Source organism: Vicinamibacterales bacterium, assembly GCA_036504215.1.
GTDB lineage: Bacteria > Acidobacteriota > Vicinamibacteria > Vicinamibacterales > Fen-181 > FEN-299.
The window spans coordinates 1-57,671 of sequence record DASXVO010000021.1; the positions used below are offsets into that span (position 1 = coordinate 1).

The window sequence follows — 57,671 nt, forward strand, 5'->3', positions numbered from 1 at the left end:
GATGACAACCTGATCGGCAGCCCGACGCGCGCCAAGGACCTGCTGCGGGCGATGATCCCCTGGATGGAGCAGCGCGGCTACCCGTTCGAGCTGAATACCCAGGTCTCGGTGAATCTCGCAGCCGACGCGGAACTCCTCGACCTGATGATCCGAGCCGGGTTCCAGCGCGTGTTCGTCGGGATCGAGAGCACCGATGCGGCGTCGCTCGAATTGAGCGGCAAGCGGCAGAACCTGGCGATCGATCTGAACGACGCGTGCGGAATCCTCACGAGGGCGGGCCTGCAGGTCATCGCCGGATGCATCATCGGGTTCGACCACGAGGAGCCCGGCGTGGACCAGCGGCTGATCGACTTCGCCGCACGGAACCAGATCCCGGAGATGTTCGTCACGCCGCTGCAGGTCGGGCCGGGCACACGCCTGTGGGAGAGGCTCGAGCGGGAGGGGCGGTGGCTTCCCACCGCGTGGAGCGATGACTTGGGAAGCCAGACGGGGTCGATCAACTTCGAGACGACGAGACCGCTCGAAGAGATCAACGCCGAATTGGCTCACGTCTACGAAGCCCTGTACGAGCCCGGCGCGTACATCGAGCGTGCGTTCGGCCAGTTCGCCCGCATGCGCCCGCCGACGTTCCAGAGGGCGTTCCTCATGCCGACCGCCAGCGAACTCCGTGCGCTCGCGATCATGCTCTTCCGCCAGACGGTGTTGTACCGGTCGCGTTGGACGTTCCTGCGCCGGCTCGCTCAGGCGCTGGCGCGGTTCCCGGAACGGGTGCCGGCGTACCTCGCGGCGTGCGTGATTGGCGAACACTACTTCGAGTACCGGCACACCGTGTCCGGGCAGCTGGCCGGAGCCGCCAGCCGCTGGACGCACGAGCGTGGCCCGCGCGAAGCCAGCACACCCGCCGCTCCCTGACCTGCGCTGCCGGACCACTTCTCACGGCCGGATCCAGCTTTCTGCCGGCGATCCGCCCGGTCGTCGATCGGCGTGGACATCTGAGCGATGACCTCCGGCCGAGCGCGAGCCTCGCGTAGCAGGACCCGCTCCACAGGTTCACCGCCGTGCCGCTCAGATAGCCCTCGGCGCCAACCGGCAGGAACTCCGCCGACGGGCTCGTCTCCCGGGCGAACATGCCGACGGCCCCGCGGGGGCTGGCCATCAGGTAGCGATCGACGGTGACCTTCAGACCGTGTGTTGCGTGAGTGAAATCGACCGTCAGCAGTTCCTGGAAGTCGAATCCCAGGTAGGCCTCGGCGCCACCGTCGATGTACTCCCAGAGGTTGGCCAACCCGAAGTGGCGAGGTGTGGTGGTGCGCGTCCAGCCCGGCACAGCATTGTCCTCGGGCAGCTTTGGCTCACTGCGCGTGGAGCAGCCTCACACTTCTTCTGCCGTCGCGCACTCATGCTAGGATCGGACCGTTCCGAAAGAGGCTAGCCCTGAGCGAAGGCCAGGAGTGCTGTCGGCCGGCATGGGATCCGCGCGCGGGATCGAAAGGAACTGGCGTGCGCCTCGACGAGCTCTTCGTCAGAACCGCGAAGCGGTACGAGAAGAAGGTGGCGATCGTCGACCGCGCCACCAACCAGCGCGTGTCGTACAAGGCCGCCCTGCTTCGCTCGCTGATCCTCGCCGAGAAGCTCAAGTCGTTCGACGAGGGGTTCGTCGGCATCATGGTGCCGACCAGCGGCGGCTGCATCTACGCGATGCTGGCCGTGCTCCTGAGCGGCCGCACGCCGGTGATGATCAACTACTCGACCGGCGCCGCCGACAACTGCCTGGACGCCCAGCGTCGCCTCGCCTTCCGGACGATTCTCACGTCACGAACACTGCTGGATCGGATCAAGTGTCCGGTCGTGGACGGGATGGTGTGCCTGGAGGATCTGGCCCGGAACGTCTCGGTCCTCGACAAGGTGCGGGGCGCCCTCCGCGCGTCGGCGTCCGCCGACCGCATCGTCGCCCGGCTGCGCCGGCGCAGGGAGGACGAGAATGCGGTCATCCTGTTCACGAGCGGCAGCGAGAAGGAGCCAAAGGCCGTCCCGCTGACGCACGGCAACATCGCGGCCAACCTGACGGCAATCGCCCAGGTGCTCGATTTCGGCGCCGACGATGTGATGCTGGCGAACCTGCCGCTGTTCCACGTCTTCGGCCTCACCGTCAACCTGTGGCTGCCGGTCGAGCGGGGCATGACGATCGTCACGTGCCCCAACCCGCTCGAGTTCAAGTCCGTCTGCGGCGCCATCCGCGACGAGGCCGTGACCGTGATGGTCGGCACGCCGGCGTTCCTCGCGGGGTACCTCCAGAAGTCCGATCCCGGCGACTTCCGAACCGTCCGCCTCATGATAGCGGGCGCCGACAAGTGCCCCGAGCCGCTCCGACGCGGCTACTGGGACAAACACCGCATCATCCTGCTCGAGGGCTATGGGGCGACCGAGACGAGCCCGGTCATCTCGGTGAATACACCGCAGCACAACCGGCCCGGGTCGGTCGGCAAGCCGCTGCCCAACGTCGAGGTCCGGTTGGAACACTACGACACGGGCGAGACGTGCGCGGTCAATCAGATCGGCAAGGTGCTCGTCAAGGGCCCGAGCGTGATGAAGGGGTACTTCGACGACTTCGAGGCGACGGCCCTTCACATCCGCCACGGGTGGTACGACACGGGCGACATGGGCTACCAGGATGATGACGGCTACCTGTGGCACGTCGGGCGCCTGCGCCGCTTCCTGAAGGTGGCGGGCGAGATGGTGTCGCTCGTCAAGGTGGAGGACGTGCTGGAGAAGTTCCTGCCCGACGACTGCGCGTGCTGCGTCGTCGAGGTGCCAGACGCCCTTCGCGGCGCGCGGATCGTGGCGGCCGTGACGGCACAGGTGGACGAGCGGAGCGTCCTGTCCCAGATGACCGAATCGTTGCCCCGGATTGCCATTCCCAAGCAGTTCGTCATACTGCCCGAGTTGCCGAAGATGAGCAGCGGGAAGCTGGACTTCCGCAGGATCACGGAGATGGTGCGGGATCTCGTCCAAAAGCGCGAGCCTCACGCGAGCGCCTGACGCTCCGCCCCTCACCTCATCAGCGGGGCGCGCTCCGTACCCCGCGACAACGCCTCGATCGTCGCGCGGATGGCGCGCGGCGCCGCCGGAGCCGCCGCGACAGTGGGCATTCGTGGGCGGGAGTCGAGGGCGACCACAACTGGTGTATAACCTGAGGGCATGTTCCTGACCACAGCTGAAGCCGATGCCATCGACGCGGCGGTGGCCCGCGTCGAATCGCGGACCGGCGTGCAGGTCGTCACGGCCATCGTGGGCAAGTCGGACGCCTACGTCGAACTGCCCTGGAAAGCGTTCGCACTGGGCGCATCACTCGCCGCTTGCGCCGTGGTCATCGCCGACGCGACCTCCCCCGAGTGGATCACGGCCCGCACGGCGCTCCTCCATGCCGTGACGATCCTTGGCATCGCCGCCGCATGTGCGCTGCTGGCCGTGTTCGTCCCGCCGTTCGGGCGGCTCTTCCTGCGCAAGACGCGGCGGGACGTCGAGGTGCGCCAGTACGCGGAATCGCTGTTTCTGAAGCACGAGATGTTTGGCACGCGCCGACGCACCAGCGTGCTCGTCTTCATCAGCCTGTTCGAGCGCCGGATCGAGGTCCTGCCCGACGTCGGACTTCACGAGCGCGTGAGCGAGGCGGACTGGCGCGCCCTCGTCGGCCGCATAACCCCGCTCCTCCGGCGGGCCCGAACGTCTGACGCGCTGCAGGAAGGGCTGACCGCGCTCGAATCGCTGCTCGTCGAGAAGGGATGCTGCGCGACCGAGGCCGGCCCGAACGAACTGCCCAACCTGCCCATCGAGGAGGCCGGCGCATGAGGCAGACTCCGCGACACCCGGCGTGGTTGGCGCTGCTGCTCTTGTGCGCCACACCAACAGCAGCATGGGCCGCGATCGACGTCCCCTACCTGACGGGCCGTGTCGTCGACAACGCCAACATCATCGAGGCGTACACCCGCGGGCGGCTGTCGGAGCGCCTCAAGGCGCACGAGCAGGCGACCGGCAACCAGATCGTGGTCCTGACGGTGCCGACCATCCAGTCCGTCAGCATCGAAGAGTACGCGGTGAAGGTGTTCGAAGGCTGGAAGCTCGGGCAGCAGGGAAAGGACAACGGCGTGCTGGTCGTTGTCGTGCCTCAGGATCGGAAGATGCGCATCGAGGTCGGGTACGGCCTCGAGCCCACGTTGACCGATGGGATGTGCGGCCAGATCATCCGCAACGTGATGACGCCGCAGTTCAAGACGGGCAACTACGATCGCGGCATCGAAGAGGGCGTGGGTGTTCTCATCGCGCGGCTCGAGGGAACGGGCGAGGTCCCGAATGCGCCTCCATCCGAGGCGGCGGCGTCGAGTCGGGATCTGTTCAAGGGGCCGGACCTGCCCTGGACCCAGCGTCTCCTCATTGGCGCGTTCATCTTCGGGATCATCGGGCTGTTCACGGTGATCGGGGTGCTGACGCCGGGCGTCGGGTGGTTCCTGTACTTCTTCCTGATCCCGTTCTGGGCGATGTTCCCGATCGTGGTCGTCGGCGTCAACGGGACGGTCGGTCTGCTGGCTGCCTACCTCATCGGCTATCCGGCTACCAAGATCCTGCTGGCCCGAACGGAGTGGTACAAGAAGGCCGCCAAGGACCTGAAGAGCAAGGGGACCGCGAGCATCGGCGGCTTCACCATCAGCGGCTCGGGCGGATCGTCGGGCTTTTCATCGGGCGGCGGTTTCTCGGGCGGCGGTGGGAGCTCGGGGGGCGGTGGCAGTTCGGGAAGTTGGTGAAGGCGTCAGTCGGCTACTTCGTCACGGCACCGGCGTCGGCCAGAACGCCGATACGGCGCAGCCTCACGACCGGTCGCGCCGCGTCTCGCGACGCGGCCAGGTCCACGTCGAATTCGGCCACCCAGTCGTTCTCCATCTCCGGGTCCACGAGCATCTGCTGCACGCGCAAGGTCTGACCGCCGCCGGCGGGCTCGACGTAGGTGTGGCGGATGTTCCGCGCTTCCGGATCGAGGCGGAGCAACTGGTGCTCGGTCCGGTAGGCCTCGATCGCGGTACGCAGCCGCTCGGGCGTCCACGGCTCTCCCGCCGCGTCCTCCGGGCTCGCGAGTGCGTCCAGCGCCGCCTGGTGGCTCCCGATCGACCACGCACGCAGGAACGTGAACACCGAGGTTCGGATCGCCGCCGTGAACTGCTTGGTGTCGCGCGTGATGTCGCGATCCGCCTCCGCGGCGCCCGGCGGCCGGAGGTCCTGGCCGCGCGGCCCGGTCGGCTCGTACGGCCGGTAGTCCGGGTCGCGCATCTTCTCCCACTCGTCGGCCAGGCTCGAGTCGACCTGCTGGATCAGCGTGCGCAGGTACAGTTCCATCTCGAACACCTGGTCGGTCTTCACACCATCGGGCACCGTCTGGCTCAGCGCCTTGTAGACGCTGTTCAGGTGCCGCAGCAGCAGGCCCTCGGCGCGCTCGAGGTCGTAGTCGAGCACGTACTCCGCGAACGATCGGAACTGTTCGAACATCTCGCGTGCAATCGACTTGGGTCGGATGTTCTCCTCGCCCACCCACGGATGCCGGTCGGCGAACGCGTTGAACGTCGTGTAGACGAACTCGCGCAGCGGCTTGGGGTACTCGAGTTTCTCGAGTTCCTCCATGCGCTTGTCGTACTCGACGCCGTCGGCTTTCATCTGCGCGACCGCGCGGTCCTTGATCTTGTCCAGTTGCCGCCTGAGGATGAGTTCGGGATTCTCGAGGATCGATTCAACCAGCGTCACCAGGTCGAGCGCGTATTCCGGCGAGTCCGGGTCGAGCAGCGGGATGGTCTCGAGCAGGTAGAGTGACAGCGTCTGGTCCATCGAGAAGTCGTCCTGCAGATCGACGTTGACCTGCAAGGTCGATCCCTCGGGCGTTCTCGGAATGAACTCCACGATGTGGCGCGTGACCAGCGCACGGAACAACTGCCACGCCCGACGCGTGTGCGCCTTCTTCGCGGCGGCGGTCTCGTGACAGTCGCGGATCATGTGTCGCATCGCGCGGCAGCCGTCGCCGCGGCGGCTGAGCACGTTGAGCAGCATGCCGTGCGACACGTGGAACCGCGAGACGAGCTGCTCGGGTTGGGCGGCCATGAGCCGCTTGAAGGTCGCCAGGTCCCAGTTGACGAAGTTGTGGTCGGGCGGCCGGCGCTTGACGACCTTCTTGCCGTCCCGGGCCGCCTTCTCGCTGAGCTTGATGTTCTCGATCACGTGCTCCGGCGCCTGCACGACCACGAAGCCGCGCGTGTCGAAGCCCTTGCGTCCGGCCCGCCCCGCGATCTGGTGGAAGTCGCGAGCGCTGAGATGCGCGGTCTTCTGCCCGTCGAACTTGCACAGCCGCGTGAACAGCACCGTGCGGATGGGCACGTTGATGCCGACGCCGAGCGTGTCGGTGCCGCAGATGATCTTCAGAAATCCGCGCTGCGCGAGCTGTTCGACGAGCACCCGGTACTTGGGAAGCAGACCTGCGTGGTGCAGGCCGATGCCGTGCCTGAGCCACTTGCGAATCTCCGAACCGTACGGACTCGTGAAGGCGAAGTCCTTGATGATCTCGGCAATCGCCGCCTTCTCTTCCCGCGTGCAGATCTTCAGGCTCGTGAAGTCCTGCGCGCTGCCTGCCGCGTCGGCTTGCGTGAAGTGCACGACGTAGACCGGGGTCTTGCCCTCGTCGGCGAGTTTCTCCAGCGTGTGCGCCAGCGGAATCTCGGCGTAGGCGAACTCGAGTGGCACGGGACGGTCGGTGGACTTCACCGTCACCGTCGGCCGCCCGTTGATCGTGGTGAGGGCCTGCTCGAAGAACGTCGTGTCGCCGAGCGTCGCCGACATCAGCAGGAACCGCGCCTGGGGCAGCGTCAGCAGCGGCGTCTGCCACGCCACGCCGCGATCGCGATCGGCGTACCAGTGGAACTCGTCCATCACCACGTCGTCGATCCAGGCGTCGGCGCCTTCTCGGAGCGCGATATTGCCCAGGACTTCCGCGGTGCAGCAGAGAATGGGCGCGTCGCGATTGACGGTGGCATCCCCGGTCGACAGACCCACCTGCTCGGGTCCGAATTCGCGGCAGAGCGCCATCCACTTCTCGTTCACCAGCGCCTTGATCGGACACGTGTAGACCGCACGTTGGCCCCGCGCCAGCGCCGCGAACAACATCGCCGACGCGACCAGTGATTTCCCCGATCCGGTCGGCGTGTTCAGGATGACGTTCTTGTCCTCGAGTAGTTCGAGGACCGCAGCCTCCTGCGCGGGATAGAGCGTGAGGTTCTTGCCGGCAATGTAGTCGAGAAAGCGTCCGAGCAGCCCGTCACTCGACTCATCGCCATTGTCAGGAAGGAAATCGCCCAGCGGTGCCGCCATGACACTCAGTTGTACCTCGAACAACCCTCAAACGGAAACAGGCTGTCGCCGGAACGGTACTGGTTCCGGCGATTCCCATCACGACAGCGGCGCGACCGGAGGAGCAGGCGCTCACCCGTTCACCATGCCGTTGAACGACGACCCGAACTCCGGCAGAACGCGCGAACGAATGGGCTCGTCTTCTCGAAACGAGTGCCGGTCGGCGATTTGGCGATCCTCGAATGCGATCACCTCGATCCGGCGTTCGTCCTGGAGGACCAGCCAGCACTCGAGCACTCCGTACCGCGCGAACCAGGTCAGGCGCTCTCCAAGATCCCCGATTCTCGGGTGCGGGGACAACACCTCGACGACGAGATCCGGCGCCCCCCAGATCCGATCCCGGACAATCCCGAGATTCGGGATGGTCACGTACACCAGGTCCGGCTGGATGACCAGGTCGTCCCGGCGGTCGAGCACCACGTCCACCGGCGAGAACCAGATCTGGCCGTTCGGGAACTCGCGCAAGTGGAGCATCAGGGCCAGGCCGATGTCCCTCAGGATCGCCTGGTGCCTGGGCGTCGGCGCCTCGGCCAACCGCACCGCGCCGAAGATCAGCTCCTCCGGCAGGACGGTTTCCGGCATTTGGAAGTACTCGGACACGGTCATCCGCGGTGCTGGTGCCACAACCACTCCTCTCATCGCGATTGCCTTCCTCGACCCCGACGACGACGATGCCATCGTCGACCGAGAAGATGCAAGCACGGGTTGAACCGTGTGCTTCCGCCCCACCCCCGCGAAGGGTCAGACGTCGCGGCGAGCTCCTGGGATCCACGAATGCGGGCCTCGTGCATCGACCGGCTCCTGCACCGAGACGCCTCCGTCTGCGGCCCGGCGCCCGCCGTCTGTGATCTCGGTCACGTCCGAAGGGGCGGTGGCACAGTGGAAGGTGAGAGGTGCTGATGACGACTTTCCGCTCGATGACCCGCGTTCCGGTCGCCACGGGCGCCGCCATGCCGGCTCCGTCGTACGGCTACGCCTGGTGGATCGGTCAGGCTGGCGCGGGCGAGGCAGGGGCAGCGGATCTTCGACATCGTCACAACGCGCATCGTCCCGGCCGTTAACAGCCCGTGGTGAAAGTCCCGCCGGCATTCGGCCGACGCTGCATCCCACCCGGCTGCGTTGCTCCTCCCTCGAATATGGCCCGATATTCTCAGTCGTCGCGCCTGGCCGGCTGGGCGCATCGTCGCCCTCGGTGCTGCGCCGCGACTTCCACCACGGGCTGTTCGCGCAGGTACTTCTCCGTCACAAACGCATACCATCGCTGCTCGAACTCGGCCGCCGTCAGGCCGACGGTACCCGAGAGGTCGCCGTTGGCCTGAATGAGACGAATCAGTCCGTCCCTTCCCCACGTCGCCACGATGAACTCGCCCAGCACAAAACCGACGTCGTAGATCTGCAGGCTGGAGGCGTAGTCGCCGCTCAGCTGGGCCAGTGTTGGATAGTTGCCGTTTTGCATGTAGGGGAGCGTCCGCGGGTCCACGCGCTCGCCGTTCTCGTAGAGCGCCACCGCTTCCCACAGCCACCGGGGGTTGTTGCCGAGCCGGGGGTTCACCCGCAGCGAAACACAGTGTGCCAGTTCGTGCGTGGTTCGTCCGGCAGCATTGGCACCGTCGAGGATGGTCACGTTGGTCGGGCCAACCACATACCCGGTCGCGCCGACGACGCGACGGCCGATGCTCGCCGCCATGTCGGCGTGGAAGGACTCGGTGTCGCTCCACACCTCCACCGTCGTGACGGGCAGGTCCGCGACGCCCAGGTCGGCGGACAGGCGGGGGAACTCGGTCTCGAGACGCTCGGCAATCTGAGTCGTCGTCGTCGCCGTCGCGTGATTCGCCCACACGCGGAAGTGCGCCGTCTCGAGCCGGAGGGAGAGCACCTCGAGTGGGACGCTTGGGCTGACGGCAGATGCTTGTCCGCCGCAGCCGCAAACAGCGACCAGCCCCGACACCACCAACGCGCATCGGGTTCGGTGCATGGTAGACCCCGATGACCGGCTACAGCCGGTCGCCGAGCAGTTGCTCGAGTCTCTCCCGGTAGTTGCGCGTGAGTTTCAGGTCGATGCCCCCCGTGAGGCGCACGAAGTGTTCGCCCCGTGACGCGGGCACCAACTCCTGAACTCGCTCGAGGTTCACGATGGCCAGCAGGAACACGTTCCACACCGGCGCGGGCCCGATCCGGCCGCGTTCGAACGGGACGAGCCGAACACCCCAGACCACCAACGGCGTCAGGAGGGCGTTCAGTCCCCAGTTCCCTGCAACACCCAGGAGGGCGTTGGGCCAATCGTGGTAACCCTTGTACGAGACGTCCACGAGGCCGCGGACAACCAGCAGTGAGCTCCCAACGAGCAGCCAGGACGCCATCAGCACCAGGGTGAACCTGGCCCAGTGCTGCGTGCGCGACGGGCCGTCCTGCCTGGTCGTCATCGTCGAGCCTCCCTCGCGTTCCCAGCGGACGGCCATCATTGTCTGCGTTGTGCGGCCTGGCGGTCCTCTCGGTCGAGGCCGCCGCGGGGGCTACTAGGGGTTCTGTCGCAAGCGGACCTGCTGTGCGTCGGCGAGGTGCTCCAGGATCCGGGCGGTGTCTTCGATGGAGATGCAGGCGTCCGTGATGCTCTGACCGTAGACGAGATCGCGACCAGCCTCGTAGTCCTGCCGCCCCTCGACCAACTGGCTCTCGATCATCACACCGCAGATCTGTCGCGATCCCGACGCCACCTGCCGGCACACATCCTCCGCAACCACTCCCTGCCGGCGATGGTCGCGCTGGCTGTTCCCGTGCGAGCAGTCCACCATGACCATGCCTGGCAGTCCCCGCCCCGTCAACTGCGCGCACACCGAGTCGACCGTGGTGGCATCGTAGTTCGGCCCGGTCTGGGCCCCGCCGCGCAGGATCACGTGGCAGGCGTCGTTGCCGGTCGTCTGGAGAATGGCGGAGACGCCCTGCTTGGTCACGCCAGGGAACCAGTGCTGGTGCCGGGCCGTCACGAGGGCGTCGATCGCCACTTGCGTGTCCCCGTCCGTGCCGTTCTTGAAGCCGACCGGCATCGACAGGCCGGACGCGAGCTCGCGGTGGACCTGGCTCTCCGCGGTGCGGGCGCCAATCGCGCCCCACGACGTCAGGTCGGCGATGTGCTGTGGGATCTGCGTGTCGAGAAATTCCGAGCCGGTCGGCAGGCCGAGTTCGTTCACGTCGAGCAGCAGCCGCCGCGCCAGGCGCAGCCCCTTGTTGATCCGGTAGCTGCCGTCGAGATCGGGGTCGTTGATCAGACCTTTCCATCCGACCACGGTCCGCGGCTTTTCGAAGTAGGCCCGCATCACGACCACGAGGCTGTCGCCGAGCGGTCTCGCGATGGCCATCAGGCGACCGGCGTATTCGAGCGCGGCCGCGGTGTCGTGGATCGAGCACGGACCGACGACGACGATCAAGCGCGGATCGGCACCATGGAGGACGCTCGTGATGGCGGCGCGAGCCTCGGCCACCACATTCGACGCCTGCTCGCCGAGCGGAAGCTCCTCGAGCAGAATCGCCGGCGGGATCAAGGGCCGGACGTCGCGAATTCGGAGATCGTCGGTCGGCCTGAGCATGCCATCAGTCTCCGTTCCTCGTTCCTCGTTCCTCGTTCTCCGTGCACCGTTCGACGTCGTTCGTTCCCCGCCCACGTCGGCATCGTTTCGTGGCCTGCTACAGTCGTCCGCCGAGGAACGCCTCGTACGCGGCCAGATCGAACAGCCCGTGCCCGGACAGGTTGAACACGATAACCCGACGCTCGCCCGCCTCGCGCGCCTCGAGCGCGTGACGGACGGCGCTGTGGATGGCATGCGCCGACTCGGGCGCCGGGATGGTGCCTTCCGAGCGGGCGAACTTCACCGCGCTCTCGAACACCTCCCGCTGGTCGTACGCTTCGGCTTGCACGACGCCCGCGGCCAGCAGGTGGCTGACGATCGGGGAGGAGCCGTGGTAGCGCAGGCCGCCCGCATGCACCGGCGCGGGCATGAACCGGTGTCCGAGCGTGTGCATCATCATGAGCGGCGTGGTCCCGGCGGTGTCGCCAAAATCGTACTCGCGCGTACCACGCGTCAGGCTCGGGCACGAAGTCGGTTCCACCGCGATGGCGCGCAATTCCGGGCGCGCACCCGACAGCTTGTCTTTCAGGAACGGGAACACGAGGCCGCCGAAGTTGCTGCCGCCGCCGTGACACCCGATCAGGATGTCCGGGTAATCGCCCGCCAGTTCCATCTGTTTCTTCGCTTCCTGCCCGATGATGGTCTGGTGGAGCAGCACGTGGTTCAGCACGCTGCCGAGCGCGTATTTCGTGTCGTCCCTCTGGGCGGCGTCCTCCACCGCCTCGGAGATCGCGAGGCCGAGGCTGCCCGGCGAGCTCGGATCCTCGGCGAGCATCGCGCGCCCGGCCGCCGTCAGGTTCGAGGGACTCGCGACGATCTCGGCGCCATAGGTCTTCATCATGATGCGGCGGTACGGCTTCTGGTCGTAGCTGATGCGCACCATGTAGACCATGCACTCCAGGCCAATCAGCCGACAGGCGCAGGAGAGCGCACTGCCCCACTGCCCCGCCCCGGTTTCGGTGGCCAGGCGGCGCACCCCTTCCTGCTTGTTCACGTACGCCTGCATGATCGCGGTGTTGAGCTTGTGGCTGCCCACCGGGCTCACGTGTTCCGACTTGTAGTAGATGCGCGCCGGCGTGTCGAGCGCCTCCTCGAAGGCACGGGCACGGAACATCGGGGTCGGCCGGTAGAGCCGGTAGATGTCGCGCACCTCGTCAGGAATCTCGACCATCGGCTCCTGCGACATCTCCTGCGCGATGAGCCCTGACGGGAAGATCGGCGCGAGGGCCTCCGGGCCGATCGGTTCACGCGTGACCGGATGGAGCGGCGGCAGCAGGGGCGTCGGCAGATCGGGCGCGATGTTGTAGAAGTGGGTCGGGATTTCGTTTTCGGGCAGCGTAATCTTCGTGTCGGTCACAACAGCCCCTCGGGGGATTGATTGGAGCCCGGCGAACCGGGCGTCGAACGGGAACGCAAGGTGGGGGAGGTCGAAGGATACCACGCCTGGGGCGGGTGATAGGATCCAGTGGTGACCTCGCCTCCGCCCGTCGCGCCCGACAGACGGCCCGCCCCATTGGTGCCCTTGCGCTGGATCGTCACCAGTGTGCTCGTGCTCTCAACCGCGCTCAGCTTCCTCGACCGACAGGTGCTCGCCGCACTGGCGCCGGTTCTCAAAGAGCAGTTTCATCTTTCCAACGAGGGCTACGGCTACATCGTCTCGGCGTTCTCGCTGACGTACGCCGTCTTCGCGCCTGGCGCCGGACTGTTGATCGACCGCGTCGGACTGGGTCGAGGCATCGCAGCGGTCGTTGGCCTGTGGTCGGCGGCTGCCGCTGCAACCGGACTGGTTGGCGGCCTCGCGGGACTGCTGGCGTGCCGAGCAGCGCTCGGCGCGGCCGAATCGGGCGGCATTGCGGGCACGGCCAAAGGGTTCGCCGTGTACCTGGAACCCGGCGAGCGTGCGATGGGCACGGCGCTGAACCAGGTGGGCATCACCCTCGGCATGGTGGCCGCCCCGCTCTTCGTCGGGTGGCTGGCGGCTTCCTACGGATGGCGTGCGGCCTTCGTCGCCACCGGCCTCGTCGGCTTCGCGTGGATTCCCCTCTGGGTCCTGACGGTTCGACGCGTGCCGTTGCCGACGACCGCGACCGGCGACACCCCGAGGGCGACGGCGAGCGACCTGGCGCACGACTGGCGGCTGTGGGGCCTGGCGGTCGCGAACATTCTGATGATGATGGTCTACAGTCTCTGGATGAACTGGACGACCGTCTTCCTCGTGTCCGCCCATCACCTCTCGCCGGCTGACGCCAATCGCCGCTTCGCGTGGATCCCACCCGTGTTCGCGTCGCTCGGCGGGCTCTTCGGCGGCTGGTACTCGATGCGTCGGGCGCGTGCAGGCAACCAGCTCTACGCCGCCCGGCTGCGGGTCTGCGTCGTCAGCGCTGTGCTGCTCACCTGCACCGTCGCGGTGCCGTGGGTGCCAAATGTCTCGGTGGCGACGGCGCTCATTGGCGCGAGCTTCTTCATGGCTGTCGCCATGAGCGCAAACATCTACGCGATGCCGCTCGACCTGTTCGGCGCGGACCACGCCGCATTCGCCGTGTCGGTCCTCACCGCATCGTACGGCCTGATGCAAACCGTCGCGTCGCCGCTTTTCGGCAGGCTGATCGACGGGTATGGGTTCGGTCCCGTCTGCGTGGGGTGCGGCGTCCTGCCGCTCGCGTCCGTGGCGGTGCTGGTTCTCGTGGGCCGTCAGCCGATCCAAGCCGAGCGGGCTTGATCCGCCCGATTCCATCCCGGGGCTCCGTCGGTGAAGTCGAAGGGGGCGACCAACGGGGAATGGCGGACAGACGGCAGAGCGGATCGGCTGGCCGCGCCGATTCGGCTAGGGCAGGATCGCGACCGCCCGCACTGGTGACCCATCCGCCGCTTCGAACTTCAACGGAAGACACGAGAAGAGGAACGTCCTCCCGATGAGCGCGTCGAGGCCGGTCAGGTTCTCGACGAGGATCATCCCCGCCCGGAAGAACGCGAGGTGATTCCCAAATTCGTCGGCTCCCACTGGGTCGGCCGAAATGGCGTCGAAGCCGACACCGAGAAGGCCCTGGTCGACGAGCCAGCGCGCGGCGTCGGCAGACAATACCGCGAACCCCGAGAAGTACTGGTCCTGCCCCCAGTAGCGTGACCAGCCGGTGTGAAGGAGCGCGAACGAACAGCCGGCGACGAGGTCTGCATGCCGGGTGAGCGTCGAGGCTTCGATGGTCGTGTGGCCCGATACGTCGATCACGCACGCCCGGCCGACAAAGTGGTCCACGCCGAGCCGGTCGAGCGTCGGAGCGTTCCCCAGCATGTGCGCCGGTGCATCGACGTGCGTCCCGGTGTGCGAGTACATGCTCAGCAGCGTCTCGGCAAACCCGTTGCGCTCCACGGTGTTCGCCTGGCGGAGCACAGGGGGCTCGGTTCCCGGATAGACAGGCATCGCGGGCCCGATCGTCTGCGTCAGATCCAGAACGGTCTGCATCCCCCCATGGTACGACAGGGTTCGATTACGCCGCCAGTTCGCAGAGCACGTCGACGTCGAACAGCGAAATCGACGAGTGCCGATAGCCGTCCAGCAGACGAGAAATCCCGGTCAGGTGGGTGGCGCCGACGATCGCGACGCACCGATCCTGCGGCTTGCGATGGCGCAGCACTTTGATCTGCTCGGTCATGTAGGGCTCGCGCCTCGGATCGTAGACGGCCCGGCGGTAGTGGTCGTTGACCGGGAAACGGTCCCAGTTCGCGACGTTCTCCTCGTATCTCTCCCGGAGCACGCCGCCCGATTCGTCGTAGTATCCGTCTTGCAGGGCGCGCAGCAGTGCCACGAAACCGCGGAGTCCGTAGTCGAGGGCCGGCTGGTTCCCGGCAAAGAAGCGGAGGTTCTGGATGGGCGGACGCCCGGCCTCCGGTGAAATCGCCTGTCGGATCGGGTCGATGTTCTCCTCGGGCAAGTCGATGTGGCACACCTCCGTACGGGGATGCCGCTCGGCGTACTTCATCGCCACCTTGAGCTCGAAGCCGTAGCAGGCGTTCAGCAGGTGCGCGCCGGCCTCCATCGCCGCGATGTGCTTGACCGCCCAATCGACGGGGAGCCCCGCGTAGCGCTGCTTGGCCGCTTCGAATGCTGCTGGATCCGCCAGATACTTCTCGGCAGTCCGGACGTACCTTTCCTGTGCATCCCGGTAGATCGAGTCGGGGTCGAAGTCGAACTGCCCTTCGAAGAGCTTCGCGCGTGCTGCGCTTGTTTCGACGGCAATGATCGACGGCTGCAGAGCCTGCAGCACGGTGGCGAGCCGGCTGAAACCATCGAGATCGGCGTGGACGGTGCCGACCAGAACGAGTTCGTTGACATGGACCAACATACGCGATCGCCTCCGGCGATCTCCTGGCTGGCCTGACCCAGGCGGTCAACCGGCGGCCAGCTCAGCATTTTCTGCCTGCCGGCCGCCACGGTCTGACACTGCAATCCCGGCACCAGCGGCGACCTTCTGTTGGCGAAAGGAAATCCCGCGGAAACTGGCTCATGTGTCGGCTGGCCGTCGCCCATTTACGGAAATTGGTGTCGCTTTGTCGCCTTCGCTGGCACCGACGACGATTGAATGGAGACCGGAACTCGGAGACCAGCTCATCGGGGGATTCGGGAACGTGGGACCGCCCGAGTTGACGAGCTGGGGCGGCGACGCCGGGAGGCCGCGAGGCTCAGCGCCCGCCCAGCGTCAGGGCGCCGGCTGCCACTACGCGGCCGTCGGCCGTGACCTCACCCTCGATCTTGACGAGGCCGCCCATCCGGCCGGCGACGCGGGCGGTTGCCTCGAGTACGGCACCGGGTCCGGCGGGTGCTGGAAACTTGAAGCCGCCAAACGCGGCGACGCGGAGGCCGCCCGGCTGCGACGCCTGTCCGGCGCATGCGGCCACGCCGCCGGTCTGGGCGAGCAACTCCACCAGGATGATGGCGGGGACGACAGGCTGGCCCGGGAAGTGGCCCTGGAAGTACCAGTCCTCGGCATGCGCGACGCGGCGTCCGGTCGCCGACCGACCCGGGACGAGCGCCGTCACGGCCTCGACCAGACGCATCGGAGGCTCGTGCGGCAGAGCGGCCAGCGCGGCGTCCTCGGGTGTGAGGTCCGGCGTCATCACCAGTCCGCGTCGAGGTCCGTTCGTTCGAGCACGAGCGGTTCGCCGAGCCCGAGTTCTGCCAATCCAGGTTCGACCTGGGCGCGGTCGCCCACCAGTGCCACCGTCATCCGATCCGGGTCGAGACGCTGCGCAGCCGTCGTCACCGCGGCGGCGTCCACCGCGTGGATCGAGGGAATGAACTGCTCGAACGTCTCGGCGGGCAGGTCGAACAGCGCGAGCTGCGCCAGACCACGTGCCACCTGACCGGCCGTCTCGAACCCGCGAGGATACCCGCGGGTCAGCGACGACCGTGCCAGCGACATTTCCTGCTCGGTGGCAGGCCGGCATCCGGCGATCTCGACGATCTCCTTCATCGCTTCGCGGACGGCGGCGGCGGTGACCTTTGTCTGCACCGCCGCCTGCACCGCGAACGGCCCGGCGGCCCGCCTGAACTCGAAGCCGCTGCGCGCTCCGTAGGTATAGCCCTTGTCCTCTCGGAGGTTCATGTTCAGCCGGCTGACGAACTGGCCGCCGAGGATCGCGTTCAGCACGAGCAGTGCGTGATAGTCGGGCGTCTGTCGCGGCACGGCCACCTGGGCGATCCGGACTTCGGACTGGGCGGCCCCCGGGCGGTTCACGATCACCAGCCTGGCGGCCGGTCGGTCCGGAGGTGGTGGCAACTCGGGCACGGTGGGATGCGCGGGAGTGGCCGCTCCCGGCGACCAGGACCCAAACGCGCGCTCGACCGCGTCGTACATCTCCTGGTGGGTCGCGTCCCCCACTGCAACGAGCGTGACCGCCGGCGGGCGCCACATGGTCGCGTGGAACGCGGCGACCTCCTCGGGGCGAAGGCCCTGCAGCGAGCGGGTCGTGCCGAGCGGCAGGTGGCCGTACGGATGGTCGGGATACAGCACGCGGATGAGGGTGCGGTCGGCCACAGCCGGGGCCAGGTCGCGGAGCTGCATCAGACGGGTGAGCCGCAGGTCGCGCACGCGATCGACGTCGGCGGCAGCCAGCCGCGGCCGGCACACGATCTCGGCCAGCAGATCGAGGGCCGCGTCCTTGAAGCGCGAAAGTGTCAGCAGCGACAACACCGTCGCATCCGACCCCACCTCGGTCTCGAGCTGCGCGCCCAGTCGCGACAGCGCGTCCTCGATCTCGAGCGCCGATCGCGTCCCGCTGCCCTCGTCGAGCAGATCGGCCGTCAGGGACGCCAGGCCCGGCCGGTCGGCCGGATCGCTCGCCGCGCCGGACGACAGCATCAGCAGGAACGAAAGAACCGGCACCTCGCGCTGCTCGACCGTCCACACGTGCATGCCGGTGGACAGACGGCGCCGGGAAACGACGGGAAAATGGAAATCTGGATCCGGGCCAGGCTCCGGCAGGCGCGAACGATCGACGATGGTCACGAGCACACCACCTTGGTGGAACCGGCCAGCGCCAGATCGAGGCGGCCGCGAGGGACGACGCTCACCGCCACGCGCGGTGCGCGGACGAGGAAACTCGATACGGCCTCTGCCACCGTCGCCGGTGTGGCCGAGCGGTAGCGCGCGAGATCGCGGTCGAAGAAGCCGGGGTCGCCAACAAAGATGTTGTACTGATTGAGCTGATCCGACTTGCCGCCGAAGCCGCCAACCGTCTGCACCCGATAGATGAACTGCGCTTCCGCCTGTGCAAGGCTGCGCTCGAGTTCTGAGGCGCTCGGACCATCGGCGGCGACGCGTGCGAGTCCCGCCGTGATCATCTCGTCGAGTTCCGTGAGCGTGTGGCCCGGCGCGGCGGTCGAGACGAGTTGGAAGAAGCCCGACAGCTCGCGCGACTGTTGCAGGGCCGCCACGTCGGTGGCAAACCGCTTCCTGTAGACCATCTCTTCGTAGAGGCGCGAGCTCTTGCCCTCGGCCAGGACGTCGGCCGCGAGATCGAGGTCTGCGTCGCCCGGCGCGAAGATGGACGGAGACAGCCACGTGAGGTAGAGGCGTGGCAACTCGACCGCGTCTTCGAGGACGACACGGATCTCCGAGACCAGGCCGGCCGTGCACGAGATCGGCCCGGCCGCCGGGCCCGCGGGAATCGATCCGAAGTAGCCGTCGGCGAGGCGGAGAGCCTCCGCAGTGTCGATGTCGCCCGCCAGCACCAGCGAGGCGTTGGCCGGGTGGTAGTACCGCGCGAAGAACGCGCGGACATCGTCGAGACTGGCGGCGCGCAGATCCTCCGGGCTGCCGATGGTGAGCCAGTGGTACGGATGGTCCGGCGGGAACAACGCGGCGACGATCGCCATCGAGGCCATGCCGTACGGACGGTTCTCGTAGTTCTGGCGCCGCTCGTTCAACACGACATCGCGCTGGTTGCGGAACTTCTCCTCCGTCAGCGCCGGCAGCAGAAACCCCATCCGGTCCGACTCCATCCACAGCGCCAGCTCGAGGCTGCTCGTCGGCACGACCTCCCAGTAGTTGGTGCGGTCCGTGTTCGTCGAGCCATTCAGCACGGCCCCCGCCTGCTGGAGCGGCTGGAAGAACCCGTGGTCGTAGTGCTCGGACCCCTCGAACATCAGGTGCTCGAACAGATGCGCGAACCCCGTGCGCCCCGGCTGCTCGTTCTTCGAGCCAACGTGATACCACAGGTTGACCGCCACGATTGGACAGCGGTGGTCTTCGTGTGTCACCACCGAGAGGCCGTTGCCAAGGACGTGTTTCTCAAAGGGAATCTGCATCGAGGTCTCCCCTCAACGCTATCACAGTCGGCAGGCGGCGGCAGATCCCGATCTGCAAATGCAGACTCGCGAAGGAAGAGGGGAGAAGGCAGGCCCCACATCCGGCGTTTTTCGTTTTCGATTTCTCCGTTTCCATTTAGGATGCATCATCGCGTTCTGCCTCCAGAAAGTTGATTCCCGCTTGGCCGACATCCCGAACGGTGGCGCCGCGCGCGCCGGTTCCATCTCTCCATGGCTCGTGCTCGCCCTGCTGGCGCTTGGCGAGTTCCTCGGCATGACGCTCTGGTTCTCGGCAACCGCCGTGACCGGCGCGCTGGTGGGCGAGTTCCGTCTCTCGGCCGGCCAGACCGCGTGGCTGACGATGGCCGTGCAGGGCGGGTTCGTGGCGGGCACGCTGGTGAGCGCGGTGTTGAACCTGCCCGATCTGATCGCCACCCGGCGTCTGTTCGCGCTCGGCTGCTTCTGCGGTGCCGTCGTCACCTCGGCGATCACGTTGACCCACGGCGCGACCCCCGCCATCGCGCTGCGGTTCGCGACAGGCGTCGCGCTCGCATTGGTCTACCCGACCGGAATGAAGATCGTCTCCGGCTGGTTCAGGGATCGGCGCGGCACGGCGCTGGCCGTGCTCGTCGCCGCGCTCACCGTCGGGCAGGCGTTCCCGTATCTGCTCGCGTCGCTCGTCGGCTCCGCAAGCTGGCGGACGCAGATGCTCGTCACCGCCGGCCTGGCGGTCGTCGGCGGGTTGATCGTGTTGCTGTTCGTCCATGAGGGGCCCTACGATGCGCCGGCCGAACGCTTCGATCCCCACGCCGCGGTCCGCGTCTACATCGACCGCCGCACCCGCTTCGCGGTGTTCGGCTACCTCGGACACCAGTGGGAGTTGTATGCGATGTGGACGTGGATTGGCACCTTCGCCGGCGCAAGCCTCGCAGCGCACGGCCAGACCGAGGTGGCGCGCGCGGCGTCCGCCGTGGCGTTCATCGGCGTCGGAGCCGGGGCGATCGGGTGCCTCATGGCCGGCTTCGCCGGCGATCGCCTCGGCAAGGCGCGGGTCGCTGGCCTGGCGCTGCGGGTCTCGGGGTGCTGCGCACTCCTGTCGGGCCTGGTCTACGGCCGCCATCCCCTCCTGCTCTTCCTCTTCGTGGCCGTCTGGGGCACCGCCGTCGTCGCCGACTCGGCGCAATTCTCTGCGCTCGTGGCCGACAACAGCCGTCCGGAGTACGTGGGCACCGCGCTCACGGTCGAAACCTGCAGCGGCTATCTGCTGACGATGCTCACCATCCGCCTCGTCCCGACGCTCGCGGGGTTCTTTGGCTGGCAGTGGGTGTTCCTCGCGCTCGTGCCCGGGCCGGTGTTTGGGGCGTGGGCGGTACGACGGATACAAGTCGGAACTGACGGTCTCAGTCGAGACTGACGCACTCAGTCGGACGACGAGCCTGCCAGTCGGGGCTGACGATGTCAGTCGGAGCTGACGATGCCAGTCGGGGCGGGCCTGCGCGCCCGCAGCGCCAGCGATGACCCGAAAACGAGCAGGCAGTTGGCAGGCCAGCGACCGGCCCCACAGTTCCTCGACATGGCGATCGCGTCCGAACTCAAGAAGGCGGGAAAGGTCGCGGGGTCAGCCAAGAGGCAGCGGCTGGTCGTCATCGGACCTGGCCTCACCCGCCCGCATGGATGCCGCCGCTCCAGTCGCTCGATGACACAGCCAGTTGTCGCCTTTCTGATATAACGACTTTACGCAGGGCCAGCTCCACGAGGTGTGGTATAAGGCGCTGTCGATCTCGTGTTCCGCTGTGGCGCCGTCGCCGTTCAAACCCACACAAGTTCTCACCGCGTCACGCAGAACGAGGCTCGCGGATTCGCTCCGAATCGCGCCCTTCATCCAGTTGGGAGAAGTCGGCATGCGGCAAAAACCCGTCGTGCTCGTTGGCCTGGTCGCGGTCATCGCGTTGTGCGCAGCCGGCGTCCAGGTCTGGGCGACGGGAGCAGTTCAGGGGCGGCCAGCACTGTCCGGAGGAGCCGGCGCGGCGGCAACCGACGCGACAGCCATTGGCCCGGCGCCCGCGCCGGAAGCCAAACCCATGGGCGCCACGATCGTGGCGCCGACCGTCGGGGGGAACATCGACCCTGCCGCACTCGAGAGCGATTCCGCGGGGCGCAACCAGGCGACACCCGTCGCAGCCGGCGAACCACCGATCCCGGCGAGTTTCCCAACCTCAATCGGTGCGATGCGCAGCAACCCACCCGAGGCGCGGGGCCCGTCGGACGCGCCGCCCCGCCTGCCCGAATCCGGTCCGAACTCGGTGGTAGCGGTCGCCACCGCGTCCTATCCCTGGTCGTCGCCGACATCGAACTACCACACCTGTGCCCTGACGGCCGCGGGCGCGGTGAAGTGCTGGGGCCCGAACGAGAGCGGGCAGTTGGGCAACAGCACGTACGCCGATTCCACGACGCCGGTCGATGTCAGCACGCTCTCGAGCGGTGTGGCGAGCATCGTGACAGGCGCGAACCACAGTTGCGCGTTGACGACGGCGGGCGGCGTGAAGTGCTGGGGATCCAACAGCTGGGGGCAGATCGGCGACGGCACCTGGAACTGGCGCTCGGCGCCCGTGGACGTCACCGGCCTCACGAGCGGGGTTCTGGCGGTGACGGCTGGCGCCTACCATACATGCGCACTGATCACCGGCGGTGCCCTGAAGTGCTGGGGCTACAACACCTACGGCCAGTTGGGTGACGGCACCACATCCAACCGCAATGCGCCGGTCGATGTCACGAACGCGAGCAACGGCTTCGCGGGGATTTCCGCCGGCGGCGTGCACACCTGCGCGGTGACGTCTGGCGGCGGCGTGAAGTGCTGGGGCTACAACTCATACGGCCAGGTTGGCGACGGCACGACGACGAGCCGAAGCGTGGCAACCGACGTGAGCGGCGCTGCCAGCGGCTTCAGTGTCGTGGCGTCCGGTGGTCTGAGTACATGCGCCATCACCACGGGCGGCGGGCTCAAGTGCTGGGGCTACAACAACTACGGCCAACTGGGCGACACCACCACCTTCCAGCGCACCTCGCCGGTCCCCGTCTCCGGGCTTGTGAGCGGTGTCATCTCCGTCAGTCTCGGCTCGAACCATACGTGCGCCACACTGACCGGCGGCGCCTTGAAGTGCTGGGGAAGCAACTCGAGTGGCCAGATCGGTGATGGAACGACGACTACGCGCAGCACGCCAACAACAGTGAGCGGCCTGTCGAGTGTCGCCGTCGTCGCCGCCGGCGATGTCCATTCGTGCGCGGCAACCACAGACGGTCGGCTCCACTGCTGGGGAGGCGACGGGCTCGGTCAGTTGGGTGATACGCCGACGACCGGCCGGCTGTTGCCGGGCGGCGTGCAGGGGGTGGAAGCGGCCACGCTCGCGACCAGCGCGGCCGCACACACCTGCGTGGCGACGGGCACCGGCATGCAGTGCTGGGGGCTCAACTCGAACGGTCAGCTGGGCAACGGCACCATGACGAACCGGACCACGCCCGGCGATGTGCCAGGCATCGGTCCGGGCGTGGCGGCGATCGGCGCGAGGAATCAGTTCACCTGCACGCTGACGTCGGCCGGCGGCGTGAAGTGCTGGGGATACAACGGCTCGGGCCAGCTGGGCGACGGCACCACCACGGCGAAGACCACGCCGGCCGATGTCGCCGGCCTCGCCAGCGGTGTGACCGCGCTGGCCGTCGGCCCGGAGTTCGCCTGCGCCCTGACCACCGCTGGCGGCGTGAAATGCTGGGGAGGGAACTGGAATGGAGAGTTGGGCGACGGCACCACCACCAGTCGCAGCGTGCCAGGCGATGTGACCGGCCTCACGAGCGGGGTCGTCGCGATCGGCGCCGGCGGCAACCACGGCTGCGCCGTCATGACTGCCGGCACCATCAAGTGCTGGGGCTGGAACGGAAGCGGACAACTCGGCGACAGCACCACCACGCGTCCGGCGGCGCCAGTCGACGTGGTCGGCATCTCCAGCGGAACCAAGTCGCTCGCGCTGGGCTCGAACCACTCCTGCGCCCTGGCAACGGCGGGAACCGTCAAGTGCTGGGGCTCGAACTGGGCCGGACAGCTTGGGGACGGAACCTGGACGCAGCGAACGACTCCAGTCGACGTTGTTGGCCTCGGCGGCGTGGCGACGCTGACAGCAGGCTCGTCACACACCTGCGGCATCACGAGTGGGGGCAACCTCCAGTGCTGGGGCTGGAACCAGTACGGTCAACTCGGCGACGGGACGACCTCGGCCCGCTGGGCCCCAACCGCCATCACCGGTCTCGCCGGTGCCGCAGCGGCTATCGGTGCTGGCGACCGCCACACGTGCGCGGTCCTCACTTCCGGCGCGGTGCAGTGCTGGGGTTCCGACGCCAACGGCCAACTCGGCTCGGGCCGCGCGCTCTTCCGGCCGTTCCCGGCGGAGCTCGGCGGTTTCGGTAGCGCTCTCGCGACGGTGACGCCGGGCAACTCGGTTCAGATCTACGACGGCACCGCGAAGGCCACGACGGTGGCGACCACGCCGCCGGGTCTTGCCGTCACGACCACGTACACCGGCATCGGCGACACGACCTACGCGCAGAACGTGACGGCACCGAGCGCGGCGGGCACCTACCTGGTCGTGGCGGTGGTGAGCGACGCGGCCTATGTCGGCTCCGGCAGCGGCACCCTGGTGATCAACAATGCCGCCCCCACCGTGGCCTCCATCAGCCCGTCATCCGCGCCGGACTACTCCTTCACGCCGGTCACTATCACCGGCACGAACTTCATGCCTGGAGTGTCGGTCCGTCTGAACGGCGCGCTGCTGCCATCGACGTTCGTGAACAGCACCACGCTGACGGCGGTCGTGCCGCCAGGCGCGGCGGGCGTCGCCGCGGTCTTCGTGCGCAACCCCGAACCGACGTCCGGTAACGCGGCCTCGAACTTTGCGTACCTCGCCTATCCGCGCATCACATCGCTGGCGCCCGCGTCAGGTCCGGCCGGCACGTCGGTGACGATCACCGGCACGAACTTCAGCGACACCGATGCGGCGGTGTCGTTCGGCGGCCAGGCGGCGGCGGTGACGAGCCGCTCGGCCACGCAGATCGTGGCGACGGTGCCCGGCGGCACCGCCAGCGGCCTCGTCGATGTCACGGTCACGAACGTCGCGCTGGGCCGGAGCCGGACGTACACACGCGCCTATTCGGTCGGGACGGCGCGGCCTGGCGTGGCCGGCGCCATCGCCGCGGGTGGAGCGTTCTCGTGCGCGGTCACGAGCACGGGCGGCGTGCAGTGCTGGGGATCGAACGGGGCGAATGAGCTTGGCGACGGGACGACCGTCAGCCGGTCGGTGCCAGCCGCCGTGTCCGGGCTCACGAGCGGGATGGCCGGCGTCACGGCCGGCAGTTCGGGCTCCCACGGGTGTGCGCTCACGACCGGCGGCGGTGTGAAGTGCTGGGGCCAGAACGGCTACGGCCAGCTCGGTGACGGCACGACGACGAGCCGGTCGATGCCGGTCGATGTCGTGAGCCTGCCGAGCGGCATCGTGGCGGTGACCGCCAGCGGGTCCCACACCTGCGCCCTGACGATGAACGGCGGCGTGAAGTGCTGGGGGCGGAATATGTATGGAGAGGTCGGCGACAACACCACGACCGACCGCTCGAGCCCGACGGACGTCGTCGGCCTGGCAAACGGCGTGCGCGCGATCGGCGTGGGCCTCTACCACTCGTGCGCGGTGCTCACCGATGGCAACGCCAGGTGCTGGGGCCGGAACAACTACGGTCAGCTCGGCGACGGGACGACGACCGATCGTCCGACGCCCGTCGTCGTCCAGGGCTGGTCGGGCGGCGCGGCGGTCGTCGTGGGCGGCTACTACCACACCTGCGCGATTACCTCGAGCGGGGTCAGTTGTTGGGGCTACAACAGCTCCGGCCAACTGGGCGACGGGAGCACGACGAACCGGACGGCGCCCGGTGCCGTGTCCGGCTTGGCGGCCGGCGTGACAGCGCTCGCTGCGGGCGGAAACCATACGTGTGCCGTGGCGACCGACGGCACGGCGAGATGCTGGGGCTCCAACCCCGCCGGCCAACTCGGCGACGGGACCACGACGAATCGGTCAACACCGGTCAGCGTCTCCGGCCTCGCCGCGAGCGCGAGCGCCGTCGCCGGCGGCTCCGATCACACCTGCGCGCTCCTCGCCGACGGCGGCGTGCAGTGCTGGGGCAATGACGTCCTGGGCGGAACGGGCTCTGGCACGACGGTCTTACGCACGGTCCCGGGCGATGTGTCCACGCTGGCGACGGGGGGCCTCGACCTCACAGCCGGGATGTATCATGCCTGCGCGCTGACGTCTGGAGGCGTGGTCAAGTGCTGGGGCAGCAACATCAGCGGCCAACTCGGCGATGGCACGACGGTCAGCCGAGCCCTGCCGGCCGCCGTGATTGGCCTGCAGGCCGGGATCAGAGGCGTCGCCGCCGGGATGTCGCATGCCTGCGCCATCACGAGCGGCGGCGGCGTGAAGTGCTGGGGCCAGAACTCCAACGGTCAACTCGGCGATGGCACGACGACGATGCGATTTACGCAAGCGGACGTGACAGGACTGACGAGCGGCGTCTCGGCGGTCACCGCCGGGTCTTACCACACCTGCGCACTGACATCCTCCGGCGGCGTGAAGTGCTGGGGCTCCAACTCGTCCGGCCAGCTCGGTGACAACACCACCACGCAGCGCTCGGCTCCTGTTGACGTCTCCGGTCTGACGAGCGGCGTCATCGGCCTCACGGCGGGCTACTCCCACACGTGCGCCCTGATGGGCGCGGGCGGCATGAAGTGCTGGGGCTCCAACTCGTACGGCCAGCTTGGCGATGGCACGACCACGCAGCGTCTCGCGCCCGTCGACGTCAGCGGCCTCGCTGCCGGCGTCGGTGGTGTCGCAGCGGGCGCGGGGGCCAATCACACCTGCGCGTGGACGACTGGCGGCGCGCTCAAGTGCTGGGGCGCGAACTCCTACGCCCAGGTCGGCGACGGAAGCTACACGAACCGAACCGCACCCGTCGATGTGACCGGCCTGTCGAACGGCGTCAGCGCTGTCGCAGCAAGCGCCTATCACACCTGCGCACTGACAAGCGGGGGTGGCGTCAAGTGCTGGGGGAGCGGCCAGTACGGCGCGGTCGGCGACGGCAGCACGACGACCCGTCTCACCCCGGTCGATGTCGTCAACCTGTCGAGCGGCGTCACCTCCATCGCGGCAGGGTCCAGCTACAGCTGTGCCGTGACGGGCAGCGGCGGCATCCAGTGCTGGGGCGACAACTCGATGGGTCAACTCGGCGATGGCCGGCCGCTGATCCGGCTGTACCCCTCCAACGCCAGCGGCTACGGCGCCATCGTGATCCTGGGCAACCTCGATCAGACCTACGACGGCACGCCCAAGGCGGTCACGGCAGCCACCGTGCCCCCGGGCCTGGCCGTGACGATAACGTATCGCGGAACCGGAACGACCACGTACGGGCCCACCACCGCAGCGCCGACAGATCCGGGCTGGTACGTCGTAGTGGCCACCGTCAACGACTCGACCATCGCCGGCTCCGGATCGGCGGGCGCCACGCTCACGATCAACAACGCCGTGCCGGTGGTGTCGTCGGTCGCCCCGCCCTCTGGCCCAGACTTCGGCGGCACTCTCATCACGGTGTCGGGAACCGGCTTTAGGCCTGGCGCGACGGTGCAGATTAACGGTCTCGCGGCAGCGGGCGTCTACGTCAACGCGACGACCATGACGGCCGTGACGCCGTCCTCGGCCGCCGCCGGCGCGGCGACGGTCACGGTTCGCAATCCGGACCCGACGCCGGGCGCCGCGACGACCACCTTCACCTACCTGGCCTATCCGGCCGTGACCGGCATCGCGCCGGCGTCCGGGACAGCCGGAACGGCCGTCACGATCACCGGGAGGAACTTCGCCAGCGACGTGGCGACCGTGTTCGGGTCGAGCACCGGCCCCGTGACCAACGCGTCGGCCACCCAGATTGTCGCGACCGTGCCGAGCGGCCTGTCGCCAGGGCCCGTTGATCTCACCGTGGTCAACGTCACGCTGGGGCAAAGCCGGACGTACCAGCGGGCGTTCACGATCGGCACCGTGCTGGCGGGCACCGCGAATACCGTGGCCGGAGGCGGCTCGTTCACGTGCGCGGTCACGAGCACCGGCGGCGTGCAGTGCTGGGGCGACAACTCCTCCGGCCAACTCGGCGACGGCACGACCATGCCGCGCGGCACGCCAACCGACGTCCCCGGCCTCACGGCCGGGATGAAAGCCGTCGTTGCGGGCTACAGACACAGTTGCGCGCTCACCAGCGGGGGCGGCGTCCTGTGTTGGGGCGACAACAATTACGGCCAGCTCGGCGACGGCACGACGAAGAATCGGGTTACCCCGGTGGACGTTGCCGGTCTCGGAGGCGGCGTCGTTGCGCTCGCCGGCGGCTCCAACCACACCTGCGCGATCACGAATGGCGGCGGCGTCAAGTGCTGGGGCTCCAACAGCTATGGGCAGCTCGGGGATGGCACGACGACGCAGCGCATGCTCCCGGTGGATGTGCCCGCGCTCCTTGCCGGCATCACGGGACTGACGGCGGGCACGTCCCATACCTGCGCTGTCACCGGCGCAGGCGCGGTCCAATGCTGGGGCTACAACAACTACGGCCAACTTGGGGACGGGACGACGACGAACCGAAGCACCCCGGTCGGTGTGGTTGGCCTGGCCACGGGCGTGACGGCGGTGGCGGGCGGCAACTACCACAGCTGCGCGCTCGCCGGCAGCGGCGCCGTGATGTGCTGGGGCCAGAACTTCTCCGGTCAACTCGGCGACGGCACGACCACCGGCGCCGTCAGCCCGGTGGCCGTGGCCGGCCTGGCGAGTGATGTGGCGGGATTGACCGCCGGCAGTTCCCACACCTGTGCCTTCACGGCCGGCGGAGCGGTGCAGTGCTGGGGCAGCAACACGTCTGGACAGCTAGGCGATTCCACCCTGACGAACCGACCGACGCCGGTCACCGTGGTCAACCTCGCCGGAGCCGTTGCGGCACTCGACGCCGGCGACTCGCACACGTGTGCCACCATCCGGGGCGGCGGCGTCCAGTGCTGGGGCTCGAACGCTTACGGCCAGCTCGGGGATTCGTCGGTCGTGGTTCGGACGGCGCCGGCCGATGTGGCGACCTCGGTGGCCGCGAGCGCGCTGGCGGTTGGCGGTTCCCACGCGTGCCGCCTCGTGACTGGCGGCGTGCAGTGCTGGGGGTTGAACTCGAGCGGCCAACTCGGAGACTACACGACGATCAGCCGATCGCTGCCGGCCAATGTCGTCGGTATGACCGGCGCCTCCGGCATCGCCGCGGGGGGATCGCATTCCTGCGCGACGACCGCCAGCGGTGGCGTGAAGTGCTGGGGTAGTAACAGCTACGGCCAGGTGGGAATCGGATCTACCGGAGGCAGCCGCTCCACCCCAAGCGATGTCGTCGGCCTGAGCGATGCGGCGCTGGTCGGAGCCGGCTCGAACCACACGTGCGCGCTGACAGCCAGTGGCGCGGTGACGTGCTGGGGCTACAACAACTACGGCCAACTGGGAGACGGATCCGCGACGAATCGTTCCACGCCGGTAGCCGTATCGGGTCTCGCGAGCGGCGCGACCGCGCTCGCCGCGGGCGGCAGCCACACGTGCGCCGTCACCGCCGGAGGCGGCGTGAAGTGCTGGGGCTACAACTCCAGCGGCCAGCTGGGAGACGCGTCCACCACGAGCCGAAGCACGCCCGTGGATGTCACCGGGCTGGCCAGCGGCGTGGTTGGCCTGGCGGCAGGCTACTCCCACACGTGCGCGCTGACGAGCAGCGGCGGTGTGAAGTGCTGGGGCTCCAACTACTATGGTCAACTCGGTGACGGATCGACCACGACGCGCACCACGCCAGTCGATGTGACGAGCCTGGCGAGCGGGGTCACCGCCATCGGCGCCGGCTACTACCACACGTGCGCGATCACGACCGGCGGCGGGGCGCAGTGCTGGGGCCAGAATTCGAGCGGGCAACTGGGCGACGGCTCGCTGGTGAATCGCTCCACGCCCGTCGATGCCACGGGCCTGACGAGTGGCGTCCTGTCTATCGGTGGTGGGAGCAGCCATTCGTGCGCGCTGGTGACCGGAGGCGGGGTCAAGTGCTGGGGCAACGATTCGACCGGGCAACTGGGCAGCGGCCGGGCGCTCCTCCAGCCCGCGCCAGCCGATGCGGCCGGGTACGGCGCCAGCGTCACGCTGTCGAATCTAGTACAGACGTATGACGGCACGCCGAAATCCGCGGCTGTCGGCACCACGCCGACCGGCCTGACGGTGGCGGTCACCTACCTCGGCATCGACGGGACGATGTACGGCCCGACCACGACACCACCGACGGACGGAGGCACCTACCTCGTGATGGCGAAGGTTGCCGACGCGGTGTACAGCGGATCCGGCAGCGCCACGCTGATCGTCTACAACCCGATCCCCGCCATCGCCACGCTCACCCCGTCGTCGGGACCCGACGCGGGCGGAACGACGATCACGATCTCCGGCGCGGGCTTCCGGCCGGGGGTGCTGGTGCAGATCGGCGGCCTCACGGCGGCGGGTGTCTACGTCAACGACACGACGATGACGGCTACGGCGCCCTCGTCCGCGCTTGCGGGCATTGTCGACGTGTTCGTCAGAAACGCCGAGCCCGCGCTGCCAGGGCGGGCGTCGAGCACCTTCACGTATCTCGCGTACCCCCGAATCACCTCGCTCTTGCCGGGCTTCGGCATCGCAGGCACCGTCGTGACGATCACGGGCGCGAACTTCAGCAACACCGATGCGGCGGTCACGTTCGGATCGATCCAGGCGGCCGTCTCGAGTCGGTCGGTCACGCAGGTCGTGGTGACCGTCCCGTCCGGCCTCCCGCTGGGACCTGCCGACGTCACGATCGCGAACGTGGCGCAGGGGCGGGGCCGCACCTATGCGCGACTGTTCACGGTCGGCCCGACACCCGTCCGCCTCGTCAACACGGTGGCGGTTGGTACCGGTCACGTGTGTGCGACCAGTGCGAGCGGCGTGAAGTGCTGGGGCGACAACGACTACGGCCAATTGGGCGATGGGACGACAACGACCCCGGCGGCGCCGGTGGACGTCGTGGGCCTCGGAGGAGGCGTCACGGCGGTGGCGGCAGGCGGCGACCACACGTGCGCGCTGACGAGCGGCGGCGGTGTGAGGTGTTGGGGGTACAACTACTATGGCCAACTCGGCAACGGCACGACGACGAACCAGAGCCTTCCGGTGGACGTTGTCGGACTCTCGAGCGGCGTGGTGGCCATTGCCGCCGGGTACTCCCACACCTGCGCGCTGACGAGCGGCGGAGCGGTCAAGTGCTGGGGCTATAACTCCTACGGCCAACTGGGCGACGGCAGCCTGTCGGATCGGAGCGTGCCGGCCGACGTGGCGGGGCTGACGGTTGGCGCGGTCGGGGTGACCGCGGGCTACTATCACAACTGCGCGGTGACGGGCGCCGGGGCCGTGAAGTGCTGGGGCAACAACACGAACGGACAGCTGGGAGATGGGACCGCCACCCGGGCCACGATACCGGTGGCGGTGCTCGGTCTGACGGGTGGAGTCCGGGCCGCAGCCGCCGGGTACTATCACACGTGCGCCATCACGGACACCGGTGGCAAGTGCTGGGGCGACAACACGTACGGCCAGGTCGGTGACGGAACGACGGTCAACCGATGGGCCCCCGTGGACGTGCCCGGGCTGGCCGGCGGTCTCGCCGGCGTGGCCGCCGGCTACTATCACACGTGCGTGCTCGCGAGCACCGGCGGAGTTCAGTGCTGGGGCCGGAATCAGGCCGGCCAACTGGGCGACGGCACGACGACGGATCGTGGGACACCCGGGGGCGTAAGCGGCGTCAGCGGTGCCAGCATGGTGGCCGCCGGGTACTACAACACCTGCGTCGCAATCGGAACGGGAACCGTGAGGTGCTGGGGCGGCAATTCCTACAGGCAACTGGCCGACGGGTCCCCGACGATGCGCCTCACTCCGAGCCCGGTCGCTGGTGTGTCGAATGCCACGTCGAAGATCGCGAGCGGCTACTCCAGTTCGTGCGTGATCACGGGCGCGGGTGCGGTGCAGTGCTGGGGCGCGAACAACTACGGTCAGCTGGGAAACGGCACGTTCACGGACTGCAGCACGGCTGCAACCGTCACGGGGATCTCCAGCGGCGCAAGTGCGATCGCGGCCGGCGGGTACCGCGCGTGCGCGGTGACGGGCGCGGGCGGCGCCAAGTGCTGGGGCTCGAATACCTGGGGCGCGCTGGGAACTGGCGTGCTCCCGCCCACGGCCGGACCCGTGCCATCGCCCGCGGACGTCGTGGGCCTGACCAGCGGCGTGGTGTCGTTGGCCGCGGGCTCCTACCACACTTGCGCCCTGACGCAGACTGGCGGGGTCAAGTGCTGGGGCCGCAACACGTCTGGCGAGGTGGACGCCACGACGTCCACGAGGTACACACCAGTTGACGTCGCGGGGTTGACGAGTGGCGTCGTCGCACTGGCCGCCGGCTACTCACACGTGTGCGCCATCATGAACGGCGGCGCCGTAAAGTGCTGGGGCTCCAACGGACACGGCGAACTGGGAAACGGCGCGACCACCAACTCCAGTTCACCAGTGGCCGTTTCCGGCCTGTCGAATGGAGTCACGGCACTCGTTGCAGGGGACTACCACACCTGCGCGCTCACCACCGGAGGAGGGGTGAAGTGCTGGGGCGCCAACGCCGAGGGCGAACTCGGTGACGGCACGAACGTCGGCCGTCTCACGCCGGCCGATGTGGTTGGCTTGGACTCCGGCGTCACCGCGATCGGGAGTCGCTACGAACACACGTGCGCCGTCCGCAACGGCGGCACCCTCTGCTGGGGCTACAACAACCATGGCCAGCTCGGAGACGGGACGACCACCGACAGCTGGATACCGGTGAGTGTCGCCGGCCTGTCCGGCGGAGTGGTCGGGGTTACGTGCGGCATGTACCATTCGTGCGCGGTCAAGGACGACGGTACGGCCATGTGCTGGGGCTACGACGCCAACGGTCAGCTTGGCGACGGCCGGCTGGTCTACAGTGCCGTGCCGCTCGAGATAGCGGGCCTTGGGAAGACTGCGGCCACGGTCGCTCTCGACAACCTCACCCAGGTCTTCGACGGATCATCGAAGGCCGCGACGGTAACGACGACGCCGGCCGGCCTGGCGGTGATCGTCACCTACACGGGGGTCGGCGGCACGACCTACGGACGGACGTCGGCACCGCCGACGCTCGTGGGCACCTACTCCGTGGTGGCCATGATTGACGATGCGAACTACTCCGGATCGGCTGGGGGCACGCTGACGATCGGCCTCGGGAGCGCGCCCGCCATCACCGACGATCCGCTGCTGGCGCGGACGGCGCGTGTGAAGGCGATTCACTTCAACGAGCTGCGGACGGCGATCGACAAGCTGCGTGCGGGGCACGGCCTGTCCGCGGCGGCCTGGACGGACCAGCCGCTCGTCGGCGGTGTGACGCCGGTGAAGGCCATCCACCTGGCGGAGCTGCGGACGGCGCTGGCGGAGGTGTACACTGCGGCGGGCCGCGAGGCGCCGGCCTGGAACCCGACGACGATCACCGCCCGCGCGACGGTGATCACGGCGGCGCAGATCACCGAGGTGCGGCAGGCGGTGATGGGGATTTGGTAGTCGGAACTGGCGCTGTCAGCACCGCACGTGCTGTACCCTCAGCACCCGTGGCACCGCCAGCACTGGAACCTTCAGCACCTTGAGCACCCCCAGCACCCTTCGCACCTGACCCTGTCGTTATCTCGCAACCTCCGTGACCGGGATGACCGGCTTCCGGTAGCTTGCGATCGACACCTGGGCCGCCAGTTGCTCGGCGGCGGACATGAAGGCGCGTGTCGCGGGCGCGTCGGGCTCGGCGATGACGAGCGGCTGCCCTGCGTCGCCGCCGCGGCGGATCGGCTCGTAGATCGGGATCCGGCCCAGGAACGGCACGTTCATCGCCTCCGCCGTCCGCTCCCCGCCGCCCCGCCCGAAGATGTCGCTCTCGTGCTCACAATTCGGGCACACGAAGTAGCTCATGTTCTCGATGATCCCGAGCACCGGGATGTTGAGCTTCTCGTACATCCGCACGGCACGGCGGCTGTCCGCGAGCGACACCTCCTGCGGCGTCGTCACGACGATCGCGCCTGCGACCGGCACGGTCTGGCTGAGGCTCAGCGCGACGTCGCCGGTCCCCGGCGGCATGTCGATGATCAGATAGTCCAGTTCGCCCCACTTCACCTCGTGAAAGAACTGCTTGACGACGCTGTGCAGCATCGGCCCGCGCCAGATGACGGGCGCGTCGTCGTTGGTCAGGAACCCCATCGACACGACCTTGATGCCGTGCTTCTCGGCCGGCAGGATCTTCTCGTCCTCGGCCATCAACTGACCCTGGATGCCGAGCATCATCGGCACGTTCGGTCCGTAGATGTCGCCGTCGATCATGCCGACCCGGCTGCCGAGTTTCGCGAGCGCCACGGCCAGGTTCACCGCGAGCGTCGTCTTGCCGACGCCGCCCTTCCCCGCCCCGATGGCGACGATGTTCTTGACCCCGGGGATCGGCGCCTGCGCCGAGCCGACATTGTGCGCGGCACGAACCTGGGCGGTCATGGTCACGTCAACGCTGGTGACGCCAGCTATCCGCGACACCGCTGCGCGCGCCTGATCGCGCATTGCGTCCTTGACCGGGCACGCGGGGGTGGTGAGTTCGATGGTGAACGCAACGGCTCCGCCGTCGATCGTGAGACCCTTCACGAAGCCGAGCGACACGATGTCCTTGTGGAGGTCGGGATCCTTGACGGCGCGAAGCGCGTTGAGAACGGCAGTCTGGTCGAGAGCGGACATGTTCTGGAACTCCTCGAAGGGAATCGAAGTCGTCATGCGTGAGCGAGCCCGGCGCGGCGCAGGACCTGCTCGAGCCACTGGTTGGTGAGTTTCTCCTGGACAGTATTCTGGCGCAGGCGGGCGTTCAGGTTGAAGAAATCGACGCGGTCCATCAGCTGGTCCTGGTTGAAGCACGAGAATATGATCGTCTCCTGACCGGTCGCCGGGTCCACGTGCTTCTGCAGGCACTGCGCGCACACCTCTTTCATCATGCACTGCATCGGCGAGTTGACGCTCGCAATCGCCACGTGCCCCCGCTTGAGGTAGGGAGCCAGGACGGCATGCCGCGCCCCCTTCATCGCCGCCATCATCCGGTCCGATCCAATCACGATCATCCGATCCACGCCGTCGAGCGGCACGCGGATCTGACCCAACTCTCCCCTCGCGTACGCCACCAGCGACTCGACGATGTTGCCGCGGAAGTGAGCATCCTGCGGCCGGTGTGGCTCGATTGGCGCGCCCGTGTCGGTGCTCCAGATCACCTGGTCTGTCGCCGCCTCGATCTCCTCGCGCTTGAAGAGGTCCTCCCCCTTCTTGTAGCCGGCGAAGTAGACGACGCGGTTGCCGCGCTCGCGCATCGCGCGGGCAATCGAGAAGAGAACGGCGTTGCCCAGCCCCCCGCCGGCCAGCAACACGGACTCGCCCTCCGGGATCTCCGTCGGCGCCCCCGTCGGCCCCATCACGACGACGCGCTGACCGGGGGTCAGATACGCGCACAGCCGGCTCGAGACACCGAGCTCGAGCGCAATCATCGACAGCAGGCCTCGTTCGCGATCGACCCACGCGCCCGTCAGCGCGATGCCCTCCATCACCAGCTTCACCCGGGCCCCGCCGATGCCGGCCATGACGGCGTCCGACTCGAAGTTTTGAAGGCGGTAGAACTGCCCCGGATGGAAGTGGCGCGCGGCGGCCGGGGCGTGCACCACCACCTCGATAATCGTCGGCGTCAGGCGCCTCACCTCGACGACGGTCGCCGACAGATCGGCGTCGAGCGCCGAGACGAGCGTCCACCACGACCGATCGCGCGTCTCCTGCGACGCCGGGTCCAGCGTGGCCACGCGGTCTGCGAACAGGCGCACCACCTCGCGGTAGCCATGCTTGGCCGACGCCATCGCCTTGACGACATTGCCGGCGTAGCGCGGGTGGTTGTCGCCGTAATAGCTGATGAAGAGGTCGGATGCCGCCGCGTCACGCCGGTGGTACGACGTGAAGAACCCCTGCGGATCGGGCACCAGGCACGATGTGCCCTTCTCGTCGTGCTCGACCCGGTGCGGCTCGAAGAACCGCCCGTGCGGATCCAGTTGCAGCGTGCCGGGATATTCCTTCTCGTAGGTGACGTTCGGCGAGGTGCCGGCCGCGACGAGCAGCGCACGCGCGGGAAGCTCCACTGTCAGCCCGATCTCGCCGGCGTCCGACGCCTGACGCCTGAATCGCACCGCCTTCACGTGGCCGAACTGGTCGGGGACGGCCTCTTCCGGATCGAGGTGTTCGATGAACCGGATCCCCTCCTCGAGCGCCTTGATGATCTCCTCGTGATTCAACCGGTAGGCCGGCGAATCGACCATGCGTTTTCGGTAGACGACCGCGACGCCACCCCATCCCTGCAGCAGCGGCACGAAGTCCGGCGCCTCCCCTGAGGCCTCCGCCCGTGCGCGCTCGGCACGCAGTTCGCGCCCGTGACACAGGAACTCCGCGAGCTGGGCCAGTTCCTCCTGGTCGTAGGCCGCGCGCGCGGTCGCCTCGCCGACGATGGCGGTCACCTGCTCGTACCGCTGGAGGATCTTCTCGACCTGCTGCGGGTAGTACGCGAGCAGCTCCGTGGCCGTGTCGATCGCGGTGAGGCCGCCCCCAATCACGAGCGCGGGCAGCCGGACCTGGAGATTCGCGAGCGACTCGTGCTTGAACGCACCCGTCAGCTGCAGAGCCATCAGGAAGTCGCTGGCCTTCCTGACCCCGCGGATCAGGTTGTTCTTCATGTCGATGATCGTGGGCCGGCCGGCGCCCGCCGCAATCGCCACGTGCGCGAATCCATGCGCCCACGCATCCTCGATGGGCAGCGTCCCGCCGAACCGGATGCCGCCGTACGCGCGGAAGCGCTCGCGCCGCGACAGCAGCAGGTGGAGCAGCGTGAGGAAGTTCTTGTCCCACCGAACGGTGATGCCGTATTCCGACACGCCGCCGAACCCCTCCAGCACGCGCTCGTCCAGCGGGCGGTGGATCTGGCTCCAGTCACGGAGCGGCGTGGGCGGCTGACCGGGCGCGCCGGTCAGCGATTCCGGCAGCGGCTCGATCTTCAGCCCGTCCACGCCCACCACGCCGAAGCCTTCGTTGAGAAGGTAGTGCGACAGCGTGTAGCCCGCCGGGCCGAGACCGACCACCAGGATGTTGATGCCGTTGTAGGGCAGCGGATAGGGCCGGCGGACGTTGAGCGGGTTCCAGCGCGTGAGCAGGCCGTAGATCTCGACGCCCCAGGGCAGGCCCAGCACGTCGGTGAGCACGCCCGTCTCGGCCTGCGGGATGTTCACCGGGTCCTGCTTCTGGAAGATGCAGGCCTTCATGCAGTCGTTGCAGATCCGGTGGCCCGTGCCGGCGCACATCGGGTTGTCGAGCGTGACGAGCGCCAGCGCGCCGATCGCATCGCCGCTCTTCCGCGCGAGATGCATCTCGGAGATCTTCTCGTCGAGCGGACACCCGGCCAGCGGGATGCCAAGCGCGTTGGTCGAGAGGGTCCCACCCTTTGCGTGGATACCCTTCGAACAGGAATCCTTGTCGCGCTCGTGGCAGATGACACAGTAGTTGATCTCGGACAGCACCTCCCGCGCGTTCATGCGCGCATCGGTGAGCGTGAAGCCGTCGCGGCGCCGGTGCGCGTCCCGGCCGGCCAGGGCCTCGGGCAGACTGGCGTCCGGTCGCTCGAACTCGACGAGGCGCAGCGGATCGATGGCACGAGGGAACCGGAAGATCACCCAGTCGCGATAGGCGGGATCGTCGATGCGGCGGGCACACCAGCGTTTCAGCGCGTCGAGTTGTGCGGCCACAGCGGCTCGCGCCGTCTCGTCGCCGGTCTTCGCCAGAACGGCCTCGCGGTCGAGGAGCGCGCAGCCGGCCAGCGCCAGCGCACGCTCGGGATCCTCGTGCCCGACGAGGCTCGCCAGCGCCTCCACCGTGGCGTCCTCGCCCGCGTCCGAACCCGCGGGCCCGCCCTTCGTCAGCGGCAGCGCGCGACGCCTGACGAAGTCCACCTTGAAACGGAAGATCGGATCCTGCGCGAGCGCGGCCTCGCGCAGGGAGGCCAACTCGCGCTCGACGCCGAACAGCCGGCCCACGAACGCGCTGATGTGACCCGACATGCGGACCAGCAGCCACGAGATCTCGGTGGCAGGCCGCACGGCGTCGGGTTCCTGCCGATACGCCTCCCACGCCTCCCACAGCGCGGGGTTCTCACGCGCGACCTCACGACAGAACACGTCGTGGAGGTCGCGCAGCCGGTCAGGCCGCTGCAGGTCGACGAACGAGAACCCGGAAACGCCGAGCGTCAGATCGGGTGCGACGGAGAGCGTATCCATAAGGGTGAGGGTGAGGTCCCACCTTTCATTCTACATTCTCCCTCCAGTATTCTTCACGTCCCGCTTGCTGCTTCTCGACCTTCTCGATCCTCGGTTCTCGCTTCTCACTTCTCCATTCTGAATTCCGACTTCCAGCTCCTGGCTACTTCTTCAGATACCGGTCCCACCACGCCAGGTAGCGTGTCAGTCGATCGCGCACGTAGCTGGGCATCCTGATGCCGTGGTGCTGGCCGGGGTAGATGATGAGTTGGGTGTCGACGTTCAGGGTCCGCAGCGCCTGGTACATCTGCTCCACCCCGGCAATCGGCACGTTGAAATCGACCTGGCCGCAGAGGAACAGGGTCGGCGTCTTGATCCGATCCGCGTGGAAGAACGGGTACGAGACCTTCAGCCAGGTCTCCTGGCTCGTCCACGGCGGACCCAATTCGTTGTCGTACTGCGCGATGTACTGGTCGATCCCGTACATCGTCAACTGCAGCGCGCTGCTGGCGCCGCTGACCGCCGCCTTGAACCGGCCGTCGCTGGCGATCGTGTAGTCCGTGAGAATCCCGCCGTAGCTCCAGCCGCCAATCCCGAGCCGGTCGGGATCCGCAATGCCGCTGGCCACCGCGTAATCGACGCCGGCGAGCAGGTCCATCACTTCCTTGTTGCCCCAGTCGGCGAAAATCGCCTTCTGGTACGCCGATCCCCGGCCCGCTCCGCCGCGATAGTTCACGGCCAGCACCACGTAGCCGTTGGCGGCGAACAACTCGCGCTCGACGCTGAAACCGAATTCGTCCTGGCCGTTCGGGCCGCCGTGAATGTACAGGAGCGTCGGGTATCTCTTCCCCGCGATGAAGCCGGCCGGCTTCACCATCAGCCCGTTGACCACCGTGCCGTCCTTCGACTTGCAGGTGAAGCCCTCGGTGGTCGCCAACTGCAGCTCGTCGAGCCACGCGTCGTTCTGGTGCGTCACCCGTCGCAGGGCGCCGTTCTCGAGAACGTGCACTTCGCCGATCTCCGTGGCCGTGCTGGCGATGACGGCGAGCGCCCCGTCGCCCTTCGGCGAGAGCGACGACACCACGCGCTGTCCGCTGGTCAGCTTGTCGACGGCCCCCGTCCTCACGCTGACGGTGGCGACGTACTCGGTGCGGTCGTCCGCGACGACGCCACGGAGAGTCTGTCCATCGGCCGACCAGAGAATCGGGCCCGACATCGCGCGGTCGAGCACCGCGGTCAACACCTTCGGCGCGCCGCCGGCAGCCGGGATGATCGCGAGCTTCGCCTGGTTGTATGCGGAGTACTTCGTCTCGTCACCCTGGAGGTACGCGAGCCACTTCCCGTCCGGACTCCACGCGGGCCGCCCATCGTCGCGCCCTGGATAGGTCGTCAGTTGACGGGGCTTGGCGCCGGCCTTCGCCTCGATGACATAGACGTTGGTGTCATCGACCCGATCGGGATCGGGCGCACGGTTGCTGACGAAGGCGATCTGCGTCCCGTCCGGCGACCAGGACGGCGTCAGATCGTCGAACACGCCGGACGTCAGAACCTCCGACTTCCTGGTCTCGACGTCGAACAGCGCCAGATGGCTGTAGAGGCGGGTGAGGTAGCCGGCTCCGTCCGACTTGAAGTGATATCGGTCGATGACGATCGGCGGCTGGGTCTTGCGTTTCCAGCTTTCCTTCTTCTCCGGATCGGAGTTGGGATCGAAGTCGTCGACGACGAGCACCAGGCGTTTGCCGTCTGGTGACCAGGCGAGGTCCGAGACGCCGCCCTTGATGTCCGTGAGTTGCTGCGCCTCGCCACCCGCCCGGTTGAGCAGCCACACCTGGGCGCCGCGCTTCTTCGCGTCCTCGTCGCCGCGCGACGTGAGGAACGCGAGGTACCGGTTGTCGGGGCTCCAGCGCGGCGTGCTTTCGCTGCTGTCGGTGGTGGCCGTCAGGCGAATCTGTTGCGCGCCGTCCCAGCCGGCCATCCACAAGTCGGTGTCGCGCTTGTCCTTCTCCGCGTCGATCGTGCCCACTGTGTAGGCGATCCACCTGCCGTCGGGCGACACCTGCGGGTCGCCAACGGTCCGAATTCTCGCCAGATCGTCGAGGCCGACCGCCCGCTTCGCTGGCTGGCCGGCGACGGCTGACGAGACGGTCACGACGAGGAGCGCGGTCAAGGTCGAGAGGGTTGCCACCAGTCTCCGCATAGTCGATGCTCCGTGAGGTTTCGGCCCGGGCGATGTCGAACCCGGGCACGGCGTGGCGGACGCCGAAACCGGATGGTACCACCGCTGGAAACTCAACCGCTAATTGGGATACTCTGTGCCGTGCATTCGGTCTATTTTCTCCCCCCATCGTTCGCGGCGCCTCGGTTGAGGGGGACTGCAGAGGAGCCATTCATGGTCAAGAGAACCGTCCTCGCGCTGTTGCTGCTGACTGCGCTCTGCCTGAGCGCAGTGCCGGCCGTCGCGCAAGAGACGACCGGCACGATCGTCGGCACGGTGACCGACGAATCGGGCGCCGTCGTCCCGGGTGTTGCCGTTGTCGCCAAGAACATCAATACCGGCCGAACGACGGAGGTGGTGTCCACCTCGACGGGGATCTACCGGATTCCGCTGCTGCCGCCAGGGGTGTACGACCTCACGTTCCAGCTCAGCGGCTTCCAGCCGGTTACGATCCGCGGGATCGCGCTGCACGTCAATGACCGCCTGGACGTGAACGGGAAGCTGTCGGTGGGTGGTGTGGCCGAGGTCGTCGAGGTGACGGCCGCCCAGCAGTTCGTCCAGCCGACGGCCGCCCTCCAGAACCTGGTCGATGCCACGCAGGTCCAGGAGCTTCCGCTCAACAACCGCAACTTCGTCCAGCTCGCAACACTCGCGCCGGGTGTCTCGAGCGACCTGCCCGACGAGGTGGGCGTCGGGTTGACGAGCACGGTGAGCATCTCGGTCAACGGCTCGCGGCGCAACGCCGTGAACTGGCTGGTGGACGGCGTGTCGAACGTGGACGTCGGCTCGAACATCACGCTGCTGTCCACGCCGACGCTGGAGTCGATCGAAGAGTTCAAGATCATCACGAACGGCTACGCGGCGGAGTGGCCGCGCAGCGGCGGCGGCGTGGTGAACGTCGTCACCAAGTCCGGCACGAGCAGGTTCAAGGGCAGCGCGTACGAGTTCTACCGGAGCGACAAGCTCAACGCGAACTCCTGGTTCAGGAACCAGAGCCCCAACCCGGATCTTCGCAAGCCGCCCGCATTGCGGTACAACAACTTCGGCTACACGGCCGGCGGACCGGTCCTGAAGAACAAGATGTTCTTCTTCTGGTCGCAGGAATGGCGGCGGATCCAACGTGCTCCGGCGTCGCTCATCGGCAACGTGCCGAACCCCGCGTGGTTGTCGGATCCCACGAACTCGAACTACGTGGCACCCGAGAAGCGAGATGCCAACGCGGTCAAGTTCCTCACTGCGTATCCGGCCCCGAACCTGCCACCAACGTCGAGCAACGGTCCCAGCCGGTACGCCGTGTCGTCGCCGAACATCAACAACACCCGCCAGGAGGTCATCCGGATCGATTACGACCTGAGCCCGAAATGGCGCCTGACCGGCCGGTATACGCATGACCTCAGCGAGACCCAGGAACTCGGGGGACTCTGGCTCGGCTACGCCATTCCGAACATCGCGACGACCATGACGACCGTGCCCGGCCAGGTGCTGGCGCTCGGCGTGAAGACGATTTTCGGAAGCAATGCGCTCAACGAGTTCCAGTACCAGCGGTCGAGCAACGCGATCTCGTGGATCAATCCGGATGGGACGAAGAACAAGCGGTCCGACTACGGCATCAACATTCCCGAGATCTTCCCCGAGAACACCGGCAGGATGATCCCGACGATCGCCGTGAGCGGCCTGTCGTCGTTCGGCACGAACCAGCTGTACAAGAACAACTACGTCAACCAGACGATCACGGACAACTTCTCCTGGCAGAAGGGCAACCACGCGTTCAAGTTCGGCGGCCTCGTGACGTTCGAGGAGAAGAACGAGAACGCGCTCGCCAATTCGCAGGGCAGTTTCTCGTTCGTCGCCAGCACCGGGCGAACGGCCTTCCAGAACTTCCTGCTGGGAAACGCCGACGGGCAGTGCGCGTCCTGCAGCTACAGCGAAGCCGAGAAGGACATCATCGTCGGCCTCAGGTTCAACCGCCTCGAGCTGTACGCCCAGGATTCGTGGAAGGTCAGGCCGAACCTCACAATCGACCTTGGCCTCCGGTACTCGCTGTATCCGCCGATCAGGGAGGCCAACAACGCGCTGACCACCTTCGATCCGTCGTTCTACAAGGCGGCCAATGCGCCGAAGTTCACGACGGCAACCGGCGCCCTCATCGACAAGACCACGGGTAGCCTGACGAACGGCATCATCATCGCCGGTCAGAACTCGCCCTACGGCGACAGCATCTACCCGATGGTGAAGGACAGCATCCAGCCGCGGTTCGGCTTCTCGTGGGATCCGAAGAGCACCGGAAGCACGATTGTCCGCGGGTCGTTTGGCATCTACTACGATCAGCCGCTCGTCGGCATCTTCGAGTGGAACGCGTTCTACAACCCGCCATTCAACAACAGCTCGAGCATCACCGGAGCGAGCCTGAGCAACCCGACGGCGGGCACCACGGTGAAGACCAGCGGCGTGCCGACGATCTGGGCGACGTCCACGGACTTCAAGAACCCACGGACCACGCAGTGGAACATCGGCGTGACCCGGCAGCTCTTCAAGAACGCGGTCATCGAGGTGAGCTACGTCGGATCGCGCGGCGACAACCTCATCCGGCCGATCGACATCAACTACCCGATGCCGGCCGACGTCATCGCGCTCCAGACTGCGACGAATAGCACGAGCGCAGTCAACCCGGCTCGGCCCTATCTGGGCTACGGCACGTTCCGGTATCACGAGACGACCGCGACGAGCCGGTACCAAGGCCTGCTGACCGGTTTCCGTTACCAGGGCGGCAAGCACGGTACGATGACCGTCAACTACACGCTGAGCCGCAACCAGACGGATTCGACGAACGACCGCGACACCATCGACGTCCCGCAGAACCCACGCGACCCGATGGCCGATTTCGCGGACGCCCGCACGGACCGTCGGCACATCCTCACCGCGTCGTACGTCTACGAGGTCCCGTTCTTCAAGGAGTCCAAGAATCCGATACTCCGGACGGCAATCAGCGGCTGGCAGGTCGCGGGAATCACCTACGCGAACTCGGGCCAGCCGGTGCCGCGCATCTCGGTACTCACCAACACCTTCCGTCGCGGCGGCTTCGCTGATCTCGTCGGCGATCCCAATCCGCAGCTGACATTCGTCAACGGTGTTCCGTACTGGTTCGACCCGACGGCCTTCGCGCCGCCGGCCGATGGCAAGTTCGGCAACTCCGGCCGTGCGCCGTTCCGCCAGCCGGGGTTCTACAAGTGGGACTTCACGTTGTCGAAGAACTTCTACCTGCCGCGGAACATGCGTCTCCAGTTCCGGGCCGACCTGATCAACGCGTTCAACCAGGTGAACTGGGCGTCTGATCCGGCCGCGACCGGGCTGGACAACACCTGCTCGACCAGCCTCACGTCGTGCACGGTGTCCACGGACACCTTCGGCCAGCTGATAGCCGTGCGCGCTGCGCGCGAGATTCAGTTCGGGCTGAAACTGTACTGGTAGACCGACGGCTGCAACACCGTCAGGCATGGCCGGGCGATCCGCTGGTCGCCCGGCCATTTCTGTCTCCGCCAACGGGAGTGACGTATCATGCTGAGGCGCGTCGCCTGATGCCAAACGCCCAATTATGACCCCTCGGACCGCGCTCCCGTGCTTGGTCGCTCTCGTCCTCGTGACCCTGGGACCGTCCTCACGCCAGGCCGACGCCGGGCCGCTGCCGCGCCTCTGGGTCTCGCTGCCGCGCGAGGTCGCGGTCGGCGATGTCGTTCGCGCGCTGCAGGCCGCCGGACTGCGCGACGCTCGGGTCGTCATGCCCGCGGTCCACGCGCGGGTCGGAGGGCTGCCGGCAGGAGGGGAGGCACCGGCCGACGTCCAGGCCGCTGACGTACCCGGTGCGGCCGGCGACATCCAGATCCTCGCCCGTGTCACCCTCGAGATTGGCGCGGTCCCCGGGACCGGGCGCGAGCGCGAGACGGCCGTCGAGCGCGACGTCACCGCGCTCGTCAACCGCCTGATGCTCGACCGGCCGAACCTGCACGGACTGGTCCTCGACGTTCTCGTGGGCGACGCGACGCCCGAGGTCGTGCAGTTCGCGCTCGCCGCCCTGGCAGTCAAAGCCAAGGCCGTCAGACCGGCGCTGCAGGTCGTGCTTGCGTTGGCCGCAGCCCAGTCACAACCGACAGCCGCTGGCCTCCGTGCCCGCGATGCTGCCACGACCCGGCTGCTCGCCTACGCCGACGCGGTCGTCGTCCCGGCTGTCCGCGGCAACGAGTGGGAGGCCGTCTCCACTGCCGCCGCCGGCAAACCAATCACCGTGAGGACGGCGGTCACAGCGGATGTCCCGGCCGTGGCTTCCGCCACCTTGCTGGACGTCCTCATGACTCCCGGCATCGGTCGGGCCGAGGCCGTCTGGATCGAACTGCCGACGCTGGGGTCGCTCGGTGCCCTCTGTGGAACCATGCGGTTTCTCGGGCGGACATTGAGCGGAGGCCTGGAGATGACCGCGCCGGAGCGAGCGCCCGCGGCGGTGTCAGTGGACGGCCAGCCGGCATCGCCCGCCGTCGCATTTGTCGGGAGCCGGACCGCGGATGTCGCCCTGCTGCTCAAGACCGGCGCATCACGCGAGGCCCCGCGCGCGCTGACGCTCACCGCCCCCGGCAAGCCGCCGCAGGTCACGTGCTTCGACGCGACCGATGGCAGCAGCCTGACTGCGCAGGCGACCGATTGCCGCGCGACTGCAGACTACGTGTTGCTCTTCGCGCGCGGCGAGGCTGGACACGACCGGCTGTTCGAATCGGTCAGCGTGACCGGTCGATCGGGTCTCCGCGTCGAAGAGGTAATCGCCCGCTGGCAGGCCTCGCGCGAGCGTGAGCGGCAGGCGCTCGACAACTACTCGGTGCCGGTCTTCCTCAGCATTCACTTCGAGGCAACCAACCTGACGATTGGCGTCGACGTCGCGCTCGAATTGCAGCAGTTCGTGGATCGAGGCGGCACCGAGGACTGGGTCCAGACGGGCTTTCTCGTGAACGGTGTCCGGCTGAAGAAGGGACGTGAGTTTCCGCTGCCCCAGCTGGAGCCGGAGAAAGTCGTCACGCGGCCGCTCGAGCTGCGCCTCGACGAGAAGTACATCTACCGCCTCGACGGCACCGACACGGTGAACGGGCGCGTCTGCTACGTCGTGGACATCGAGCCGTCACAGACCACTGAGGCCCTCTACGCGGGCCGCGTGTGGATCGATGGCGTCGACTTCCGGCAGGCGCGCATCCGCCTCGAACAGCGGAACGGCAGGAACAACGTCGCCTCGCACGTCGAGACGCAGGACTTCGACCGGGTGAAGGACATACGCGAACGCGACTTCACCCTCGTCCGCGCCATCTACGCGGTCGACATCGTCAACCTGGCCGGCCGGTCCATCACGGTCGAGAAGCGGTATCGCTTCGGCGATTACACGCTCAACGCAGCCGACTTCAACAGCCGCCTCGAGACGGCGCGCGGCACCGATTCCCCGATGTTCCGCGAAACCGACGAGGGCATGCGAGCGCTTCGCAAGGACAAGGCCACCCAGACGCGCGTCGTCGAACCGTCGAGCGGCAAGCGAATCCGCGCGCTCCTCGGCGGCGTGCTCTACCAGGGCGACTACAACGTCCCCGTTCCCCTGGCCGGCCTGACGTGGGTGGATTTCGACTTCCGCGGGACGGGCAGGCAGTTGTCCGCGTTCTTCGCCGGCCCGCTGCTGACGCTCAACCTCTCGCGCCAACACAGCAAGAGCCTGCGGTGGGGGCTGGATCTCTCGCTCTCGGCCCTGCCGACGACGTTCAAGACGTACCAGCGGAGCGCGGAATTGAAGGGCCAGCGGGTTCGCCAGTTCGAGCAGAGCGTTGGCGGACTCGTGAACTGGCAGCCGAGCTCGTCGATCACGCTCTCCGCGCAGGGGCATCTCTACCACGATCTCTACGCGACAACGAGCGATACCGATTCGATGTACCGGATTCCGGCGAGCGGTTTCTCGTTGAACGCCTACGGTGAGGCGAAATACACGCGCGGAAGCCTGAGCCTCACCGCCACCCTGGAGGAGACGAGTCGACTCGGCTGGCAGGACTTCGGCTATGCAGACGCCAGCCACGGGCCGTTGTACTCGAACTCCACCCGCTACTCCGGGGAGGTCAGGCAGCACATCTTCGTCGGAAAGCTGACGCGTGGCGGCGTCTCGGCCGCCTACTTCGGCGGAGTGAACCTCGACCGGTTCTCGCGATTCAGCCCGGGATTCTTCATGCGGCCCGCCGTCCATGGCCTGCCGAGCGGCGTTGACTCGTTCGACGACATCGCGGACATCAGCGCCTATTACGGGTTCAACGTGATGGATCTGATGAAGCTCGAGGGGGCGTACAGCCATTCATGGACGCGCAACAAGGACGAGGGGACGGCCTGGCGGCAGTTCGACGGCCTCGACTTCACCATCGGCATGGCCGGTCCGTTCGGCACGTTCGTGCAGGGCAGCGTGAGCGTTGCGCTCCGGGGAAACCTCGAGCGATACAAGTCGAGGTGGGGCACGTACCTGCTCTTTCTGAAGCCGCTCAAGAGGTGACGGGGCGTTTGTGCCGTCCCTCACCTACCGTCCGAGCCAATAGGAGAACTTCACAAGGAAGACATCGTCTGGCGTCGCGTGGAAGAGGGAGCGTGTGTCGGGGCCGAGGGTGAATTCGCCGGGGCGTGCGAGGTCCTGGCGGTTCTCGGTCCAGACCACGTAGAGCGTGGAGCCGGGTCGGTACTCCCAGCGGAAGATCGCGTTCAGCCGGAGCGACTTGAAGTTGAACGACGGGTCGTCGAGGCGGAACGAGGGCGCCGGGCCCGGTCCGTCGGGATCGACGATGAAGCGCCGTTCGCCTGGCACGGGGGTGATGGTCGTCCCCTCCTCGCCGTAGCTGCGGAAGGCGAAGGCACGAGGGCGGGTGAGCTCTTTGAAGTTCCAGTACCGTCCGGTGGACAGCAGCGGTTGCATGTAGACCTGGAGCGACACCGTCGGCTTGAAGACGATGTTCAGCCGGGTCGTCATCGACACTTCCGTCTGGTCGATGTCGGAGAAGATGTACCGCGCGCCGAAGGTGACTGGCGCGCTCGGATCGGTGACCGTGTTCACGTACTGGGCGATTGCGTGGCTCCTGTAGACGCCCGGTCCGACCGACACGTCGACGGTCGGCGTCGGCTTGACTCTCACGGAGAGCTCGACGCCATCCCCGAAGCCGCCGAATTCGTTCCAGGCGTAGTTCCCCCACAGCCCGACGGTCACCGTCTTCCGGTCGTCGCTGTTGATCGACAGGGACGTGCTGCCCCCGGCCGGCGTCCGCATGCTCGGACCGCCGCGGGTGAGCCGGTCGTCCAACGTCGAGCGGTGGTAGCCGAACTGGCTCACCAGGCCCCAGTAGTTCTTGAACGTCACGCTTCCGGCGGAGTAGACACCGTCCTCCTGAAGTTCGCGATTGAAGTTCCAGTTCCAGTACTTGCCGATCCAGAACATGCGGCTGCGCGACAGTCGGTCGGGGGTCGGCTTGCGCAACAGGAACACGCCGTGCCCTCCCGCAACGTCACCCTGCGTGTGGAACCCGAGGTCGTTCGACTCGAACCCCGGGCTGACGCCCCAGAGCGCGGCGTTCACCGTCCAAGTGCCGCTGTTGCGATTCAGATTCACCCGGCCGGACCAGCCGGACAGCGATGTGCTGTTCGGATTGAGCCGAACCTGCGGCGCGTCGGGCCGCTGGTAGTAGCGTTGCGGCGCGCGCTGGAGACGGAGAATCGCCGCCTGGCTGCCGCTGACTTCGCTGCCGCTGATGCCGCCGGTCACGACCCAGGCGCGCTTGGCGTCGAGGAACACGTATCCGTCGCCGCCCGCGACGTAGGCGCGGTTCACCAGCAGGTCGCCCAGCGACTGGGTTCGCAATCGCCGCTCGACGCTCGTCACGAGGAAGCCGTAGCCCATTCGGGGCTGGTCGCGCTTCACGCGCGCAACCAGGTAGTTGGTTGGCGGTTCCACCTCCTCGTTCCGTTCCAGGCGCCCGTCGGACAGGCGAGCCGACTCGGGGGCCGTGAACGCGTCCAGCAGGCCGATGCTCCAGCCGGTCGTCGTCTTCCCGGTGAGCTTCCCTGCGCCGACGATCGTCGTCGTGCCCGGTTGATCGACGAAGTCGCCCCCGGCGGAGCCCTGAGGGGCGCGGCCAATCCGCCTCGAGTAGAACAACGTCGGCTCCGAGTTGTTGAAGCCGAAGAACGAGTTCGCCCCACCGCGACCGAAGTTCGAGAAGGTCTGCGCGCCTTCGATGAAGAACGGACGCTTCTCCTCGTAGAACGTCTCGAACGCCGTCAGGTTGACCACCGCCGGATCCACCTCGACCTGGCCGAAGTCTGGATTGACCGTGGCGTCGAGCGTCGCGTTGCTCGTCAGGCCCCATTTCAGATCGACGCCCGCGCCACCGGCGAGCCGCGATCCGTCGTTGAACGGGTCGCCGCCCTTCGGCGGCGTGATGAACTCGCCGCGGCTCGTCGCGTACGGCAGCCACTCGACGTGGCGAGACGTGGGAATCCCATCGAGGCCGGTCAGGTGCGCCATCCGCGACGCGAGGCCGTTCTCTTTCTTCGGCACGAGCACCAGCCAGGAGTACTCGTTCTTCCTCTGGACGAATCGCTGGACGTTGATGCCCCAGGTCAGCGACGGTGCCGCGGAGTAGCGCAGTTGCGAGAACGGGATCCTGAACTCAGCCATCCACCCGGTGTCGTCCATCGACACGGCGGAACTCCACACCGCGTCCCACGACTCGGCTCGGCCGGTGTCGTTGTAGATGACGGCGTCGTATTGCCCGCCGGCCGCACTCGAGGCGAACTCGAACCCGGTGAAGTGATCGTGCCGGGGATCCAGGCAGACCATCACCCAGTCGGCGTCGGGGACGGTGTCACGGCGGGCGAGACGACGGGTGATCCGGGAAGGGCTCGAGTCGAACAGGTGGAGGCCGACGTAGAGCGCACGGTCGTCGTAGAGCACGCGGACCTCGGTGCGCTCGGTCGCCGGCTTTCCTTCATCGGGATCGCGCTGGAGAAAGCCGCCGACCAAGGGCGCCGTCTTCCAGGCCTCTTCGGAGAGGCGGCCGTCGATCGTGATGCCCGTCGCACGAACGGCGCGGACCTCCGGGAGTGGCGGGACCTGCGTGGATGCGGCACCGATGGTGGCCCGCGCCACGCCGATACCGATCACGACGAAAACAGACGCGGTGCGGATCATTCGGGATCTTTAGACGTGGGGGACCGTTGCTCGGTTGGACACCGGAGCCTGGGAAAGGCTCCATCGGGTGGTCGTGGGGGCTGGTCTGCTATCGATGGGGGCGGGCCGTCGGCCAGCGGGGGTGTGACTCCGTGTCCGCCCAGCTTGGACTGCGCCCGCTCACGCTCGGCGCGCCGAGAGCTCGGCGACGCGACGTTCGATCTCGGCCATGGCCTGTGCGAGCTGCTCGCGCCGGACCGGGTGTGACGTGGCGTTCGATTGGCGCTCGAGCTCGGTATGCGCGAGCCGGAGCGATTCGAGCTTCTGCTCGCGCTCGGGATCCGTCACGACCCGGCGGCGCCCGTTGCGGCGCTGCTCCAGTTCGTCCAAACGATCCTGGATGCGCGCCTGAGCATCCACCAATCCTTCCGCGCCGTCCCCCATAATCTCCTCTCAGCCCCGCCACCGTACCCGTCATCGACCAGAATCTCAGTATAGCATCGCCTTCGTTCCCGTCTCCGCGCGATCACCTTCGGAAGGACGGGCTTTCCGAACCGGGTCGCCAAGCCGGAGCCGACGCCCTCGGCTGGGTGCAGCAAGTTGTGACGTCAGAAGCGGGAAGGATGTTCCGCGCGGACCTCAGCCTCGCGCGATCGACACGGCGAGCAGCAAGTCGTAGTAGGTCGTCTTGAGGCGGTCGGCGCCGTGGGCGATCGCCGTGCGGTCTTTCGCGGCGAGCGCCTTTGCCATCTGCGCGAGCGCCGCACTCGCCTGGGCCGCCGCCGCCTTCCACGTGGCGGACGCGGCAATCGGACCGGCGAGGCCCTGAGCCGCGCGCCAGGCCTGCAGTGCGGACTGCAGATCCTCGTTGATGTCGTCGAAATCCCTTCCTGTAAGACGGATCTCGTTGCGGCCCACGACGTGCCCGGCGACACGCTCGACGGCTTCGTGATAGTCGGAGAGATGATCGTCGAACGTCGCCAGCTGGTGGCGTTCCCGAACCTCACGGAGCACCTGGCGCACCTCTTCGAGGTCCGCGTGCGCACCCGACATGTCCCGGCGGCGCGCCGCGGCGCGGGCCTCCGCGATGAGCGTCGTCACACGATCGACCGCCACGGGCCATTCCGGGTCCTGGCCGATCTCGGCGGGCGGAGTCGTGCGGACCTCGCGTGAGGCGCTCGCCCACCGAGACGCGAACAGGATGAGCTGACGGTTGGTGGCGTCGATGTTGCCCCGGGAGCTGGCAACGAGCGCCGCGTAGTACGGGCCGAGCGCGTGCTCGATCACACCGTTGGCATCGGCCGCCAGTGCGGGCGAGGCACTCAGCAGGACCGTCAGCGCGCAGAGGAGGCTCCTGGATCGCATGGTCCACGTCCGAGAGGAAACCTGAAACAAACGGAGATGCCCGCTCCTTCTTCTACTTCGTCACGAGCGCGACCGCCTTGTCAATCGCGTCCTGCAGCATCGAGGGATCCGGGGCATCGATGAACTTCTCGCGCATCAGCAGATCGATGATCGCGCGAGCCTCCTTGATGTCGGCGAGCGTCCCGTTGTAGACCGCCTCGCGGGTCGGGGTGATGCGCGCCACCCCGTTGGCGATCGCCGTCATCGCGACGTCGGCCGCTTCCTCGGCAAACATCTCGGTCTCGTCCATCGTCGGCATGATGTAGTCGGGGCTGAGGCCCTTCTTCTGCGCGAAGTTGGCGACCGAGTACGCCGCGGCGATCGCCATCTCGTCGGTGATCTTCCGCGCACGGACGAGCAGCGCCCCCTTGAGGATCCCCGGGAAGCCCATCGAGTTGTTGACCTGGTTGGGGAAGTCGCCGCGGCCGGTGGCCACGATGTACGCGCCGGCCTCCTTCGCCGCATACGGGTAAATCTCAGGCACCGGGTTGGCGCACGCGAAGACGATCGGCTTGGCCGCCATCTGGCGGATCCACGCCGGCTTCACGGTGTCCGGGCCCGGCTTGCTCAGCGCGATCAGGACATCCGCGCCCTTGAGCGCCTCTTCGATGTCGTTCACGCGGCCGGGATTCGTCTTCTCGCACAGTTCCCACTTCCGGTAGAACGCGGCGTCCGCCTTCACGTCGTCGCGCCCCTTGTGCAGGCCGCCCTTGGTGTCGAAGAGGATCATCTTCTCCGGATCGCCGCCAGCCATCAGGATCAGCCGCGCAATCGTCGTGTTCGACGCGCCCGCGCCGTAGTTCACGATGCGAACCTTGCCGATGTCCTTGTTGACGATCCGCAATGCGTTGATCAGGCCGGCCAGCGTCACGCTGCCGGTTCCCTGCGCGTCGTCGTGCCACACCGGGATGTCGCACTCCTCTCGGAGGGTGTCGAGCACCTTGTAGCAGTTCGGCTGCGAGATGTCTTCGAGGTTCACCGCGCCGAAGCTCGGCTCCAGCATCTTCACGAACTCGATGATCTTGTCCGGGTCGTGCTTGCCGGCCTTGTTGTAGCTGTTGACGCACAGCGCCACGCCGTCCACGCCGCCCAGGTACTTCATCAGGAAGGCCTTGCCCTCCATCACTCCGAGCCCACCAGACGGCGAGCAGTCGCCGTCGCCCAGCACCCGCGTCGAATCGGAGACGACCGCCACCAGGTTGCCCCGATTCGACAGCTCGAACGAGGTGTCGTGGTTGTCGCGAATGGTCGTGGAGATCGCCGAGACGCCCGGCGTGTACCAGACGTTGAACCAGTTGAAGCCATAGATGCCGGCCTTCGGCATCGTCACCATCTTGCCACCGTAGAAACGATGCGCCGACAGCGACAGCTCCTTGAGGAAGGCCGTCTTCGCCTTCGCCAGTTGCTCCTGGGTGAAGGTCGGCGGGAACAACTCGTTCAGTTTCGAGAGCGTCAGGTCGATCGTCTTCATCGTGGTCTCCGGGAAATCAGGTGAATGGCGCATGAACGGGATAACTCGGCGGAGAATAGCACATCGGCGCCGCACAACACACCGTTCGGCGTGAGCCAGTGCCCGCAGGTCCTTCGGGGCCTCGGCGAACCAACGCCAGCTCAGCCGATGTGTAAATGAGGCGCTGGTTGGGTCAATGATTGGTCAGTCGCCAGACGGTGTCAACCGGCACATCACACGGACGGGCGGGGCGGGCGCCTGATGATACCTTTCAGGTCGTCCCGGCGGCGGCCGGCCAGCACGAACGTTCGGAGGGAGAGACTGCCATACCGGAATCCCTCGTAGATGTCGTACAGCCGATCGCCGGTCGCCGCAGCGCCGACGACGAACAGGAGCGGCTCGAAGTGCTCGGGCGTCGGCACCGATTCGAGCGCATGCGGCGCGCGGCGCCGATACGCCGTCAACGCGGCCACATCGAGCCGGCCCGCCTGGTCGCGCGCCCACTCATCGAAGCCAAGCGCCCACGGATCCGGCACTTCGGTCTCGACGCTGAACCGCAGGCGATGGAGATTGTGGACCATGCCCCCGCTGCCGACGAGGAGAATGCCGCGTTCGCGCAGCGGTGTCAGACATCGGCCCATCTGGACGATCTCGTCGGGTTCCGCCGGCACCGGCAGGGACACCTGCACCACCGGGACGCGGGCGCTGGGGTACGCGATCGACACCGGCATCCAGGCGCCGTGGTCGAGGCCGCGGGTCTCGTCGGGCACGGCCTTGATCCCGGCCCGCTCGAACAGCGCCAACACCTCGTCGGCGAGCGTGACGCTTCCCGGGCAGGGATAGACGACCCGCTCGATCCTCGCCGGCATGCCGGTGAAGTCGTAGAGCAACTCGGGCCGCGGGTTGCGGGTGACACGGATCGGATGGAGCGACTCCCAGTGCGCCGAGACCACGACGATGCCATCCACGCGGCCCTGTGTGCACGCAAATCGGCGCAGGGCGTTGCCGTAGTCGTCGTCGAACAGTGTATTCGGGGCCCCGTGCGAGACGAACATGGCGGGCACGCGGCCAGTCGGAGACCGCCGACGCTCGGGTCCCGGATAGGCCTGGGTGTCCGTCATCCCAGATTCTCCCGCACCATCCAGCCCATCATGGTCTCCCGAACCGCGGCGAAGGCCTCCTTCACTGGCGCGAGCAGGGCGGCGGCAGCCACGAGATCGCCGCTGGCGGCCGCCTGCTCGAGGTCGAACGCGACCTGCTGCAGCCCGGTCGCGCCCGCCGTTCCCGACGACCCCTTGAGCGAGTGGGCGAGACGGCGCAGCGTCGGGCCGTCACCTCCGGCAAGCGCCTCGTCCATCGCCACAAACTGCCTCGGGGTGTCGTCGAGGAAGATCTGGAGCACTTCGACGAAGATCTCCACGTCGCCGCCGACCCGCGCGAGCAACGCGCCGCGATCGAGTTCCGTCGCGGGCCGGACCGGGACGGCCGCCAGCGTGGGCGCCTCTGCCGGAGCGACCGTCGCGCCCTGCGCCTCGGGCTGAGGATCCGTCGTCGTCCACCGCGCGATGGCGGCGGCCAGTTCGTCCGATTTGATTGGCTTCGACACGTAATCGTCCATACCCGACTCGAGACAGCGCTCGCGATCGCCTTTCATCGTGTGAGCCGTCATCGCAATGATGGGAATGCGCGGGTTGCGGACGCCACCGTGACCCAGACGGATCTGTCTTGTCGCCTCGAAGCCGTCCATCTCCGGCATCTGGACGTCCATCAGCACGAGATCATACGGCATCGTGCCCAGCGCCTTGAGCGCCTCGGCACCATTCGCCACCGCATCGACGCGGTGCCCCATCTTCTCGAGAACCTTGGTCGCCACCTTCTGGTTGGTGATGTTGTCCTCGGCGAGCAGCAACCGGATCTTGCGGCGGGCGGCCTCGGCCAGCGTGAAGCGGGTGACGATCGGCTCGCCGTCAACCGGACCTTCCTCCTGGCGGCCCGCCAGCGTTCTGAGCAACGCCAGGAGCTGCGAGGCCTTGACCGGCTTGGTCAGGTAGCCGGAGAAACCGATTTCCTCGAGCCTGCTGACTTCGCCGCGCCGGCCCGCCGACGTCATCATGACCAGGGCGGTGTCCTTGATCAGCGGGTCTGCTTTGATCCGGCGCCCCAGTTCGTCACCCGCGACGCGGGGCATCACCATGTCGAGGATGGCGACGCGGTAGGGATCCGTGTCGTGCGCCGCCTGCCTCAGGAGGGCGATCGCCGATTCCCAGCCATCCACCTCGTCGTGCCGGCAATGCCAGGATTCGAGCAGCCCAGCCAGCACGCGTCGATTCGTGCCGTTGTCGTCCACGCCGAGGACGCGAAGTCCTTCGATCTCGGCCAGGGGCGGAGGGTGCCGGCGCGCGGCGAGGGGTTGAACCGCGAACCGGGCGGTGAACCAGAAACTCGAACCCGCACCCGCCTCGCTTTCCACTCCCACCTGGCCACCCATGAGCTCCGCGAGCCGGCGTGAGATCGAGAGGCCCAGCCCGGTGCCGCCGAAGCGGCGCGTGGTGGAACTGTCGACCTGCGTGAATGGTTGGAACAGCGTGCCGAGCTTGTCGGCAGGAATGCCAATCCCGGTGTCGTGGACGACGAACCGCAGGAGCACGTCCTCGCCGCTCACCTCGTCCGCGCTGATGCTGAGCGTGACCTCGCCGACCTCGGTGAACTTGATCGCGTTGCCGACCAGGTTGGTGACGACCTGGCGCAGCCGGCCCGGATCGCCGCGGAGAGACATCGGCACGTCGGGCGCCACCAGGCACGCCAACTCGAGCCCCTTCTCGTGTGCCCGGATCGCCAGGATGTCGATCATGTCCTCGAGCGTCGTCCCGAGGTCGAAGTCGAGGACTTCGAGGCCCAGCTTGCCGGCTTCGATCTTCGAGAAATCGAGGACCTCGTTGATGATGGACAGCAGCGAGTCGGCGCAGTGACGGACGGTGTCGGTGAACTCCTGCTGCTCGGCGGTGAGGCGCGTATCGAGGAGCAGCCCCGTCATGCCGATGATGCCGTTCATCGGCGTCCGGATCTCGTGGCTCATGTTGGCGAGGAACTCGCTCTTCGCGGCATTCGCCACGGCCGCTTCCTCCGCGAGACGGTTGGCGCGCTCGACCGATCGCTGGAGTTCGCTGTTGGCCGCCTCGGTTTCCTCCTTGGCCTTCCACAACGCCTCGTCCACCTTGAGCCGTTCGGTGATGTCGCGGATGATCCCGACCGCGTGCCACCGGTCGCGCAGCCGCACGGCCGAGGCTGACAGTTCGACCGGGATCTTGCTGCCGTCCTTGTGGCGGGCGTGGATCTGCTGCCCTGACCCGATGAAGGGGCCCTCGCCCGTCATGCGGAACTGCGCGAATCCAGACAGGAACGGTGTCTCGTGTTCCTCGGGAATGATGAGTGCGTAGAGCGGTTGCCCCTCGGCCTCGTCGCGCGTGTAGCCGAACAGCCGTTCCGCCGCGTCGTTCCAGACCGTGACGCGCGAGTCCTGATCGATCATGATGATCGCGTCTTCGGCCGCCGCGCTGATGCTGCTGAAGATCTCCTCCCGCTCGCGCAGCGCCTCCTCGGCTCGCGTCCGCGCCGTCATGTCGATCGCCACGGCGAGCAGGAAGCGCTGTCCCGCCAACTCGAATCCGTCCATCGACAGCGCGACATCCCGGATCTCGCCCGAACCCGTCCGGAACTGCATCTCGAAGTCGCGCATCGTCGCGCGGCCGGTCAGCGCCTGTTCGACTGCCTCCCGTGCGGTGGTATCGACGATCAGCTCGAGATCATCAACGCTGCGGCCGACGACATCCCCGCGGCCGTTGCCGACCAGTCCCAGCCACGCGTCGTTCACCTCCACGATTTGGCGGTTGTCCGTCCAGAAGATCGCCATCGGCGCCGGATTGGACTGGAAGGCCTTTTGAAACCGCTGCTCGCTCTCGCGCAGCGCCTCCTCCGCCTGCTTGCGCGCCTGCGCATTCGACAGGACATCCGCGACGATTCGCAGCAGCGTGACCTCGTCCTCGGGCCAGTCGCGGTGGCGCTCGAGGACCTCGAGAACCAGGAACCCGGTGACGATGCCACGGTGGTGCACCGCCACGCAGAGAAACGCGCCGATCCCCTGCTCGAGCATCGATGCCCGTTCGATGGCCGCCGTCTCCGGCATGAGCTCGACGCGCGGGACCATCACCACGCCGCTCTTCTCGATCGTGGACCAGAGCCACGGGTAGTCGGCGAGCGACGCGTCCTGCAGCGTCGCCAGGTGGGATCCGGCCGACGGCGCACACCACTCGTGGGTCAGGCTGAACCGTGTGCGATCGGGCCTGAGGTGGAAGAGTTGCGTCCGATCCACCTCCAGGAACATGCCAACCTCTCGCAGCGCCTCGCGCGTCGCGGCGTCCACGCGTTCGGTCCGCAGGCCGAGAAAGCGCGCGGAGATGCCGAGGATGACCTGCGTGAAGCGATGTCCGCGTTCGAGCGCCAGTTGCGTGCGCTGGCGGTCAGTGATGTTGGTGGCGATGCCGACCATGTGCGTCAGGCGACCGTCACCGTCGATGACCGGATTGAGCACGACCTCGATGATCGAGCCCAGGCCGTCGCCGCGCACGTAGCGCGTTTCGACCGACGCGCATTCACCCTGCCGGCAGCGGCGGGTGACCGCCTCGATCGGGCCCCGCTCGTCGGGCGGCCACAGGTCCGCCAGTCGGCGTCCGGTGATCTCGGATTCCTTCAGCCCGAACACCTCCAGGCCGTGTCCGTTGATCGTCAGGCACCGCTCGTCGTGGTCGAGCAGCATGATGCCGTTTGGCGAGCCTTCGACCAGACTCCGATATTGGCGTTCCGACGCGGCGGTGCGCGCGCTCGATTCGGCCATCTTGCGCTTTGCGACGAAATACGCGAGCAGGAGCGCGCTGGCGAGGCCCGTCACCACCATCGGTGCGAGACGCGCCCGCGCCACGCCGCGCCGCCAGTCGGACGGGCGCACCTGCAGGTCGAGCGCGGAAGTCAATCTCCCGTCGGCCGGGCTCCGGATGGGGACGAGCGTGGAGATCGTCGTGGCGTAGTCGTGCACCTGCGGGAGGTTCCGCTCGCCGAGGAAGAGGCCGACCGGGCCCACGTCCGGCAGCAGGTATCGATCGCCCGGAACCGCCGGCTGGTCCGGACCTCCCGTTCGACCGCTGGCCGTTGCCTGCACGAGATAGAAGAACGCGCCGCCCCGAAGGCCGATGAGCGAAGCCGCCTGCACGTCGGAGTCTTGTTGACACACCGCGGCAAGCCCGCGGTGCAACACCTGGTACGTCTCCGTGACCGTGTCGGCCGACGAACCCGAGAGTTGTTCGAGAAGGGTGACCGGCAACATGGCGGCTACCGTGGACGCCCGCGAGACGAGCGTCCGACGTTGCTCTCTCGCCTGGACCGAGCCGACGGCCTGCGTCGCGATCCACCCGCCCACGAGCACGAGGACGATGGTCGATGTCAGCCCGTGTCGGTGGCGCATCCAGGGAGATGGCGCTGCCGTCGACATCGTCCCCCCCCGGACTCGACAGAGGTGCAGCCACAACGAAACCGTGACGCCGGCAGCCAGAATCGCTCGCAGGTACTGCAGGGGCACGCCGACCGTCCAGCGGTAGACCTCGGCGTCGAGAATGGTCGCGGGCAGGGCCGGGCGCCCCGTCGAGAGCATGGAGGCAAGGCCGAAGAGGGCCAGGCCGCAGCCCGCGACACGCAGAGGCCGTCCGAGGTCGCCCCGGGCCCGCGCCGCGCCAATCAGGGACCAGGCGGCCCAGACACTGGCTGGCGCCGCCAGCACATAGCCGAGAGCGGTTTGCGCGCCGTCCAGTCCCCATTGCCACCCACTCAGTGCGAGGGCGACCGCAGCCGCCGCTGGCCAGAGGCGGGATCGCGCCAAGCGCCCCGGAGACCCCTGCCGGGCGAACTCCAGGAGGCAGGCATATGCCCCCGCCAGGCCCACAAGCCTGGCCACGTCGAG

General features: G+C 67.5%; 30 protein-coding genes (1 of these 30 running past the window's edge). 10 read left to right on the top strand and 20 right to left on the bottom strand.

The window, feature by feature from the left end:
• The 4 genes from VGK32_04845 to VGK32_04860 all read left to right on the top strand — a co-directional run.
• Window positions 1–912 (top strand): DUF4070 domain-containing protein (locus VGK32_04845; protein HEY3381072.1); only part of this gene is annotated, 912 nt, incomplete at its 5' end.
• A 588-nt stretch (window positions 913–1,500) separates the two neighbouring features.
• Window positions 1,501–3,039: an AMP-binding protein gene (locus VGK32_04850; protein HEY3381073.1), complete on the top strand. Its 1,539-nt coding sequence runs from the start codon at window positions 1,501–1,503 to the stop codon at window positions 3,037–3,039.
• Window positions 3,040–3,198: 159 nt separating this feature from the next.
• On the top strand, window positions 3,199–3,849 hold the full coding sequence (locus VGK32_04855) for a TPM domain-containing protein (GenBank protein ID HEY3381074.1): 651 nt from the start codon (window positions 3,199–3,201) through the stop codon (window positions 3,847–3,849).
• Window positions 3,846–4,799 carry a TPM domain-containing protein gene (locus VGK32_04860; protein ID HEY3381075.1) on the top strand — a complete coding sequence of 318 codons (954 nt, stop codon included), beginning with the start codon at window positions 3,846–3,848 and terminating at the stop codon, window positions 4,797–4,799. The genes VGK32_04855 and VGK32_04860 overlap by 4 nt, the downstream gene beginning before the upstream one ends.
• Window positions 4,800–4,812: 13 nt before the next feature.
• On the opposite strand, the gene VGK32_04865 is transcribed toward VGK32_04860, so the two are convergent.
• Window positions 4,813–7,398 (bottom strand): DUF3516 domain-containing protein, encoded by a 2,586-nt coding sequence (locus VGK32_04865; GenBank protein HEY3381076.1) that lies wholly within the window; start codon window positions 7,396–7,398, stop codon window positions 4,813–4,815.
• 111 nt (window positions 7,399–7,509) lie between these two features.
• Window positions 7,510–8,061, bottom strand: a complete 552-nt coding sequence (locus VGK32_04870; GenBank protein HEY3381077.1) for a Uma2 family endonuclease — start codon at window positions 8,059–8,061, stop codon at window positions 7,510–7,512.
• Window positions 8,062–8,336: 275 nt separating this feature from the next.
• Here VGK32_04870 and VGK32_04875 point away from each other — a divergent pair, with 275 nt between their 5' ends.
• Window positions 8,337–8,498: a hypothetical protein gene (locus VGK32_04875; GenBank protein HEY3381078.1), complete on the top strand. Its 162-nt coding sequence runs from the start codon at window positions 8,337–8,339 to the stop codon at window positions 8,496–8,498.
• An 89-nt stretch (window positions 8,499–8,587) separates the two neighbouring features.
• Here VGK32_04875 and VGK32_04880 read toward each other — a convergent pair whose 3' ends face one another.
• From VGK32_04880 to VGK32_04895, 4 genes are all read right to left on the bottom strand, one after another.
• Window positions 8,588–9,412 (bottom strand): hypothetical protein, encoded by an 825-nt coding sequence (locus VGK32_04880; protein HEY3381079.1) that lies wholly within the window; start codon window positions 9,410–9,412, stop codon window positions 8,588–8,590.
• Window positions 9,413–9,431: 19 nt separating this feature from the next.
• Window positions 9,432–9,860, bottom strand: a complete 429-nt coding sequence (locus VGK32_04885) for a hypothetical protein (GenBank protein ID HEY3381080.1) — start codon at window positions 9,858–9,860, stop codon at window positions 9,432–9,434.
• A 93-nt stretch (window positions 9,861–9,953) separates the two neighbouring features.
• Entirely contained in the window at window positions 9,954–11,021 is a 1,068-nt protein-coding gene (locus tag VGK32_04890) for a 3-deoxy-7-phosphoheptulonate synthase (protein ID HEY3381081.1), read from the bottom strand.
• 97 nt (window positions 11,022–11,118) lie between these two features.
• Entirely contained in the window at window positions 11,119–12,417 is a 1,299-nt protein-coding gene (locus VGK32_04895; protein ID HEY3381082.1) for a TrpB-like pyridoxal phosphate-dependent enzyme, read from the bottom strand.
• Window positions 12,418–12,603: 186 nt separating this feature from the next.
• Here VGK32_04895 and VGK32_04900 point away from each other — a divergent pair, with 186 nt between their 5' ends.
• On the top strand, window positions 12,604–13,779 hold the full coding sequence (locus VGK32_04900) for an MFS transporter (protein ID HEY3381083.1): 1,176 nt from the start codon (window positions 12,604–12,606) through the stop codon (window positions 13,777–13,779).
• Window positions 13,780–13,884: 105 nt separating this feature from the next.
• Here the strand turns inward: VGK32_04900 and VGK32_04905 are convergent, their stop codons facing one another.
• From VGK32_04905 to VGK32_04925, 5 genes are all read right to left on the bottom strand, one after another.
• On the bottom strand, window positions 13,885–14,520 hold the full coding sequence (locus tag VGK32_04905) for a cyclase family protein (protein ID HEY3381084.1): 636 nt from the start codon (window positions 14,518–14,520) through the stop codon (window positions 13,885–13,887).
• A 25-nt stretch (window positions 14,521–14,545) separates the two neighbouring features.
• Window positions 14,546–15,400 (bottom strand): hypothetical protein, encoded by an 855-nt coding sequence (locus VGK32_04910; protein HEY3381085.1) that lies wholly within the window; start codon window positions 15,398–15,400, stop codon window positions 14,546–14,548.
• Window positions 15,401–15,737: 337 nt separating this feature from the next.
• Entirely contained in the window at window positions 15,738–16,172 is a 435-nt protein-coding gene (locus tag VGK32_04915) for a hypothetical protein (GenBank protein HEY3381086.1), read from the bottom strand.
• On the bottom strand, window positions 16,172–17,569 hold the full coding sequence (locus VGK32_04920; GenBank protein HEY3381087.1) for a pitrilysin family protein: 1,398 nt from the start codon (window positions 17,567–17,569) through the stop codon (window positions 16,172–16,174). Before VGK32_04920 ends, VGK32_04915 begins: the two co-directional genes overlap by 1 nt.
• The gene (locus VGK32_04925; protein ID HEY3381088.1) at window positions 17,560–18,864 is read right to left on the bottom strand and encodes a pitrilysin family protein; all 1,305 of its coding nucleotides are present in this window, start codon (window positions 18,862–18,864) and stop codon (window positions 17,560–17,562) included. Before VGK32_04925 ends, VGK32_04920 begins: the two co-directional genes overlap by 10 nt.
• Window positions 18,865–19,045: 181 nt before the next feature.
• Between VGK32_04925 and VGK32_04930 the strand changes: the two genes are divergently transcribed.
• Window positions 19,046–20,278 (top strand): MFS transporter, encoded by a 1,233-nt coding sequence (locus VGK32_04930; GenBank protein HEY3381089.1) that lies wholly within the window; start codon window positions 19,046–19,048, stop codon window positions 20,276–20,278.
• Window positions 20,279–20,765: 487 nt separating this feature from the next.
• Entirely contained in the window at window positions 20,766–32,597 is an 11,832-nt protein-coding gene (locus VGK32_04935) for an IPT/TIG domain-containing protein (protein HEY3381090.1), read from the top strand.
• Between the two features lie 117 nt (window positions 32,598–32,714).
• On the opposite strand, the gene VGK32_04940 is transcribed toward VGK32_04935, so the two are convergent.
• The 3 genes from VGK32_04940 to VGK32_04950 form a co-directional block, all read right to left on the bottom strand.
• Window positions 32,715–33,836 (bottom strand): Mrp/NBP35 family ATP-binding protein, encoded by a 1,122-nt coding sequence (locus VGK32_04940; protein ID HEY3381091.1) that lies wholly within the window; start codon window positions 33,834–33,836, stop codon window positions 32,715–32,717.
• Window positions 33,833–37,405: a hypothetical protein gene (locus VGK32_04945; GenBank protein HEY3381092.1), complete on the bottom strand. Its 3,573-nt coding sequence runs from the start codon at window positions 37,403–37,405 to the stop codon at window positions 33,833–33,835. The genes VGK32_04940 and VGK32_04945 overlap by 4 nt, the downstream gene beginning before the upstream one ends.
• A gap of 142 nt (window positions 37,406–37,547) precedes the next feature.
• Window positions 37,548–39,581: a S9 family peptidase gene (locus tag VGK32_04950; protein HEY3381093.1), complete on the bottom strand. Its 2,034-nt coding sequence runs from the start codon at window positions 39,579–39,581 to the stop codon at window positions 37,548–37,550.
• A 192-nt stretch (window positions 39,582–39,773) separates the two neighbouring features.
• Here VGK32_04950 and VGK32_04955 point away from each other — a divergent pair, with 192 nt between their 5' ends.
• Together VGK32_04955 and VGK32_04960 are read left to right on the top strand one after the other, a co-directional pair.
• Window positions 39,774–43,067, top strand: a complete 3,294-nt coding sequence (locus VGK32_04955; GenBank protein ID HEY3381094.1) for a carboxypeptidase regulatory-like domain-containing protein — start codon at window positions 39,774–39,776, stop codon at window positions 43,065–43,067.
• 124 nt (window positions 43,068–43,191) lie between these two features.
• Window positions 43,192–46,149 carry a hypothetical protein gene (locus VGK32_04960; protein ID HEY3381095.1) on the top strand — a complete coding sequence of 986 codons (2,958 nt, stop codon included), beginning with the start codon at window positions 43,192–43,194 and terminating at the stop codon, window positions 46,147–46,149.
• A gap of 24 nt (window positions 46,150–46,173) precedes the next feature.
• Here the strand turns inward: VGK32_04960 and VGK32_04965 are convergent, their stop codons facing one another.
• From VGK32_04965 to VGK32_04990, 6 genes are all read right to left on the bottom strand, one after another.
• Window positions 46,174–48,831: a DUF5916 domain-containing protein gene (locus VGK32_04965; protein ID HEY3381096.1), complete on the bottom strand. Its 2,658-nt coding sequence runs from the start codon at window positions 48,829–48,831 to the stop codon at window positions 46,174–46,176.
• Between the two features lie 159 nt (window positions 48,832–48,990).
• Window positions 48,991–49,254: a hypothetical protein gene (locus tag VGK32_04970; protein ID HEY3381097.1), complete on the bottom strand. Its 264-nt coding sequence runs from the start codon at window positions 49,252–49,254 to the stop codon at window positions 48,991–48,993.
• A 195-nt stretch (window positions 49,255–49,449) separates the two neighbouring features.
• Window positions 49,450–50,175, bottom strand: coding sequence for a hypothetical protein (locus VGK32_04975; protein ID HEY3381098.1), 726 nt, complete (start codon window positions 50,173–50,175; stop codon window positions 49,450–49,452).
• Window positions 50,176–50,227: 52 nt separating this feature from the next.
• Window positions 50,228–51,685 carry an NADP-dependent malic enzyme gene (locus VGK32_04980; protein ID HEY3381099.1) on the bottom strand — a complete coding sequence of 486 codons (1,458 nt, stop codon included), beginning with the start codon at window positions 51,683–51,685 and terminating at the stop codon, window positions 50,228–50,230.
• A gap of 212 nt (window positions 51,686–51,897) precedes the next feature.
• Window positions 51,898–52,785, bottom strand: a complete 888-nt coding sequence (locus tag VGK32_04985; protein ID HEY3381100.1) for a class III extradiol ring-cleavage dioxygenase — start codon at window positions 52,783–52,785, stop codon at window positions 51,898–51,900.
• Window positions 52,782–57,671, bottom strand: partial view of a PAS domain S-box protein gene (locus tag VGK32_04990; protein ID HEY3381101.1) — the 3' portion only. It continues 204 nt past the right edge of the window; only the last 4,890 of its 5,094 coding nucleotides appear in the window; its start codon lies off the right edge, out of view; its stop codon occupies window positions 52,782–52,784. The genes VGK32_04985 and VGK32_04990 overlap by 4 nt, the downstream gene beginning before the upstream one ends.

Bases quoted from the DNA above. Each gene is read 5' to 3' on its own strand.
- VGK32_04855 (HEY3381074.1), top strand. From the start codon at position 3,199: ATGTTCCTGACCACAGCTGAAGCCGATGCCATCGACGCGGCGGTGGCC.
- VGK32_04860 (HEY3381075.1), top strand. From the start codon at position 3,846: ATGAGGCAGACTCCGCGACACCCGGCGTGGTTGGCGCTGCTGCTCTTG.
- VGK32_04865 (HEY3381076.1), bottom strand. From the start codon at position 7,398: ATGGCGGCACCGCTGGGCGATTTCCTTCCTGACAATGGCGATGAGTCG.
- VGK32_04875 (HEY3381078.1), top strand. From the start codon at position 8,337: ATGACGACTTTCCGCTCGATGACCCGCGTTCCGGTCGCCACGGGCGCC.
- VGK32_04880 (HEY3381079.1), bottom strand. From the start codon at position 9,412: ATGCACCGAACCCGATGCGCGTTGGTGGTGTCGGGGCTGGTCGCTGTT.
- VGK32_04885 (HEY3381080.1), bottom strand. From the start codon at position 9,860: ATGACGACCAGGCAGGACGGCCCGTCGCGCACGCAGCACTGGGCCAGG.
- VGK32_04890 (HEY3381081.1), bottom strand. From the start codon at position 11,021: ATGCTCAGGCCGACCGACGATCTCCGAATTCGCGACGTCCGGCCCTTG.
- VGK32_04905 (HEY3381084.1), bottom strand. From the start codon at position 14,520: ATGCAGACCGTTCTGGATCTGACGCAGACGATCGGGCCCGCGATGCCT.
- VGK32_04910 (HEY3381085.1), bottom strand. From the start codon at position 15,400: ATGTTGGTCCATGTCAACGAACTCGTTCTGGTCGGCACCGTCCACGCC.
- VGK32_04915 (HEY3381086.1), bottom strand. From the start codon at position 16,172: ATGACGCCGGACCTCACACCCGAGGACGCCGCGCTGGCCGCTCTGCCG.
- VGK32_04925 (HEY3381088.1), bottom strand. From the start codon at position 18,864: ATGCAGATTCCCTTTGAGAAACACGTCCTTGGCAACGGCCTCTCGGTG.
- VGK32_04935 (HEY3381090.1), top strand. From the start codon at position 20,766: ATGCGGCAAAAACCCGTCGTGCTCGTTGGCCTGGTCGCGGTCATCGCG.
- VGK32_04940 (HEY3381091.1), bottom strand. From the start codon at position 33,836: ATGACGACTTCGATTCCCTTCGAGGAGTTCCAGAACATGTCCGCTCTC.
- VGK32_04945 (HEY3381092.1), bottom strand. From the start codon at position 37,405: ATGGATACGCTCTCCGTCGCACCCGATCTGACGCTCGGCGTTTCCGGG.
- VGK32_04950 (HEY3381093.1), bottom strand. From the start codon at position 39,581: ATGCGGAGACTGGTGGCAACCCTCTCGACCTTGACCGCGCTCCTCGTC.
- VGK32_04955 (HEY3381094.1), top strand. From the start codon at position 39,774: ATGGTCAAGAGAACCGTCCTCGCGCTGTTGCTGCTGACTGCGCTCTGC.
- VGK32_04960 (HEY3381095.1), top strand. From the start codon at position 43,192: ATGACCCCTCGGACCGCGCTCCCGTGCTTGGTCGCTCTCGTCCTCGTG.
- VGK32_04965 (HEY3381096.1), bottom strand. From the start codon at position 48,831: ATGATCCGCACCGCGTCTGTTTTCGTCGTGATCGGTATCGGCGTGGCG.
- VGK32_04970 (HEY3381097.1), bottom strand. From the start codon at position 49,254: ATGGGGGACGGCGCGGAAGGATTGGTGGATGCTCAGGCGCGCATCCAG.
- VGK32_04975 (HEY3381098.1), bottom strand. From the start codon at position 50,175: ATGCGATCCAGGAGCCTCCTCTGCGCGCTGACGGTCCTGCTGAGTGCC.
- VGK32_04980 (HEY3381099.1), bottom strand. From the start codon at position 51,685: ATGAAGACGATCGACCTGACGCTCTCGAAACTGAACGAGTTGTTCCCG.
- VGK32_04985 (HEY3381100.1), bottom strand. From the start codon at position 52,785: ATGACGGACACCCAGGCCTATCCGGGACCCGAGCGTCGGCGGTCTCCG.